Genomic DNA, 44805 nt, shown 5'->3' with positions numbered 1-44805 from the left:
GCAGGTGACTCTGCCATTTATCTCCACTGTTGACAAGGCGCAGGAAGCTGTTCGTCGCATCAACGCGACGGCCGAGGCGGAAGGGGTCCGACCCGTGATTTTCAGCACTTTGGTGCAGGAGGACCTGCGCGAGATNNNAGATCATCAAGCGCGCCAACGGCCTGTTCCTGGACTTCTTCGATGCGTTCCTTGGCCCGCTGGAGATGGAGCTGAAGCTCAAATCCTCGCGCGCGCAGGGCAAAGCACACGGCATGCAGGATATCGGTGCTTACACCACGAGGATCAACGCGACCAATTTCGCCCTGGCCAACGATGACGGCGCTGTCACGCGCGACTACGAGCGGGCCGATCTGATCCTGGTCGGCGTGTCGCGCACCGGCAAGACGCCCACCTGTCTGTACCTGGCCTTGCAATACGGCATCTTCGCCGCCAATTATCCATTCGCTGACGAGGAGCTCGAGACCGGTCGGTTGCCCGCGGCACTGATCAAGCATCAGCGCAAGCTGTATGGCCTGACCATCGCGCCGGAACGTCTGCAACAGATCCGCAACGAGCGCCGGCCGAACAGCAATTATTCGTCGCCTTCGCAAGTCGACTTCGAGGTGCGCACCGCCGAGGCGCTATTCCGTCGTTACGATATTCCGTGCATCAACACCACCGAATGTTCCATCGAAGAGATCGCCAGTCGCATCCTGGACCGGACCGGGGTCGAGCGCCGGCTGCGTCCATAAGCATCTGCCAGCACGACACGAGCGCGCCGATGGCACGCATGTCGCATGCGCGGCGGGCCCATGAAACGTCCCGTGACGCAAGTCACACACCACTGGCAGTAGTAAGAAACTGCTGTGCTATATTCGGCTCATGTCGATAGACCTTACAGCAAGCGATGTGAATTGCCCGGTCAGCTGGCGCTCCCGTCCGGGCAGCTTCGTCAGCCTGATGTCGCTGTACGAGAGCAATTACATCCGGCTCGCCTGGCTGGTGCCGGATCTGGAAAGAGCGGCAGCCACGCAGATTTCAGTGGTCGATGGCGATTGCCCGCTGCATCTGGCGGTCGAGGAGCGCAGCCGTTATACGACGACGCTGCGGCTCACCTACGTGTTCGACGATGAAGCCGGCTCGCTGGCCGATCCCGATCTGTTGATTCGCGTGTATCGCGATGCTCGTCTGGCCGAAGTGCAGGCGTGTGCGCGCTGGCATCGTCACGCGCTGCTCGAATCGTTGCGCTCGCAGCTGGCGCGCGATCTCGGCGATCGCTGGCTGCGTAATATCATGCTCAACAAATGGCTCGATTATTGCGTCGAGCGCGGACATCACTTCCCAGCGCTCGCTGCGACCTAAGTCCCCATCGCCCGTGACGGGCACGCTATGGAATTCTCCGATCGGCTGAGCAATCTGCGCCAGCTCCTTGCTCCGGGCGCGCGTCAACCTGCCGAAGACGAGCGGCTGCTGCAGCTGTATTGGAATCGGGCCGAGCTCAAGAAAGAGCTGTCGCGCTTGCAGGACGAGCGGCACAAGCTGATCGAGCACCTGAACAAACACGAAGCCACGTTTGCACGCCACAGCGAACAGCTGTTGCAGCTCGAAGAGTTTCTCGGCCATCCCGAGACCGGTCCGCACGCTCTGGTTTATTTCCAACTGCGCTCGTTGTGGCGCGCCTCGTCGGCGAAAGTCGCACGCTTCGCACAACAGCTGCAGCAGCAGCAGGCCGATCGCGAGCAGCGTCGTCAGTTGCTAGAGCTGGATCGTACGCGTCGCCAGCAACTCGCCGATTTCGATCGTCGTATCGCAAGCTCACGGGCGCGCGCCGATGAGCTCGAGGCGCAGCTGAAGCTTCAGGAGGCGAAGCTGGAGAGCATGCGCGGCTTCTGGAACTACGCGCGGCGTCGGCGTCTTGCCGAAGAGATCGCAACCGAGCGCCAGCTGTGGGATCAGGCGGCCACCGAAGTCACCGATCTGAGCGACGATCGCGCCGCGCTCGAAGAGCAGGCGCCGCCGCCGTTCGAGGGCATCTCCGTAGATGGCCGGCGCATCGTGAACACCGCCGTCATCGCATACGCGCAGCAGCTGGTTGTGACATTGTCCACCGGCGGACTCGCCGTGCTCGCGAAAGAAACGACCACGAAGCGGGTGTTCGATATGAAATACGGCACTCGTGAAGAATGCTCGCGCTTGATGATGTTGTTGCGCGAGGGGCTGAGCGTCGTCAAAAACGAAAAAGACGATCTCAGTGGCTTGAAGGAGCGCACCGATGCATTGCGCGCGGTGGTGGCCTATCGCAGCGATGCGGATACCGTGCCGCTGACGGATTCGATCGGTACGTTGCCGGTGCCCGTGGCGCCGGTGTCAGGCCTGGAGGCGGGCAATAAAGCCGGCGTGAATGTGCTGGTCGATGACTACTGGGATGTGTATCAGGCGCTGCTGCAATGAGCAGCGCCTGACATTGGTCACGTCAGCTTAGCGCTTTGTTTCTTTCTGGTCGCCCTGAGCCTTCAGGCGCGACAGATACAGATTGCTCATGCCGCTCAAGTCCGCGGCGATCTGCACCGTTTCATCCAACACCGCATCCGGCGGGTCCTGACCCGTGAGGTCAGCGAGCTTGGCAACCGGCGGCTGACCGCGCGACTTGCGGCGCTCGTTTTCACGAGCCAGGCGATCCTGCTCCAGCTGCTCGCGCTCGGCGACGCGTGTCTTCAGGTTCAACGACAGCTTCTTCTGCGTGCGCACTTTCTCGAACGCATCGAGATCGGCGAGCAATGAACGGTAATTCGGATCCGAGGCGATACGCTGCTCGTGCGTCTGCTCGAGGGCCGCGATGGCCTGCGTCAGCTGACCTTCCTTGTTGAATTCAGCCGGACGAATGCGATCCCAGGGCAGGGCGCTTTCGCGCGTGCTCTCACCGACTTCCTCGGGGCTGATGGCCGTCGGCATCGAGATGTCCGGCTGCACGCCGCGATGCTGCGTGCTCTCGCCGGTCACGCGATAGTACTTGCCGATGGTGACCGTCAGCTGGCCGAAGCCCGGATCGGGGCCGAGCGCATAACGATCCAGCGGGTACAGGTTCTGCACCGAGCCTTTGCCGTAGGTCTGCTGACCGACGACGATGCCGCGACCGTAGTCTTGAATTGCGGCGGCGAAGATCTCAGACGCCGAGGCGCTATAACGATCCACCAGCACGATCATCGGGCCGTCCCACGCGGTGTTGGGCTCCGGATCGTCGAGCACTTCGACGCGACCGCCGGTCTCGCGCAGCTGCACGATCGGGCCGGCCGGAATGAACAGACCGGACAGGGCGGTCGCTTCGGTCAGGTGACCGCCGCCGTTGCCACGCAGATCCATGATCAGCGCGTCCACGTGCTCGGTCTTCAACTGCTCGATCAGCTTGCGTACGTCACGCGTGGTGCTGCGATAGTCCTTGGCGCCGGAGGACTTGGCTTCGAAGTCCTGATAGAAGCTCGGCACGTTGATCACGCCGACCTTCATGTCGCGATCGCCACGCTTGATGGTCTCGACTTTCTTCTGGGCTGCCTGAGCATCCAGCGACACCTTGTTACGCTGCAGCTCCAGCACCTTTTCCGGCGAGCCCGGCGCGGCGCCGGCCGGCAGGATGTTCAAGCGCACGGTGGTGCCGACCTTGCCGCGAATGATCTGCACGACATCATCGAGGCGCCAGCCGATCACGTCGACCATCTTGCCGTTCTTGCCTTCGCCGACCGCGATGATGCGATCGTTCGCGCCGAGCGTGCCGTTGACCGCGGCCGGGCCGCCGGGCAACACGTTGAGCACGGTGACGTAGTCGTCGACGAGCTGCAGCGAGGCACCGATGCCTTCGTACGACAGGCTCATCTGAATGCGGTACTCCTCGGAATTGCGCGGCGAGAAGTAGCTCGAGTGCGGATCGAAGACATGCGCGAAGGCATTCATGAACACTTCGAAGATGTCGTCGCTGGTGACCTGCTCGGTGCGCTTGACCACGCGCTCGTAGCGCTTTTGCAGGATGTCCTTGGTTTCCGGCCAGGTCTTCTCGGTGAGCATCAGCGACACCGCATCGTTCTTCACGCGACGGCGCCAGATGTCATTGAGCTCTTCGGGGGTCTTGGCCCACGGCGCCTTGGTGCGGTCGAACTCGAACGACTCATCGACGGTGAAGTCCGGCTCGGACTTGAGCAGGTCCATCGCGTACTTGATGCGCTCCTGGTTGCGCACCTGGAAGCGATTGAAGATGGCGAACACCGGCTCGAGCTGGCCGTTCACGACTGCGTCGTCGAGCTGGTAGCGATAGCGCTCGAACTCGGCGATGTCCGAGGCGAGGAAGTAGCTGCGGCCGCCATCGAGCTGCTCGATGAAGCGATCCAGCACCAGCGAGGACACCGGGTCGTTGATCGGCGACTGGCGGTAATGCGAGCGCTCGATCACGTTGCTGACCAGCTTGCTGACGCGGCGCTGCCGCTCGGTGGGGGACAATTCCTGCGAGTTGGCGGTCGCGACCGCCTTGGCGACCGGCGCTTGCGCCGTGCCCGCCAGTAACGCACAGACCACCAGCAGCGCGGGCAAGCTGAAGATCAACGTATTGCGCCGCTGCTTGGCGGGTTGGTGCGAGGGCGACTGGTACACTGTTTCACATCCTCATCAGGGGGAGGGGGCCGCGGCCATCAAGGCGGCACCGGTCCCGATTTCGACCTAAACCTGAATCGCAAGCAAGGCAGGACAAATCCATTCTATGGTCAAGGCTAGAGAGACGCTGCACTCCGATCAAGTACGCGCTGCTCGTGGGGGGCAGGAATTGGAGGGGCTCAGTCATCAATTCGTTCAGCACCCAGCCGGCGGGTCTGCGGCGTGGCACCGGAGCCCGACATGAGACCGCTCGCCGTCTTGAACGCCATCGTTTTCGGCTCCGCAGCTGCCATCACGTTCGGCCTGCTAGGTGTGGTGGTCATTTTCCTGGTCCTCAAGGGGAGCAACCCGGCACTGGGCAGCGAGTTCCCCGCGCTGTTGCGCAGTAGTGCGGTATTCGCCGTGCTGGCGGCCGTTTCCGGCGCGAGCCTGCTGGCGCTGCTCAAGACCCTGAAGTGGCGCTGGCTGGCGCAGCTGGCAATGTGGGTGGTGATCGCAGGCATTGCCGCGCTGTACTGGCCGGAATGATTACAGTGCAGCCGCGGCGCGGGTTTTGCCCCCGAATCCATCAGGGGGAAAACCCTCAAGGCCGCCTCAGGCGAGTCGTTAGCGGCGAATGACGCGTTCCCAGGCGTCGCCGCGCTTGAACGTACCGCTGTTATAAGGATCGAAGCCACTTTTTGCCTTGCTGCTGACCTTATCTGCATGAATGCCGCGTTTGGCATTGCCTGCCGACATAGGGCGTTGCACGGGCGGGACGGCGCCATCGGCGATGCGGGGCGCGATCCGCGCTGGCCGCTCTGCCGCTTGCACCTTCCGGCCGCCGAATAACCGGGCGAGCCACTTGCGCATTCTTCCCAACCAAAAAGTGTAAAGAAAACCAACAGATTCTTTTTAATTTCAACCGCTTGCAGCCTACACGCCGAACTTCGGCGCAGCGCGTTTTTTCATTGAGAAGTGTGACCCGTGTCACGTATCCCTGTTAACGAGTTCGTTGCATCGCGCGGTGCAGATTCGTCTGCACTCAATCGTTGCCCATGCGCGGCTCGACGCGCGTCGGCCGACCGGGCGGGCGCTTGGGTTCCTTTTTGACAGGTGCGCGCCGTGGTGCAGGTGGCTCTTCGTCTTCGTCGAGGGTCTTGCGTTCGACCGGGGCGGCTTTCACGCCAATGAAGACCGCGCGCAGCAGATACATGAGCAGCAGCGGTCCCAGGGCGATGCTCCAGGCGCGGCCGGACATGTCGGTGAGATCGGCAAAGAAATCGATGTAGAACGTGCTCAGACCGGCGCCTTGTTGATCCGAGGCGCCGTACGGGCCGAGCAGGGCGCCGCCGACCCAGAAGATCAGCGCGGGCAGCAGGAACAGTCCAACGACCAGCCACAGGCTGGCGAAGATCAGCTCGAAGCGCAGCCGGTGAGCAGGGCGCTGCTCATCGGAGCCATCGTCATCGGTATGGGCGGCGGCGTTCATGCGGGCCTGTATAGATGAGGTGGCGCGCATCTTGTCACAAATATCTCGGGATCGGGCATTACGCTGCGCAGTCCCTGCTCCGCGTAAGCCCGGGGTATACATCCATGTACACCCGCTCGGCGGAGCGAAGCAGCGCTTCGCTGAAAGCACCGCCGAGCCCTGCCACGACCCTCGTGCGAGCAGTCAAAAAGGCGCGACTTTTTGTCGCTCGCCGCCGCTATGGCGGCGGGGTACATCCCTGTACCCGGGCAGTACTCGGTATGATCGCGGCTTTTCATTGGGTCGAGGCACTCACGAATGTCAGAAGCAACCCACGCCGCACCGCTGCGCACCGCCGTCATCGGCGTCGGTTATCTCGGCCGTTTCCATGCACAGAAGTACGCGCAGATTGCTGGTTCGACGCTGGTGGCCGTGGTGGATGCAAATGCCGATGCCTGCGCAAAGGTCGCCGCCGAGCTGGGCACGAAGGCGGTGCATGACTATCGCGAGCTGTTCGGTGCGGTCGATGCGGTGAGCCTGGCGGTGCCGACCCCGATGCATCATGCGATTGGCTGCGAGCTGCTGAAGCACGGCATCGATGTGCTGATCGAAAAACCCATCGCCACGACGGTCGAGGAGGCGCGCGAGCTGGTCGATCTGGCGCGCACTCACAAGCGCATCCTGCAGGTCGGACATCTGGAGCGCTTCAACCCCGCGGTGCTGGCCGCCGCCGAGCGACTGCAGACACCTCGCTTCGTCGAATCGCATCGACTCGCGCCGTTCAAACAGCGCGGCACGGATGTGAGCGTGGTGCTCGATCTGATGATCCACGACATCGATCTGATCCAGGAGCTGGTCGGCACGCCGATCGAGCACATCGATGCCGTCGGTGCGACCGTGTTCTCCGGCGAGATCGATATCGTGAACGCGCGGCTGCGCTTTCAGGGCGGCTGCGTGGTGAACACGACGGCGAGCCGCATCAGTCTCAAGCAGGAACGCAAGATCCGCATCTTCCAGGACGATGCGTATCTGTCGGTCGACATGCAGCAGAAGATTCTCACCGTCATCCGCAAGAAGGACGCGGCGGCGTCGGTGGAATCGCCGGCGCAAGTCTCCATCGAAGAGCAGAACTTCGATCAGGGCGATGCGTTGCTCGCCGAGATCGAAGCGTTCTTGAAAGCGGTGCGCGAGCGCAGCACCCCGGTCGTGACGGGTGAGGACGGACTGCGGGCGCTCGAGACCGCGATGAAGATCACGGCCCTGGTTCAGCCAAAGGTTTCATGAGTCGTTCTCGCTGCAGCGAGCGCAGCGGTTTGCCGGCGACCTGCTGCGCGATCTCCTGGAGCTGAATCAGGCTGACCTCGCCGCGGTCGGCCGCCAGTTTGCGTGCGACGTCATCGAGGCTCTTGGCGCCGCCCGTCAACGAGCGAATCTCCACATCGACTTGTTGAAACACGAGCACGGCGCGTGCGGTCGTCGGGCCCGTGGAGTTCTTGGCGAACAGCGTCGGCGCGCGGCGCGCCGATTTGTTCAGGTGCTCGATCGCCTGCTCGTAGCGCTTTTGACTGATGCCGCCGGAGCGACGCAAGGTCTGAATGGAATAAAACTCGGCAAGGCCTTCGACGATCCAGTCGCTTTCGTTGTCGCCGCGAATGCCGAGCGCGACGTGCACCAGCTCATGTAACAACGGGCTGGTGCGGTTCTCGCTGATCAGTGGCCGGTCCGCATGCACGTAGAGCGAGGCGGGACCGGACAGACCGCCGCGCCACATCGGATTGCCGGCCGATACGATCAGCACGCGCTTGGGGAAGTCCGGAAACACCTCCAGCAGTTTGGGCAGATTCCAGTTGATGAAGGCGAGGGCGTCCTGGCGACGCGCGCTTTCGCCTTCGGGCGCGGCGATCACGGCAGTCACATGATGAATGCGCTCGCTGCGCACGCCGATCTTGCCGATCAGCATCCAGCCTACGGGCTGCACGAAACGCCGCTTCGAATCTTCGATTCGGAAGCTGTGCTCGCCAGAGGCGGCATAGCGAGTCACCGCGGACCAGCCCTTTGGCAATTGGAATTGCAGCGTCGTGCGTGAATGAAGATCGCGAGGTGCCGTGACGCGCGTGCTGGGGATCAGCTTGTCGCCGCGAAACAAGGCCCAGTCCTGGGTGATGTAAGAGTCGTAGCCGCCTGAGGAGCGCTGGTGATTCACCGCAAATTCATAGCTCAGGGTCGAGCGCTTGCCTTGCGGGCGCCACACGACTTCGTGGTCACCGACCTCCAGCGGCTGGTTGGAGCGAAAGTTTCGATAGCGCTTGGAGTCGACCCGCAGCACCAGCTTGCTCGGCAGCCGTGCGCCGTTCAGCTCGAGCTCGACTTGTGCGTGCTCGACCCCTGGCTTGAATGTCGCGCGATAGGTGGCGTCGTAGTAGGCGATCTTCGCGGCCAACGCCGGCCCGCCCATTACTAACGATGCAATGGCGAGCAGGACGGTGCGCAATCCCGGCAGTTTTGCAATCAATTGTGGATCCTGGCGCGGTCGAGACGCGGAGTTTACGGATTTTTGACAGAACTCGGCGGGTTTGGCGTTAGTTGCACAATGTCGGTAGGATGCGTCACCAAGCGAATGTCTTTACGCACTTTCCGTCGGCCGGGCTGCCGGATGGTGCCGTGTGACATGCCCTGATCGTCTTGCCGAAACAGCTGAGCTACTCCTGGCCCTCCAAGACGAATGGGGACGAGCACAGAACACGAGGAATTACGGACGATGTCCGCGACCCTGTCCGCGACGTATAGAACATTGCTGGTCGGCAGCTCCGAGACTACCCGGGGCCTGCTCGACCGACTGCTGGATGCTTCCGACATCGTCATCGACGACATGGTCGAACCCGATCAGGTCATTGCCAGCGTCGCGCGACGCGCACCCGATCTCATCGTTCTCGATGTCGAAGCCGAGGCGGCCACGACACTTGCGCGAGTGTGCGGTGTGCTCAAAGCCAATCCGACCACATTGCTGGTGCCGCTGGTGGGGCTGGCGAAATCCGCCAAGCAGCGACTGCTCGCGTTCGAAGCCGGCGTCGATGACTTCCTGACCCATCAAGTGCGGCGTGAAGAGTTTCTGATGCGCGTGCGCTCCTTGCTCAAGGTGAGCGCGACACGACGGCAGCTTGCGGCCGAGCAGCTGGCCGAAGAGGTGAAGCGTCGCGAGCTGATTCGTGCGGCCTTCCGTCGTTACATTTCACCGAAGCTCGCCGATCAGATCCTCGCCAGCCCCGAGCTGCTGGACTCCATGTTCGCCGGCACGCACAAGCGCACGCAGGTCGCGGTGATGTTCGCCGACATGCGCGGCTTCACGGCGCTGTCTGAACGGCTCAATCCGGAGCAGGTGGTCGAGCTGCTGAACGAGTTCTTCAAGCTGCTGACCGACATCACGTTCGAATATGAAGGCACCGTGTTCAGCATGGCGGGCGACAGCTTGCTGGTGGGCTTCGGTGTGCCGGTTGCGCAGGAAGATGGGGCAGAGCGTTCCATCCTCGCGGCCAAACTGATGCTGGGGAAATTCGCGGAGCTCGCGCATCGCTGGACGGATCGTTACGGCGTGGAAACCGGGCTTGGCATCGGCATCAACGTCGGCGAGGTGATCGCGGGCAATGTCGGTTCGCCCTCGTATATGAACTACACCATCATTGGCGACACCGTGAACGTTGCTTCACGTCTGGGTCAACGCGCGCGTGCGGGCGAAATGTTGTTCTCGGATGCGGTGAAGAATCTGCTCGATGAGCGCGGCGTCGATGTAGGGGCGATGCCTTTGCCGTCGCTGGTATTGCGTGGCCGCTCCAGCCCGATCGGCATCTTCTGCGTGCCCACCAACACCACCGACCGCGTCGACTTCCGCCCCAATTAGAGAATCACGCCGGGGCGTACTGGCGCGCGAGTTTGAGATCTGTCACGAACTCCTCGAACGCGCTGTCCCGATCCGCATCCGGCACTCGCAACAGGTAGGAGGGGTGCACGGTCACGATCACGTCCGCGCTCAGCTCGCTCGCCAACGACTGACCTTTGATGACGTGACCGCGATTCTTGCCGATCGCCGTCGCACGACCGAACACGGCGCGCGCCGCGGTCGCACCCATCGCGATCACCAGCGTCGGCCCGATGAGGCGCAGCTCGTTGTCCAACCAGTGCTGCCGGCACACCGAGATCTCTTGCTCGTTCGGCTTCTTGTGAATGCGACGCTTGCCGCGCGGCTCGAACTTGAAATGTTTGACCGCGTTGGTGACGTATGTTTGTGTGCGCTCGACGCCCGCTCGCTCCAGCGCGCGATCGAGCAACTTGCCCGCAGGACCTACGAAGGGTTTACCCACCAGATCTTCACGGTCACCGGGTTGTTCACCGATCAGCACGATGCGCGCGGTGGCCCGGCCTTCACCGAACACAGTTTGCGTCGCGTTCTTCCACAATGGACAGGCACGGCAATGCTGCGCCTCTTCGCGCAGCGCTGTCAGTGAGCGCGCAGTTGGACGGGCTGGCGGTGTTGGGGCTCGCGCTTCGCGCACGCTTTTCTTCGCAGGCGCGCGCCTCGTCGTCGATGGATTCGGGTGGATCATGCCGTGTATCCGTGCGTGCAGCTGTTTGCAGCTGCAACGGTCGCATGATCCGGAGGGTTCCGAGGCCTTGTCGGAACGTCAGACGATTGCGGGCAGAGGGCGCGTTGCTATTCTTCTGCTTCGTCGAAGGCGCTCGAATCGTCGCCGGCGGGATCATCCAGGCCGATTTCGTAGTCGTCGAAATCGGACAGCTGCGCTGCCGTCTCGCGCTCTTCACGAATGCGCTCCAGACGCCGCCAGGCCGGCTCGCCGGCCTTGGTGACATTTTTCTTACGCTTGTCGATGTCGGCGATCAAATGATCGACATCGAGGTCCTCGGACTCGACGGCACCGCCGTCGTCCTCCTCTTCATCGAACTCTTCGGATTCCGGCTTCTCAGTCATCGACTGCGATCCCGCAACTTGCCGCAGCGCCCCAGGGTGTTTACGGCGCGAGTATATAAAGGGAACGCTGGGGTCTAGCAATAGCGTCTTTGCGGATTCGGTGAACCAGGTCCGCCCCGTGCACCTGCGGGGCGGCGCGCCGACCTCAGTGAATCAACTGATTGAGCTGGAAAATCGGCAGCAACATGGCAAGCACGATGAGCAGCACCATGCCGCCCATGAAGAGGATCATCAGGGGGCCTAGCAGGCCCACCGCCGCAGTCAGGATCGAGTCCATCTCGCGCTCCTGATTGGTCGCTGCGCGATCCAGCATGGTCTCCAGCTCGCCGCTCGACTCGCCGCTGGAGATGAGGTGAATCATCATCGGCGGAAATATTTTCGACGTGCCCAGCGATCTGCCGATCGGCGCGCCTTCGCGCACACGGGTGGCCGCATCCTGAACGGCATCGCGCATCGGCAGGTTGGTGACGACTTCGCCGGAAATGCGCAGCGCTTCCAGCACTGGCACCGCACTCGAGGTCAAAGTGGAGAAAGTGCGAGCGAAGCGCGCAGTGTTCGAGCCGCGCACCACTTTGCCGAACAGCGGTATGCGCAGCAGTATGGCGTGGAAACGACGTCTGGCGCCGGGATCGCGCAACCAGCGCTTAAAGAGCCAGCCGATGCCGACGAGGGCCAGGACCAGCAGCCAGCCCCAATCGCGTAGGAAATCCGAGATTGCGATCAGCACCTGCGTGAGCATGGGCAGCTCGGCCTTGGAATTCTCGAACTGCTTGACGATCTTCGGCACCACGAACGTCAACAACAGCGCGACGATCGAGATGCACACGAGGAACAGCAGCACCGGATAGAGCATCGCGTTGATGGTGCGGCTACGCATCTGCTCGCGGTTCTCGGTGTAATCGGCAAGACGCTCGAGCACGGTATCGAGATGACCCGACTGTTCACCCGCGGCGACAGTTGCGATGTACAGCTCAGGGAAGACGTTCGGGAAGTCCGACAGACCATCGGCGAGCGTGTGACCTTCCATGACCTTGGCGCGCACGGCCAGGACGATGCTGCGCACTCGCGGCTTTTCGGTCTGCTCGGACACCGCAGCGAGCGCCTCTTCCAGCGGCAGGCCGGATCGAACCAGCGTCGAGATCTGGCGCGTGAGCAGCGACAGATCGCTGGCAGACACGCCGCTGCCGATGGAGAAGCGGGCGGTGCGTTGCTTTTGCTCGCGCTGGGTGACTTCATTGACCGTCAGCGGCAACAACGCCTGATCGCGCAGCAGCTGACGAACCTGCCGTGCGGTATCGCCTTCCAGCACGCCTTTGCGTTCGCGGCCCGATGCGTCGACCGCGGTGTATTCGAAAGCGCTCAAAGCAGCTCCCAGTAATTAAGCGCGCTCAATCCTCGCGCGTGACGCGCAGGACCTCTTCGACGGTGGTGACGCCGGAGAGCACTTTGGAGCGACCGTCGTCGCGAATGCTCGGCGTCAACGTGCGCGCATAGCGTTCCAGCTCCTGCTCGCTTGCGCCGTCGTGAATCATGGTGCGCATGGTGTCATCGACCAGCACCAGCTCATGAATGCCGGTTCGACCTTTGAAGCCCAGTGCAGCGTCGGCGCCGGGTCGATACAGCGTGGGCGAGGGCGCACCGTCCGGCACGTTCAGCAACCGACGCTCGTATTCGCCCGCCGGATACGCCTCGCGCGTCTCTGGATTCAACACGCGCACCAGGCGTTGTGCGAGCACGCCGATCAAGCTCGATGACAGCAGGAACGGCTCGACACCCATATCGCGCAGACGCGTGACCGCACCGACCGCGGTATTGGTGTGCAACGTCGAAAGCACCAGGTGTCCGGTGAGCGAGGCTTGCACGGCGATGTGCGCTGTTTCCAAGTCACGAATTTCGCCGATCATCACTACGTCAGGATCCTGACGCAGGATGGCGCGCAGGCCGCGCGCGAAGGTCATCTCGACCTTGGTGTTCACCTGCGTCTGCCCGATGCCGTCGATGTAGTACTCGATCGGATCTTCGACGGTGAGAATGTTGCGCGTGTTGTCGTTGATGCGCTCGAGCGCCGAGTACAGCGTGGTGGTCTTACCGGAGCCGGTCGGGCCCGTGACCAGGATGATGCCGTGCGGCTTGTGGATCAGCTCATCGAGGAGCTTCTGCGAGCGAGGATCCATGCCGAGCGCGTTCAGCTCGAGCCGGCCCGCCTGCTTGTCGAGCAAACGAAGCACGACGCGCTCGCCGTGACCGGCGGGAATCGTCGACACACGAACATCGACGGCGCGACCTGCGACGCGCAGGGAGATACGACCGTCCTGAGGTAAACGTTTCTCGGCAATGTCGAGCTTCGACATGACCTTGATACGCGACACCACGAGCTGCGCGACGGCGCGCTTGGATTGCAGTACTTCGCGTAACACGCCGTCGACACGGAAGCGCACCACCAGGCGGTTCTCAAACGGCTCGATGTGAATATCGGAAGCGTTCTCTTTGACCGCCTGCGTCAGGATGGCGTTGATCAGTTTGATGATGGGCGCCTGATCGTCGCTTTCCAGCAGATCCGAAGGCTCCGGCAGATCCTGCGCGAGGTGGGCGAGGTCGGTGTCCTCTTCGACACCGGCGCCGGCCACTTGCATGGCCGAGTTGCCGGCTTCGTATTGCTGTCGCAGCAGCTGATCGAAAGCCTCGGCATCCACGCGTCGCAGTTGCAACGGCACACCGAGCACGCGTCGCACTTCGGCAATCGCCGCCGGTTGCGCGCCGGCGCGATACACGGCCTCGGCAGATGTTTCATGCACCTTCTGCACGAGCACGCCGTGGCGCTTGCAGAACGCGAACGTCAAGGAAGCCGCGGATGCAGCGGCTGCGGGTACGACCGCCGCGCCACGCACGGCGACCGGAGTTTCAACTTGTGCGCTCATGACAACACCTTGTCCTGAGAAAGAGGGCCAATCACGGCTGCGGCGGCGGTGACTGTTCCGGCAGCGGTTCGGCCTGCTCCGGCTCCACTGATTCGGGATTCGTACCCGGTGCCGGAGCATGTGCGCCCGCGGTCGGGTCGGCATACTTCGCCAGGTCTTCGATCGGCGGCAACAGCGGCTGGCGTTCGCCGGGCAGCAATGTCACACGACCGTTTCTCCGCTGCAGCTGTTGATCGCGCAGCACGTTGTACTTGGCGGTGGTGGTGATGGCCGCGGCCACGCCATCGCGCAAGATGGTCGGACGGATGAACACCATCAGGTTGCGCTTTTCCTTCGAGCCGTTGCGAGTCTTGAACAACTCACCAATGATCGGAATATTGCCGAGGATGGGTACGCGCGCCTCGCCCTCGTTGGCACTGTCGGTAATCAAGCCGCCCAGCACGATCATGCCGCCGTCCTCGACCAGCACCGTGGTGGAGATGGTGCGTTTGTTGGTGATCAGATCGACCGCGCCGGTCACGCCTTGCGTGAGGTTGGAGTTTTCCTGCTCGATCTTCAGCTGCACCGCCGTGCCTTCGTTGATCTGCGGGGTGATCTTCAGAATGTTGCCGACCTCTTCGCGCTGAATGGTCTGGAACGGATTGACCGCGCCCTGATTGGTCGTGCCGGTGTTGGTGTACTGACCGGTGATGAAGGGCACTTCCTGCGCCACTTTGATCTCGGCCTCTTCGTTGTCCAGCGTCGTGATCGAGGGCGTCTGCAGAATGTTGCTGCTGCCATCGTTACGCAGTGCGCGTAACAGCACCGCGAAATTCAGTCCGCCATCTTCGATCATGCCCGCACCGAGCGTGAGGCCGGTCGGCAGCGTCGGGATATTGGTCGTGCTCGGATTGAGGATGGCCGAGGCGAGGCTGCCGAGGCTGGTGCCACCGACGGTCTCATTGAACGTGCCGATGGGAATGGTGCTGCCTTGCTTTTCGCTGAACACGGCCCAGTTCACGCCCAGCTCGGCGGCGCGCGACTGAGTGATTTCGACCAGGATGGCCTCGAGGTGCACCTGGGCGCGACGGATGTCGAGCTTGTCCACCACCGACATGATCTGACGCATCATCTTGGGCGCTGCGGTCACGACCAGGGCATTGGTTTGTTTGTCTGCCCAGATGGTCGTATTGCGATCCTGAGCCGCGGCGGGACCGGTGGCGCCGGGGGCGGCACCGGGTGCGCCAGGGGCTGCTTGAGTAACGCCGGTGACTTGCTCCTTGAGCTTGCCGGCGATCTGCTCGGCGTCGGCGTAATTGAGATAACGAACCTGCGTGTCGCCGCCGGCTTCCAGCGGCGTGTCCAGATGCATCACCAGGCCTTTCATGCGCAGACGCTGGCCCTTCTCACCGGAGATCAGCACGCTGTTGGTGCGATCGTCGGCCACCAGCTTGGCTTGCATACCGGGCGCTTCGCCTTGCTGTTGCGCGCCCTGTGACAGCGCATTCACCACGCGCACGATTTCCGAAGCGCTGGCATTCTCCAGACGAACGATTTCGATCTCTTCATCGCCGCCCTGATCCAGGCGCTGCACGATGCGAATGATGCGCGAGATGTTGTTGGCGCGATCCGAGACGATCAGCATGTTGGAGGCGGGGTAGGCGACCAGGTGACCGTTCTGCGGAATCAACGGACGCAGCACCGGTACCAGCTGCGCGGCATTGATGTTGCGAACCGAAATGACCTGAGTGACCACCTCGTCCGAGTTCGGATTGACGCTCGAGGGCAGATCGTTGCCCGGCACCTGACGCGCATTCGCGTCCGGCAGAATCTTGATGTTGTCGCCGGCGGGCACCGCGATGAAGCCATGCACCTGCAGGATCGAAAGGAACGTCTGATAGAACGCATCGGGCGTCATCGGCGTCGAGGAGCGGATCGTCACCTGCGCGCGCACGCGAGGATCGACGATGAAGGTCTTGCCGGTAATGGTCGCGACCGCGTCGATGATTTCAGTCAGCTCGGCGTCACGAAACGCCGGCGTGATGGTCGCCTGCTGTGACGGCGGTTGTTGCTGTTGCTGTTGCGCCGTCGCCGAGACGCACGTGAGGAAGCACGTCACGGTGAGCGCGAGCAGACCGGAGCGCTTGCCGCTGAGCACGCTCGCCGGCTTCCCAGCAGCTGGGTTGGTTGAAGAAATCGTCATGGACGGTCCTTGACTGAGCAAAGGCAGACTGTCGTTCTTGGAAACGCGGCCGCTCATTCGGCGGGCGGCTGCGGACTGTTCGGGCTTTGGGTCGGGCGCGGCGGCTGACCGGCGTTGGCGTCAGGCACGTTGATCTGCGCCATGTTCAGCGTCAGCTCCTGCGTCTGACCGTTACGTTCGACGGTCACGTTGACCTGACCGGCGCTACCGATGGTGTTGAAGATCTCCATGCCGCGCTGGGGATCGTCCAGCGGGGTCCCATTGATCGACAGCACCAGATCGCCCGGCACCAGTCCCAGCTTGCTGAACTGGGCACGGTTGCGACCGGGGTAGACGCGGTAGCCTCGTTGCACGCCATTGGCGAACACCGGCTGTGGCCGAATGATTTCGGCAAAAGCGCTCGGATTGGTCTCGGCCATGCGTCGGAGATTTTCCGCGGCCTGATTCTGCTGGGGCGGCGGCGGGCGATTGATGACCAACGCAGCCATGGTGCGCTTCGGCAGGGCCAGTGCTTCCAGGTTGCCGCCACGGTCGAGGATGACCTTGTCGATGTACACGGCGTGCAGCTTCGTGCCGGGGCGAACCATGCCGCCGACCGCGAAGACTTTCGCCGACTGCGCCGACTCACCGATGATGGCGAGCCCCTTGGCCGGATCCTCGGCGGCGAAAACGGCTGACAGCACCAGGTTCATCTGCGTTGCGGGCGCATTGGCCGCATCGGGCGCCGCCGGAGGCGCAGCGACATCGAACAGATGCGCGTTCACGATGGCTTGGATGTCCACACCGCTGCGCACGGGCGCGACATTCATCGGCGGCGCGGCCGTGGCGGGTTGACGTTGCGGACCGCGATCCAATACCAGCCAGGTGAGCTGCACCAGTTGCCAGGCAATGGCGACGACCAGCACCACCATCACGACCTGGGGCGCGGTCCGCGACGCCCGGTCGAGCCACTGCTGGGGCGTGAGGTCCTGAAATTCGTGCAATTTTGCAGACAGCGGCATCGTTCGAATACGCGACCAAAGTTAGACGACCAGTGTTGTCTTCCACCTATTCGCAACCAGCGGCGGATCCGTGCTGGCCACGGGTCAGTCCGGCTGAGGCGGCCTGACACGACATGATACGGAGTGGCGTTAGTTTGTCACAAGAGATTGTTCCCATTGATGAAAACACTGTCGCAAATGTCCGAATCGGCAATTTTGTCGGTACCGTCCGTAAGCGACGGCGCAAGGCCATGGATCATAGGCCGCAGCGCCTGGCTGCGGCGTGAGGCGATACCTGCCCTGGCCGTGCTCGATGACCTGAACACCCGCGGCTGCGCACGTTTTGACTGCCTCATCGGGCCGAAGTGCGGTGCGACGGATGCTGCCTTGTATTGTCCGGGGTTCCCCCCTATAAAGAGTGCGAACTGGTAGCGCGCTAAGTTGATGACGGAAGAGAGCACACGGCATGAGCGGGAACTGGTCACCGAGGAAGCCGAGCCAAAGCTCAAGCGGCCTCCGTTGTATCAGGTGGTCCTGCTGAACGACGACTACACGCCGATGGAATTCGTCGTCGACGTGCTCGAACGTATTTTCGGCATGGATCGCACGACGGCCACGCGCGTTATGCTTGAGGTGCATACCAAGGGCAAAGGGGTGTGCGGCGTCTTCACCTTCGAAATCGCCGAGACCAAGGTCGCACAGGTGACCACGTACGCGCGCCAGCACCAGCATCCTCTGTTATGCACGATGGAAGAAACGTGAAGAGGTTCACCGCATCCACGCGTGGCCCTGCCACGCTGGAAACCGACTGCGGTGGAGGTTACGAACCTCCGACGCAGGCAGCGGTCCACTCTTTAAGTTGTTTAGGTATCTGAGAGTCAGTCCGTGTTAAGCAGCGAACTCGAAATCTGTCTCAACGAGGCTTTCCAGTCGGCGCGCGAAGCGCGGCACGAGTTCATGACCGTCGAGCATCTGCTGCTCGCGATCGTGGACACGCCGAAAGTCCGGGAAATCCTTCGCGCCTGCGGCGCCGATGTCGCTCGGCTGCGCAAGGACCTGAAGGATTTCATCGATCAAACCACACCGCGGTTAAAGGATGATGACGATCGCGAAGTGCAGCCGACGCTGGGCTTCCAGCGCGTCCTGCAGCGCGCCGTGTTCCACGTCCAGTCCAGCGGCAAGAAGGAAGTGACCGCGGCCAATGTGCTGGTGGCCATTTTCAGCGAGAAGCACTCGCATGCGGCCTACCTGCTGTCCATGCAGGACGTGGCGCGCCTGGACGTCGTCAATTATATCTCCCATGGCCTGTCGAAGATCGCCGAGGACCGCACCGACAAGGACGAGTCGGCGCCCGGCACCGAGGCCGAGCGCGGCGAGCCCGATGGCGGCACGGCGCTGGAGAAGTTCACGACCAATCTGAACAAGCAGGCCATGGAAGGGCGCATCGACCCCTTGATCGGCCGGCGCACCGAAATCGAGCGCACCGTCGAGATCCTGTGCCGTCGCCGCAAGAACAATCCGCTGTATGTCGGTGAAGCCGGCGTCGGCAAGACCGCGATCGCCGAAGGTCTCGCGCGCATGATTATCGAGGACAAGGTGCCCGAGGTGCTTTCCGACAGCACGGTGTACTCGCTCGACATGGGCGCGTTGATCGCCGGCACCAAGTACCGCGGCGATTTCGAGAAGCGCTTGAAGAGCGTGCTCAGCGAGCTGAAGAAGAATCCGGGCTCGATCCTGTTCATCGACGAGATCCACACGGTCATCGGCGCCGGTGCCGCATCGGGCGGTGTGATGGATGCGTCCAATCTGATCAAGCCGGCGCTCGCCAATGGCGAGCTGCGTTGCATTGGCTCGACGACCTACAGCGAATACCGCGGCATCTTCGAGAAGGATCACGCGCTCGCGCGCCGTTTCCAGAAGATCGACATCGTCGAGCCGACGGTGCCGGAGACGGTGGAGATCCTGAAGGGGCTGCGCTCGCGCTTCGAAGAGCATCACAACGTGAAGTACGCCGATGATGCGTTGGCGGCAGCGGCCGAGCTCGCCGCCCGGCACATCAACGATCGTCAGTTGCCCGACAAGGCGATCGATGTGATCGACGAGGCGGGTGCGCGCCTGCGCCTGAAGCCTGAAGGTGAGCGTGAGACGACGGTCACGACGCAGATGATCGAGGACGTGGTCGCGCGCATCGCACGCATCCCGCCGAAGAACGTGTCGACCTCGGACAAGGATGTGCTGAAGAACCTCGAGCGCAATCTGAAGCTGGTGATCTTCGGCCAGGATACGGCGATCGACTCGCTGGCCTCGGCGATCAAGATGTCCCGCTCGGGTCTGGGCGATCAGCGCAAGCCGGTTGGCTCGTTCCTGTTCGCCGGTCCGACCGGCGTCGGCAAGACCGAAGTCACCCGGCAGCTCGCGCTGGCCCTGGGGGTGGAGCTGATCCGCTTCGACATGTCCGAATACATGGAGCGTCACACGGTGTCGCGTCTGATCGGCGCGCCGCCGGGCTACGTGGGCTTCGATCAGGGCGGTCTGCTCACCGAAGCCATCAACAAGCATCCGCACTCGGTGCTGCTGCTCGATGAGATCGAAAAGGCGCATCCGGATGTGTTCAACCTGCTGTTGCAGGTCATGGACCACGGTACGCTCACCGACAATAACGGCCGCAAGGCGGACTTCCGCCACGTGGTCATAGTCATGACGACCAATGCCGGTGCGTTCGAAATGAATCGTCCGTCGATCGGCTTCACGCAGCAGGATCACTCGACCGATGGCATGGAGGCGATCAAGCGCATGTTCACGCCCGAGTTCCGCAACCGCCTGGACGGCATCATCCAGTTCAATGGCCTGGATCCGCGCACCATTCAGCGCGTGGTCGACAAGTTGCTGGTGGAAGTGGAGGCGCAGCTCGAGCAGAAAGGCGTGCAGCTGCACATCGACGATGCGGCGCGCGAGTGGATGGCGCGCAAGGGCTACGATCCGAAGATGGGCGCGCGTCCGATGGCTCGCGTGATCCAGGAAGCGATCAAGCGACCGCTGGCGGAGGAGCTGCTGTTCGGACGCCTGGTCGGCGGCGGTCACGCGTTCGTGACGGTCGGCGCCGACGACAAGCTCAAAGTCGAATCGCGCGCCGACACGGAGCAGGCGCTGCTCGAGGAAACCAAATAGGTAAATCGGCAGCAGGGTAGCTGCCGGTTATCTGCGGAGAGCGGCCTATCGACAGCGCTGTGGTGCGTCTGTCGAACAAGAATCCTTATTTCGCGTCAGCGGCCGCGGTACACGATACGGCCTTTGGTCAGGTCGTAGGGCGTGAGCTCCACGGTGACCGCATCGCCGGTCAGAATGCGGATATAGTTTTTGCGCATCTTTCCGGAGATGTGCGCAATCACGGTGTGGCCGTTATTCAGCTGCACCTTGAACGTAGTGTTGGGCAGCGTGTCGATCACGCGGCCTTCCATCTGAATCGCATCTTCTTTCGACATGCACTCTCGATGACTGTCCGGCAGGGCCCGCCGGCAGGGCGCGCGAATTGTGCATAAAGCCCCTAGCCAATGCAATTGACACCGGACCTTAGACGATCCCGTGCTGGGCATTCGTCGCATCAATTCGTCATACGTTCGCCGGGGGTGCTTCGTTCCCGGCCGGCACGGCTTCGTTCCACAGGCCGGGCTGGAACAGGCCGCCCAGGTGCTCATCCAGCGCGTGGGTGAATTCCGCGCGCGGGATCATCTTGGCGCCCAGGCTCATCAGGTGGGGGGTCGACATTTGACAGTCGATCATGTGGAAGCGACGCGAAATCAGCTCCTCGCAGAGCCGTTTGAGCGCAACTTTGGAGGCATCGCGCTCGGTACTGAACATCGATTCGCCGAAGAACATGCGCCCGAGCGCAACGCCGTACAGGCCGCCAACCAGCCGGTCGTCGAGCCAGGTTTCCACCGAATGGGCGAAGCCCAGCCGGTGCAGCTTGACGTAAGCGGCGCGCATTTCCGGGGACAGCCAGGTGCCGCCAGGGCGCAACTCGCTGCTGCCGCAGGCACGCACGACCTCGCGAAAGGCGGTATCGATGCGGGTGACAAAGCCGCGATTACGGCTCGATTTGGCCAGACTGCGCGAAACCTTCAGCTGCTGCGGCATCAGGACGGCGCGCGGATCCGGACACCACCACAAGATCGGCTGACCGCGCGAGTACCAGGGGAAGATGCCGCGTCGATAGGCGGCCAGTAGTCGCATTGGGGACAAGTCGCCGCCAGCGGCGAGCAGTCCATCCGGTTCGACCAATGCACGATCCACCGGCGGAAACGCATCCGGTGAATCGTGCTCCGAAAGCCAGACAATCGAGCCGCGCATGGGTCAAGGCCCTCGGTGATACGGCGTATGTTCTTCGACTTCCAGGATATATTGATCGATCGCCGCGCGCTCATCATTTAGGTAATGATCGATGGCGCGACGGAAGCGCGGATCGGCGATCCAGTGTGCCGACCAGGTAGGTGTCGGCTCGAAGCCGCGCGGAACTTTGTGCTCGCCCTGCGTGCCCGGCTCGAAGTGCTGCAGCCCGTGCTCGATGCAGTACTCGATGCCCTGGTAGTAGCAGGTCTCGAAATGCAGACTGTGAAAGTTCGCAGCTGCGCCCCAGTAGCGACCGTACAGCACCTCATCGCCGCGAAAGAAAATCGCGGTGGCGATCGGATGACCCTGGTACTCCGCCAGTTTGATCACGACCGAGTGCGGCATCACCTCGGACACGGCCTGGAAGAATTCCACGTTCAAGTAGTGCTCATGGCCGTGCGATTCGAACGTCGCCGCGGAAAACCCGAACACGATGTTCCACAGCTTGGCATCCATCTGCGCACCGCTGAGCGTGCGAAACGTGACGCCCCCTTCGCGCACGCGACGACGCTCGCGCAGTGCTTTCTTGCGCTTGTCGGAGCGAAACGTCGCGATGAAATCGTCGAAGGTTTTGTAGCCGCGGTTGTGCCAGTGGAACTGGCAGTCCTTGCGCCACAGATAACCTTCATCGCTCAGCGACGCACGATCTTCCTCCGTCAGGAACAACAGATGCGCCGATGACATCTGCTGCGACTTCGCGTACGTCAGCAGTTCCATGCTCAGACGCGTGCGCACCTCGGGCGAGGCATCGGGAGCGAGTAACAAACGAGGCCCCATCGCCGGTGTGAACGGCGGCATGCTCACGAGTTTGGGGTAGTAGCGCAGGCCGGCTTGATCGTAAGCACGCGCCCAGCTCCAATCGAAAACAAACTCCCCCCACGAATGACTCTTGCGGTACAGCGGCATGGCCGCGACCAGCTGGCCTTGCTCTTCGAGCAGTAGATGATGGGGCAACCAGCCGGCTGCCTTACCGACGCAGCCGGCGCGCTCCAGGGCGAGCAAGAACTCGTGCCGCACGAACGGATTGCCCCCGAGCGCCAGCGCATTCCATTGCGCAGCGGGGATGCGATCGATGCTCGTAATGATGCGTGCTTGCAGATTCGCTGCCATTGGCCCCGATCTTACCGATCGGCAGGGCGATGGCGCGCGTCAGCGCGCGCCGTCAGCTCAAGCCTTGAGATTGGCTGCATCGATCTGGTCGAGATACTTGTCGGCGTCGAGCGCCGCCATGCAGCCCGTGCCGGCCGATGTGATGGCCTGGCGATACACATGATCGGCGACGTCGCCGGCGGCGAACACGCCGGGCACGCTGGTCTGCGTCGCGTTGCCGGCGATGCCGGACTTCACGATCAGATAGCCGCCCTTCATCTCCAGCTGGCCTTCGAACAGCTGCGTATTGGGCGCATGGCCGACGGCGACGAACATGCCGGTGACTTCCAGATCGCGCTTCGGTCCGCCCGCTACGGGCGCGATGCGAACGCCGTTGACACCACTGTCATCGCCGAGCACTTCATCGACGTGGTGATTCCACACGATCGAAACTTTGCCGGCCTTCTCGCGTTCGAACAGATGATCCTGCAGGATTTTTTCCGAACGCAGCTTGTCGCGGCGATGGACCAGCGTGACGTGCGAAGCGATGTTCGACAGATACAGCGCTTCCTCGACCGCGGTGTTGCCGCCGCCGATGACCGCCACTTTCTGATTCTTGAAGAAGAAGCCGTCGCAGGTGGCGCAGGCCGACACGCCGCGGCCGCGGAAATTCTGCTCGGACTCCAGGCCCAGGTACTTGGCGGTCGCGCCGGTGGCGATGATCAGCGCATCGCAGGTGTAAGCGCCGCGATCGCCTTCGAGTCTGAACGGACGCTGCGACAGGTCGACGCTGTTGATGTGGTCGTTCACCACTTCGGTATTGAAGCGCTCGGCGTGCTCGCGCATGCGCTCCATCAGCTTCGGGCCGGTGAGGCCGTGCGGGTCGCCGGGCCAGTTGTCGACCTCGGTGGTGGTCATGAGCTGGCCGCCTTCCTCGAGGCCGGTCAGCAGCAGCGGCTTGCGATTGGCGCGCGCGGCATAGACGGCGGCGGCGTAGCCTGCGGGGCCCGACCCCAGAATGATCAACCGGGAGTGGCGGGGAGTGCTCATGTATGATTCACCTTCACGATCCTTAAAGCGTCGATGCGAGAGTTCTGACAGTCTGTGAGGGCGCCCGTCGCCAATAGCAACGCCGCGCGGTTCATCCGCTCGCCCGCCTCACAGGCCGGTCAGGGGCGCATGGTATGTAATGCGCACCGGGCCGCCAAATAGAGGGGCTCGATGCCGGTCATCGACGGACCGCTCCCGCTGGTCAGCTCGAAGCTTGCTTTCGGGGGGTGGCTCAACCCGCCCGGCCCGGGATAATGTATATTCGATATCAGTGAGTTACACAGCTTTTCTTATGCAATTGGTTGGGGTGAATCGAGTTGGCCAGCAGGGCTGAGGCGCGCGAAGGAATGCGGTTGGGGTCCACCGTCGTGCGGTCATTGCGCGAGGGGGCCCTGTGGGTGTTCGGCGCGCTCGCACTGATCGTGCTGGCGGCGCTCATCACGTACGACCGCCACGATCCGTCTTTCGCAACCACGGGCGAGCCCGGGCCGATCGCCAACGTCATCGGTCCCTTGGGCGCGCATATGGCGGGGCTGCTGGTGCTGTTGTTCGGCGCGCCAGCGTTCTTGTTTCCGGTGATGATCGGATTTGCCGGCTGGCTGCTGTATCGGGATCGCAGCAAGGATGACGCGCAGTCGAACGCCACGCTGGCCTTTCGCGGCCTGGGCTTTCTGCTGACGCTCGCCACCAGCTGTGGGTTGGCCAGCCTGCACTTCACCATCCACAGCTATCCGGACTCAGCCGGCGGGGTGCTCGGCTCGCTGGTGGGGCAGGGACTGGACTCGGGCTTGAGCTTCCTCGGTGCGACCTTGATGCTGCTGGCGCTGTGGCTTGCGGGCGTGTCGCTGTTCATCGGCCATTCGTGGATTCAGGTCATGGACGTGACGGGCCGCGCGACCTTGCGTGCGTTCGAATGGATGTCCGGCCGGATGAGCACCGCACGCGAGATCAAACAAGGTCGCGAGGTGAAGGAAGCGCGCAGCGAAGTCATCCGCGAAGAGAAAAAGCGCGTCGCCTCGCGTCCGCCGCCGAAGATCGAGCGGGTCGAGCAGAAGGTGGAGAAGAGCGAGCGCGTCGAGAAGGAACGTCAGGTCGCGCTGTTCGAAGCGCCGCAGTCGAAGGAACTGCCGCCGCTGTCACTGCTCGATGATCCGCCGCCGAAACAGCAGGGGTATTCATCCGAAGCGCTCGAGGCCATGTCGCGCCTGGTGGAGATCAAGCTCAAGGACTTCGGCGTCGAGGCCGAGGTGGTCGCGGTGAATCCGGGCCCCGTCATCACGCGCTTCGAGCTGAGTCTCGGCACCGGCGTGAAGGTCAGCCAGATCTCGAATCTTGCCAAGGACCTGGCGCGTGCGCTGTCCGCGATCAGCGTGCGCGTCGTGGAAGTCATTCCCGGCAAATCGACCGTCGGCCTGGAAATTCCCAACGAGAAGCGCGAGATCGTCACGTTGGGCGAGATCATCAAGTCCAGAGCTTACGATGATATGGCGTCGCCGCTGGCGCTGGTGCTCGGCAAGGACATCAGTGGCGGTCCGGTCTGCGCGGATCTCGCCCGCATGCCGCACTTGCTGGTCGGTGGTACGACCGGTTCGGGTAAATCGACCGCGGTCAACGCGATGGTGCTGTCGCTGCTCTACAAGGCATCGGCGGAGCACGTGCGCTTGATCATGATCGATCCGAAGATGCTGGAATTGTCGGTGTATGAGGGCATTCCGCATCTGTTGGCGCCAGTCGTGACCGACATGAAGGAAGCCGCCAACGCGTTGCGCTGGTGCGTGGCCGAGATGGAGCGTCGCTATCAATTGATGGCCGCGCTCGGCGTGCGAAACCTTGCCGGCTTCAATCGGAAGATCAAGGAATCGCAGGAGGCCAAGGAGCCGATCCGCGATCCGTTGCTGATGAAGATGCTCGGCCCGGAAGGCAATCCGAACGAAGTGCCGTTCCTGGAGCCGCTGCCGTTCGTCGTCGTCATCGTCGATGAGTTGGCCGACATGATGATGATCGTTGGCAAAAAGGTGGAAGAGCTGATCGCGCGCCTGGCCCAGAAGGCGCGTGCGTCGGGCATTCACCTGATTCTCGCCACGCAACGTCCGTCGGTGGACGTGATCACGGGCTTGATCAAAGCAAACATTCCGACGCGTATGGCGTTCCAGGTGTCGGCGAAAGTGGACTCGCGCACCATTCTCGATCAGATGGGCGCCGAGGCTTTGCTCGGTCACGGCGACATGTTGTTCCTGCAGCCGGGCACCTCGGTGCCGGTACGCGTGCACGGTGCGTTCGTGTCGGACGCCGAGGTTCATCGCGTTGTCGGCAGCTTGAAGGGCTCGTCGCCGCCGTCCTACGTGGATGAGATCCTGAAGGGACCTTCCACGCCGATTCCTGGTCTAAAGGGCGAGGATGACGAAGGCGGCGAGGGCGGTGAGGGTTCCGATGGCGAGCAGGATCCTTTGTACGATCAGGCGGTGAAAATCGTGGTCGAGTCCCGCAAGGCGTCGATCTCCGGTGTGCAGCGTCGCTTGAAGATCGGTTACAACCGCGCCGCGCGCATGATCGAAACCATGGAGGCGGCCGGCCTGGTCGGTCCGCTGCAGTCCAACGGCTCGCGCGAAGTGCTGGCGCCCCCGCCGGCCGAAGAGTAGCTCGATGACGCGTTTTTTCAGTGTCGGTCGTATGGCGGCCGCGTTGCTCCTCACGCTGTTTGCTCACGTGACGCTCGCCGCCTCGGACACGGCCGCGGGTCAGCGGAAGGTCGAGAGCTTTCTGCAGGGCCTGCAATCGCTGCAGGCGCAGTTCAAACAAACGCTGATGGATCGCAATGGGTTGACCGTCGAGCAGGCGAGCGGCACGTTGGCGATCCGCCGCCCCGATCGGTTCCGTTGGGATTATCACGAGCCCAATGAACAGGTCATCGTCGCCGACGGCTCGCGCATCTGGCTGTACGACGCCGATCTGCAACAGGTAACGGTGCGCAAGCTGGATGACACATTATCGGCGACGCCGGCCATGCTGCTGAGCGGTCAAGGCAATCTGCAGGACAACTTTACTGTCACGCAAACGTCGCAAGAGGGCGGCGTGTTGTGGGTGCGCATGCAACCCAAACGCGATGACACGGATTTCAAATGGGTGCGTCTGGGCTTCGATGGCAACACATTGAAGTTCATGCAGCTGGCCGACAAGCTCGGCCAGACCACGAACCTCGAGTTTTCACAATTGGAGCGGAATCTCGCCCTCGATCCGTCACGATTCACCTTTACCGTACCGCCTGGTGCCGACGTGATCGGCGATACGTCCAGGAATTGAGGTTATGTTGCCGTTGAGATTTCCGAGGCTCTGGCTCACCTTGGGCTGGCTCGCCATCGGGTTGGCGATTGTTGTCTGCCTGATGCCCACTGACCGGCTGCCGCTGCCGTCGAACTTGAGTGACAAGTCCGAGCACTTCATCGGCTATCTGCTGCTGTCGTGCTGGTTCGGCGGTATCTATCCGCGCTCGCGATACTGGCTCATCGCGCTCGGCCTGGTCGTGATGGGCGTGCTGATCGAGTTCGCTCAAGGCGCCATGGGCTGGGGGCGCCAGGCAGATGTGCGTGATGTCGTCGCAAACAGCGCTGGCGTGTTCGCTGGGCTGTTGCTGTGCTGGTGCTTCGGCAGCTGGGCACAGCGCGTAGAGTCGGTGGTAGCGCTCGTGACCGGGACGCAGGAGTCGTGAATTTGCCGTTCGACGACGCCGTCGATGCGCGACCGCTCGCGGATCGCATGCGACCGGCTTCGCTCGATGAATATATCGGACAGACGCATCTGTTCGGCCCCGGCAAGCCGCTGCGACGCATGCTCGAAGGCGGTCATCTGCACTCGATGATTTTGTGGGGACCGCCCGGCACGGGTAAAACCACGCTGGCTCGCTTGGTGGCTCAGCAGTGCGATGCGCAGTTCATCGCGTTGTCTGCGGTGATGGCCGGCGTCAAGGACATTCGCGCCGCCGCCGAACAAGCCCAGGAAGCGCGTCGTGCCGGCCGTCGCACGGTGTTGTTTCTGGACGAGGTGCATCGTTTCAACAAAGCACAGCAGGATGCATTTCTGCCGTGGGTCGAGGATGGCACCTTGGTCTTCATCGGCGCGACCACCGAAAATCCGTCGTTTGAATTGAATAACGCGTTGCTGTCACGAGCGCGCGTTTACGTGTTGCGCTCGCTCACCGAGGCGGATATCCGGCAGGTGCTGGATCGTGCGCTCGCCAGGCAAGAAGGTGCGGTCGCGGCCGAGGAACGCGCGCTGGAATTGATGGCGAAAGCGGCCGATGGCGACGCGCGCCGTTCGCTCAACATGCTGGAGCTCGCGATCGATCTGGCAAGTGCTGGCGAGCCGCCAGCGATCACTGAAGCCATCGCGAATGAAGTGGCCTCGGGCGGCTTGCGACGTTTCGACAAGCAGGGCGAGGCGTTCTACGACCAGATCTCGGCGCTGCATAAATCAGTGCGCGGCAGCGATCCGGATGCGGCGCTGTACTGGCTGTGTCGAATGCTGGATGGCGGCTGCGATCCTCGATACATCGCTCGGCGCGTGCTGCGGATGGCCTCGGAAGATATCGGTCTCGCCGATCCGCGCGGCCACACGTTGGCGTTGGAAGCGTGCGAGGTGTACGAGCGGCTCGGCTCGCCGGAAGGGGAGCTGGCCATCGCGCAGGCGGTCGTATTTCTGGCGTGCGCGGCGAAGAGCAACGCCCTGTACAAGGCGTTCGGCGAGGCCATGCAGGATGCGAAAACCTTGGGCTCGCTCGATGTCCCACTGCATCTGCGCAATGCACCGACCAAGCTGATGAAGTCGCTCGGCTACGGCAAGGACTATCGCTACGCGCACGATGAGCCGGATGCTTACGCGGCCGGTGAGAATTACTTCCCCGAAGGCATGGAGCCGCGCCAGTACTATCAGCCCGTGTCCCGGGGCATGGAAATCAAGATTGCCGAGGCGCTGGCACGCAGAAAGAAGTGACTGCTGACTGGTGACTAATGACTGGTCAGAGGGTCATGGCTGCACTTGAGATGCCGCTGGAATACACTGTGCCGCTTTCTGACCAGTCATCAGTCATTAGTCAGTAGTCACTTCTACTATGCTCGACCCCAAACTGCTCCGTTCCGACCCCGACGCCGTTGCCGCGAACCTCGCGAAACGCGGTTTCAAGCTCGACGTGGCTCAGCTGAACTCGCTGGAGGAAGCGCGCAAGAAATGGCAGGTGCGGGCCGATGAGCTGCGCAACGAGAAGAACGTTCACGCCAAGAGCGTCGGCAAGGCCAAGGCGCAGGGGCAGGACATCGCGCCGCTGTTGAAGCAGGTCGAAACGCTCGGCACCGAGCTCGCGGCCGCCGAAGCCGAGTTCGCCAAGGTGCAAGCGGAGCTCGAGAAGATCACGCTCGGGCTGCCGAACATGCTGCACGAGAGCGTGCCCGTCGGTCGCGATGAAACTGCCAACGTCGAGGTTCGTCGTTGGGGTGAGCCGCGCAAGTTTGCGTACAAGCCGCTCGACCACGTTGAGCTCGGCGAAAAGCTCGGCCAGATGGACTTCGCTGCCGCCGGCAAGATCTCCGGCGCGCGCTTCACGGTGCTGACCGGGCCGCTGGCTCGCCTGCATCGCGCGTTGATCCAGTTCATGCTGGATCTGCATACCGGCGAGCACGGCTATCGCGAGACCTATGTTCCCTATCTGGTGAACGCTCAATCCCTGACGGGCACCGGCAACTTGCCTAAGTTCGAAGCGGACTTGTTCGCCCTCAAGGGCGAGTCGGGGCTGTATTTGATTCCGACCGCGGAAGTGCCGGTCACGAATCTCGCCCGCGAAACCATCATCGAAGCCGACGAATTGCCGATCCGTTACGTCGCGCACACGCCGTGCTTCCGCTCCGAAGCGGGTTCGTACGGCAAGGACACGCGCGGCATGATTCGTCAGCATCAGTTCGAGAAGGTGGAGCTGGTGCACCTGTCGAAGCCGCAAGATTCGTACGCCGAGCACGACTTGCTGACGCGTAACGCCGAAGAAGTGCTCAAGCGACTGAATCTTCCCTATCGAGTGATGGCGCTGGCTTCCGGCGATATCGGCTTCGGCTCGGCGAAGACGTATGACCTGGAAGTATGGCTGCCAGGGCAGGAGGCATATCGCGAGATTTCTTCGTGCTCGAACTTCGAGGCGTTCCAGGCGCGTCGCATGCAGGCGCGTTGGCGCAATCCCGAGACGGGCAAGCCGGAGCCGCTGCACACGTTGAACGGATCGGGTGTGGCCGCCGGTCGCGCGCTCGTGGCCGTGCTCGAGAACTATCAGGAGCCGGATGGCAGCATCAAGGTGCCCGAGGCGCTGAAGCCGTACATGGGTGGTCTCGACGTCATCCGCCGTCCGTAAGAGGCTCTCGACGATCGGTGGTCCCGGAGACCATTTGACGCCTTCCGGGACCACGCGCGCGGCTTTTGTGTAGTCGCTCGATCGCGGCTATCTGCCGATGAAGTTCACGACACTCGTTGTTGTGGTCATCTTGTCGGTGACAAAGATCGTAATACTGCTTCCCGAGAACGCTGCGGCGAGAAGTGCCGCATAGGCCGCCTTTCCTCCTTCAGTTCCTGCGTTTCCTCCAGGGGCCTGCAGGTCGATGTAGTACTTGTAGGTGGTCCCGAAAGTTATGTCGAAATCCTTCAGGTTTTGCAGCCACACCTTGTTGGCATACATGTCCACCTGCCATTTCAGCTGGCTCGCGTCGGGAATCGACACGGCATCATTCGCTGACGCCGAGTGCGCGACCGTCAACAAGGCAGCAGCGGCTAACAGAGCTCTCATTCCTTTACTCCTCCTGTCCCAGAAGCGGCGACACTAGCCGAAGCGGCATAGACAATCGAGATTCCCGGAACATAAAGCCGGGCGTAAAAAAAGGGCGCTGCTTTTGGCAGCGCCCTTTGTCTTTCAGCCCTGGATGACTCGATCAGTCATCACCGGAGGCCGCGCCCAACAGGTGCAGCAGGCTGGTGAACAGGTTGTAGATGCTCACGTATAGCGTGACCGTCGCCATGATGTAGTTCGTCTCGCCGCCGTGAATGATGGCGCTGGTCTGATACAGGATCAGGCCGGCCATCGCGATCACGAACACGCCCGAGACCACCAGCGACAAGGTCGGCATGTTGAAGAACACGGCCACCAGGCCGAGCAGGAAGGCGCCGATGATGCCCACCGTCAGGAAGCCGCCCATGAAGCTGAAGTCCTTCTGGCTCTTGACCGCATAGGCGGACAAGCCGACGAAGGTCGCGGCGGTGACGCCGAGCGCCGTGGTCACGACTTGCGCGCCGTTCGGCAGGAACTTCAGATACATGCTGATGATGGGGCCGAGCGTCAGGCCCATGAAGCCGGTCAGCAGGAAGATGAACAACAGACCCCACGAGCTGTTCTGCGTCTTGGTGACTGCGAACAGCAGGCCGAAGTAGCCGACCAGTGTGATCAACAGACCCGGATGGGGCAGGTTGAGCAGCATGGAGACGCCGGCCGTCAACGCACTGAAGGCGAGCGTGGCACCGAGCAACAGATACGTGTTGCGTAGAACTTTATTGGTCGTCAGCGCTGAGCTGCGCGTGGTACTTGCAATGGTGCTTGGATAAGACGCCATGACTTTCGACTCCTCCGGAATATCGTCCAGTTGGACCGCGTTCCGTCCCGCGAGTTGCAGGCCGACGCGCCTTGTCCAGCATTCTACAGCGGCCTGGGCGGACCCCGTCTATGTGATTGCAAGATTTTGAATTGCAAGGGGTTGAACCTTACCGGGCTGTCAGGAAGGCGGTCATGAGCGATTGTGCAGGCGCATTGACACTGCTGTCAGCAGCCCCTTAGATTTTGCGACCTGATCGATTGCCGCCGCATCGGTTGTTGTGGTGGCCCGTCCATCGCAACGATTGCATGGAGGCTTATGCGCACGGCACGGAACCGCGACATGGCGCAGATCGTCGGCTTGGCGAGCAACTCGGCGAAATTCGGTCCGCCTCGCAGCACCTCGGCACTGATTCCACGTAGTCCCCTGGCAGCCCGCATCGACCGAGGCGGCAAGGTCGTGCTGCTGCTCGCACCGCCGGGTTCGGGAAAGACGTCGTTACTGACCCAATGGCACGGCCAGCTCGGGCCAGAGCGGCGCGTGGCCTGGCTGTTGGGCGAACGTCGTGATCGCGAGCCGGTGCATTTCTTCAGCTGGCTGGCGGCCAGCATCGACAAAGCGCTGCATACCTCCGCCGCCCCCTTCGTCGGGGCTGGCGCGTGCACGCATTGCTCGGCAGAACACATCACAGATGCCCTGGGCGATCAGCTTGCGAGTCTCGATCAACCCTTGGCCGTCGTCATCGATGACCTGCAATGGTTGGATTGCGCCGAGGGTGAGCGGGCACTGCTGCAACTGATGCTGCAGTCCTCGCCGAAGGTACGATGGATCCTCGCGACGCGTCGCGTACCGAGATTCGATTTACAGCGACTCAAGCTCGAGGATGCATTGACGCTGTTGGACGCGGCCGATCTCGCGTTCCAGCCCGAGCAAATCTGCGAGTTGTCCTTACTCCTGCGCGGCGTACCGCTGTCGCTGCAGGATGCAACCGAGTGCGCTCGGCGCACGGAAGGATGGATCGCGGGCGTGAAGCTCACATTGCTTGCGAGCACGAGGGGCGAGCGCGTCGAAGGACTCGATCACGACATTGGCGCTTATCTGATGGCCGAAGCGTGGCAGGACTTGCCGGATCGGCTGCGCGAGTTCCTGCTTGTCACCTGTGTTCCCGAGCGGTTCTGCAGTGAGCTTGCGGTGGCGTTGCTTGGCGAGGATGACGCATCGCAGTGCCTCGATGAGCTGGAGCACTCGCAGCGCTTCGTCCGAGCGTTGGACGGCACGCATCGATGGTTCCGCTATCACACGATGTATCGGGAGTTCCTGCTCGGGCAGCTGAAGAAACTCGGGTCTGCGCGTATCGCACAGCTGCATCGAATCAGCAGCCAATGGTTCGCCGATCATGAGCAACCGCGCGAAGCCCTACATCATGCGTTCGCGGCGGCCGATCGCCAGTGGGCGCTGCAGGTGCTGGCGCGCTGTGTGCCCGTGTGGTTGCGAACGGGGGAGTTTCCCGAAGTGTTGCAGTGGTCGGGACGACTGACGCTCGGCGAGATCATGAGCTGCGAAGCGGTGCGTGATGCGCATCTGATGAGCCTGATTTTCCTGCGACAGTTCGAGCGGGCCCGTCAGGAGCTTCGGCTCGCGGATCAACTGGCGCGCGATGAGTCGGAGCGACGCGCGCTACCGCCGCTGCAATTGATGCTCGAGATCATGACCGACGCCCGGGTGCAGTTCGTCGTGCCGGACGTGGAGGCGCTGAGCATTCCGGAGAATCCCTATCTCACCGCCAACCTGTTCAACGTCGCGGCGTATCAGTTGCTCGTGGACAAAGCGTTCGATGCCGCGCGCCGGCTCGCATTGCGAGGCAAGCAGTTGCTGCAAGGAACGCAACATATCTATGCGTTGGCACAAGCCTCCGTGGTGCTGATGCTGATCGATCGCGCCGAGGGCCATGCGAAAGAGGCAGCAGAAAGCTGCATGCAGCTTTACGCATGCACGCGAGGAGGGCGGCGCAATCCGATCTGGGTTACGGCCACCACCGCCGCGGCGTCCGTGCACTATCACCACAATCGATTGCAGCAGGCCGAAGCGCTGTGCGCTGAAGTTCTGCCCCTGCTGTCGATGGCGCCCTCGCTGGAGAATCTGACCGTCGCGCATGTGGTCGCCGCACGGCTCAAATGCGCATCCGCGAAGTACGGCGACGCACTGAGATTGCTCGACTATGCGCACAGCGTGCTCGACAGCAGCAACTGCCAGCGATTGTTGGCACGGGTATGTTTCGAGAAGGTTCGGCTGTGGCTGCTACAGGAGCAACCGATGCGGGCGTTACGCGCGCTTGCCGATTGCGGACAGTCCTTCCACGTCGATGCAAACAACCGAGCCGAGCCGCCGTGGGAGGAGTTTGCCTTGTCGCGCGTGGCGATCCTGATTCATCGGGGCTTGTTCGATGCGGCGGCGAACGAGTTGCAGCGGTTGTGCGAACGCGCAGAGGCGGCGGGCGACGTGTATGGCCGGGTACGGCTGGAAGCGACGCTTGCGACGTGCAGCTGGCAGGCGCATGAAGAGGAGGCCGCGTTTGGCTGGATGAATCGTGCGCTCAAGCTCACTGGCCATCGAGGCTTCAGCCGAGCCGTGTTCGATGACGTCTTCGGCTTACCGAAGATGTTTGCGACGGCGATCAAGATGTCGCGAGTTGCGACACTGCCCTCGGCAGAGTACTTCAAGCGCTTCCGCGACGTGCTGGCGTTCGATCCCTATGAGCACCATCCGCCGGCTGAGCCGATGCCACTACTTACCCAGCGCGAGCTCGACCTCCTGAAGCTGGTGTCGCAGGGCTTGAGCAACAAGGACATCAGCGAGCGCAGCAACATCACGCTGCTGACGACGAAATGGCACCTGAAGAATGTGTTCGCAAAGCTCGGCGTGAGTACACGGATGGAAGCCGTATTCCGTGCGCAAGAACTGCGCCTCGTCGACGGGCGACCGCCGTCGCTATCGGCGCGCTGAACCCCGAAGGAAAAAAAGGTCGCCGCCAGAGTGGGGTGACGGCGACCTCGAGAAATGTCTGCAACGGATGTTGTTGTCGCAAGCGGCTAGGGAACGGCAGCAATGCGCGCGCCCGAGCCAGGAGGTACGCAGGTGAATGTGATCTCTTGTCCAGGGATCAGCGCCAGTGCGCGGAACAATGCGTCGGGCACACCGATTCCGCTGCCCGAGGGCACGAAGGCATCGGATGCGGCGTTATAAAGGAATCCGCGCGGCGTACCCGCCAGTGTGAGCTTCGCGACCAAGTCGCATTCAGTCACCGTGCCACCGAGCGTCTTCGAGGTGAACGGCGCCGCGGCCCGGGCTTGCAGCAGATCGATGCGCGGACCCACGGCCGCGGCATTGGTCTTCGTCAAGGTGATCTGCTGACCCACGATGGGCGCGATGTCGGAGTCGAAGGCCAGCATGAACTGCTCCATGTCGCGTCGGGTTTGTTCGTAGGTTGCCGCCGGGAAGCCCACCTCCGGCGTCGGTGCGAACAGCACCGCCGACAGGAAATGGAATACCGTGTCGATCGAGCCATCGTGCAGGTAACCAAAGCCCCGGATCTGATTGCCCGTGTTGCCAGTGTCGGGCGTGGTGAAGAACGGCATGCCGGGGAAGCCGAACATGCCGACCTTCGTATATGCATTGCGCAGATGCGGGATCTTCACGATCTGCGGCAACCCTTCGAAGCTCGCTTGACCGTCGGTGCCGAAGAAGCCTTGCGATGCATCCAGGCGATGGCAGCCTTCGCAGGTAAATCCAGTGCCGGGTCCTGCAGCCGGTGGTGCACCGTCAGCACGACGGGGGCCAAGATAGAAATCATGCCCGCGCTGTTGAGCCGGGGTGAGCGAGTTGTCCAAATTGCGCACCGGATTCGGCGGCAGCTGCACCTCCAACTGGAAGTTGGTGAAGCGCTGCATGGTTGTCAAATCCGGCAGCGTAGAGCGGCCAATCAAACCATCGAACGCCACGACGAAGTTGTTGAACGACAGTTCCGGATCGAACGCATCGGTGCCGAAGAACCCGTGAGCGCGATCGCCGCGCCAGTGCATGGCGCCGTGATGGCGCATGCCACGCAACGTCTGCGTCGTCATCGGTCCCTTCATCGGATGGAAGTCCGTCACGACGCCGGTGCCGTTGATGCGCGGCTGCGTGTTGAGCGCCGCGAAGCCCAAGCGAATCGGAATGGGATTGCTGGTCACGAGGTCATCGGGATTGCCCAGATCCCAGGCCAGCTCGTCGTTGTCGCCGAAGATGTGACAGCTTGCGCAGGCAGCTTCGCCATTGGCTGACATATCCACGGCATCGTAGAGCAGCGGCCGGCCTGCGACGACTTGCGCAGGCTCGGGATTGAACAACGGTAACGCGGCCACTTCCGCCTTCGTCGCAAGGTTGATGACCTTCACTGCGTTGTCGAAGCGTGTCATCACGTATAGCCGATTCCGATTTTCATCCAGTGCAAGGCCGCTTGGGCCACCGCCACTGACGCTGATGTAGTTGGGGCTCGTCGTCACCGGATTGAACGTGTTCGCTTCCAGCGCCGTCGTGTCGAACACGCCGACCTTGCTGGAACCGAACGCGGCAACGTAGAGCTTGCGACCATCGCGGCTGACCACCATGTCCAGCGGCGTCGACAAGCTGTGGTTTTTCACGCTCGGATCGAAGCCGGGATCGTTGGCAAGCAGGTCGTAGTTGATGTGCTTGTTCAGATGGCGAGAGGCGACAGTGGTGCCGGAGATCACCGAGATGCGCGTCTCGGCAAGCCGGCCTTGCACGGTGGAGCCGCCGACCACGCCCGGTCCTTCGAAGCGCACGTTGTTGATGGCCTCGGTATTGGAGACATACAGCTTCCCCGTGCGCGGATTGGTCGCCATGTTGAACAAGGTGGTGCCGACGTGCGAGAACGACGCCTTCTGGGTGAGAGCGTTGGCATCGATCGAGAACACATCTTGATCCGGCAATTGGAATCGAACCGCCGCATCCCAGTTGCGGCCCAGTTCGTCTTCCCAATGGCCGCTTGCGCGGTTGAACTTCACGATCAAGCCGACTTCCGGTGCGCGCTTGCCCTCGAAGTTCGTCATTGGGCCCGGGTTGCCGCCGGGCAGGGTGTTGCCTGCGAAGGTGCAGGGGGTGTTGGGGTCGAAGCCGTCGCACACCATCAGCTCGAACACCGTCGTCGTTTGATTGCCGGACTTGAAGGCCGCGGCATAAACGGTCTTGCGATCGGGGCTGACGGCGAGCGCGCGCGGCGTATCGCTGAAGAACGTCATGATCTTGAGCGGCGTGCCACCGAAGGCCGTGCCGAGATTGGCAGGATCGAACACCCACACGTCGGCGCGGCCGACACCGGGCGTCGTAAGCTGCGGATCGCCGGCGCCGGACACGGATGCGATGGAGGGGTCGGTGCGGTGCTGGCCGCGATGTGCGGTGGTGATGAATGCGCGATTGGAGGTGCCGGCGAACACGATGTCACGGGGCTCATCACCCACGAGCAACGTTCGTGTGACTCGCGGCGTACCTGTCAGCGTGACGACGCTGACGCTGTCGGATAGATGATTCACCACCCACACTTCAGTGCTGCTGCGGATCGCGACGGCGACTGGCTCCAGACCGACGGAGACTTCGGCGTCCTTGAAGATGCCAACGGGCGTGACGTTATAAATGACGAGCGTGTTGTTCGGGGTGTTGACGGCGAACAGCTTGCTGCCATCCGATGACAAGGCGAGCGGTCGGACGTGACCGCTTTCGAAGGCGACGAACGATGGTGCTGCCTGCACCGCAGGCGCGAGCATCCAAGCTAGAAACAATGCGCTGCTTGCTGCCAAGCGTCTGAGCTGGGCAGTGCCCCCTGAGCGTTTGAACATGGTTCTCTCCGTGGCCAGTCCAATGCGTTGTTGTGAACGCCGCGCACTGTACGCGCTCGTAGGGTGGCCTCGCGCCCCTCTCCGGAGGGGGCATTCAATCCATAGGCCCGCAGTGCAAGGGCGAGCACGTCATCGAAGCCGATCCGACATTGAACGCGGCCACAGCCGGGATGCCTGGGAGGGGAAGGGCGATCCGCACTTCGGCGGCGCGATCGGAGTGAGCTGAAGGCGTTCCGCGGGCGCAGGCGTCCACCCCCGATCCATGCTAGGATGCGCGCCCCCGGGCCGACCCTCCCGGGGCTCATGCGTGGAAGGGTGGCAGAGTGGTCGATTGCACCGGTCTTGAAAACCGGCAGGGGCGCAAGCCTCTCGTGGGTTCGAATCCCACCCCTTCCGCCACAAGAACAAAAGAGCCCCTTGCGGGGCTTTTTTGTTGTTGTCGTTTGGGTGGGATAGAGAACCTGCGAGCCTCGTGGGTTCGACAAAACGGCAGGACAGCCGTTTTGCACAGCCTTTAGGCTGCCCGAAGGGCGAAGTACATGGATGTACTTCGTGTCATCCCACCCCGCCAGAGGCCCTCATCCTTGAGGGCGTTTCGTTTTGACGGGTCAGTCTCACCGCCGACTTTCGTGTTCATCACGGATCCATGTTCGCTTCGTACGTCACCGCGAACTCGACGAACTTGGACGCGGCAGGCATGTCCTTGGCAACGTAGCGGACCGTGTGCGAGTCGAGTCGCTCGACGATGGGTAGATAGCTCAGCATGTCGGCCTGGCGATAGCTTTTGAAGCGCAGGTCGAAGCGCACCGGTGTTGCGACTGTGTAAGGCTTGAAACTCTTGATGCGGGCAAGTGCGCGCTTCGTCGCTGCGCGAAGCACATCGTTTGCTTCGGCGGGTGTCAGCGTGCGGGCGGAGTGGAAGCCATGCGCCCATTTCACCACCGCGCCTTCGACGTTGCCGAGCGAGCCCTGCAGCTCTTTCACGAGTTGGTCATCGCCGCTGACCATGATGACGGGCACACCGAAGTGGCCAGCGATGGCAGCGCTGATCTCACCTTCACCGACTTGTTTGTCGTTGATGCGCACGTCGGCAAGACGGGCGCTCGAGAGCGTGTGCGCTCGCACGCCGGCTTCGTTGTGGGTGCTGGTGTGATAGCCGAGCAGAATGGCGCCGGCGAACGATTCATCGATGCCTTCCATCATCATCAGCGGCCGCGGCCAGGAGCGCACGACCGATACCTTCTTCGGGAATTTCTCGATCAGCAGGTTCTGACCATTGCCGTGCGAATCGCTCACCACGATCTCGGTGACGCCGGCGGCGAAGGCGGTCTCGATGACCGTGTTCACTTCGGCCGTCATGAACTCGCGGAAGCGTGAGTATTCGAAGCCGCTTGGGCTGAGCTGCTGCTCGCTCACGACGCCGGCGACGCCTTCCATGTCGGCCGAGATGTAGAGCTTGAGGGGCGTCTGTGCCGCCGCCAGGCCAGGGGCGAGCCCGAGCGCCAGCCCGGTGAGCACGGTGTACAGACGAGAGCGATCTTTCATTGCCGAACCTCGATGCAGTTGTTGGTTATTGGCGGCCACATTCCGAGTTTGGGTCAGCATTTATCATGGTGCGGCGCTTGACGGGGTGATTGGTGCAATCGACGACATTTCCGACGAGGGGCAACGCCGCGGGGCTAACGGAAAAATCGGCGCCTGGGGCCCGTATGAGCTTTAATCGCGGCCGGTGACCTCAAGGCTCAGCAAGGTAGGGACCTCGGAGTATCGATGACGCAACCGGCGGACGACGGCATTGCGGGCTCAGCGCTGCGCAAGGTGGCGTGGCGGCTGATTCCATTTCTGGGGATGCTGTACTTCTTTGCGTTCCTGGATCGAGTGAACGTCGGCTTCGCGGCGCTCACCATGAACGCGGATCTGGGCATCTCGGCGGCGGCCTTTGGGATCGGCTCGGGCATCTTCTTCATCGGCTACATCCTGTGCGAGGTGCCGAGCAACGTGATGCTCGAGCGCTTTGGCGCACGCATTTGGATCGCTCGCATCATGATCAGCTGGGGCGTGCTGTCGGGGGCGATGGCGTTCGTGCAGGGGCCGCAGAGCTTCTACCTCGTGCGCTTCCTGCTTGGTATTGCCGAAGCCGGCTTCTTTCCTGGCATCATTTTCTATCTGACCTGCTGGTTCCCCTCGCAGCATCGGGCCCGCATCATCGCTTTGTTCATGATCGCACTGCCGATGTCGAGCGTCATCGGCGCACCGATCTCGACCTCGCTGCTCGGCATCGAGGCGGCCGGACTCAAGGGATGGCAGTGGATGTTTCTATTGGAGGCGGCGCCCACGATCATCCTCGGCATCGCCGTACTCGCGGTGCTCCCGGACCGACCCTCGGATGCCGAATGGTTGAACGAAGATGAGAAACGCTGGCTGCAGAGGGAGCTTGCGCGTGAGCACTCAGGTGCCACTGAGGGTCATGCAAGCAGCTTGCGCGAGGCGCTCACATTGCCGCGCGTATGGCGGCATGGACTCGTGTACTTCTGCATTCTCGTTGGTTTGTATGGGTTCAGTTTCTGGTTGCCCCAGATCATCGCATCGCTGGGACGTCTCACAAATGTGCAGGTCGGTCTCGTCACCATGATTCCATACTCGCTCGCGTGCATCGGGCTGGTGTTGTGGGGCAGGCATTCGGATGCGACAGCGGAGCGCTCGTGGCACGTGGCGCTGCCCATGTTGCTCGGAGCGGCGGCGCTTACGGTCAGTGGCTGGACGAGCGCTCCAATGCTTGCATTTGGGGCGTTGTGTCTCGCCGCGGTGGGTATCTATTCGGGGTTGCCATCGTTCTGGGCATTGGCGAGCCGAGGGTTGCAAGGCGCCGCCGCGGCGGGCGCGATCGCATTGATCAATTCGCTTGGAAACTTCGGCGGCTTCCTCGGGCCGGCCGCGATCGGCCTGGCCAAGACCTACACCGACAGCTACGCCGCAAGCCTGTTGCTCATCGCCGTATTCCTCGCGATCGGTGCGGTGCTCGTTATTTGGGAACGTTCCCGCGAGCAGCGGGCACTGGCGATGGTGAGGCAGACGTAACGAGCATCGGCAGGCGAGAAGTGCCTTGCGGCACGCGGCAGTCGAGTGTTATTTGTTGTCGATCAAGACGACAAGGAGCCTCCTTTGACCGACCGTCGTTCGTTTTTGAGATCCGCTGTATACACTGCTGTCGCTGCCAATCTTCCCGCCGTCGCGTTCTCGCAGAACAAGAAAGCCGAGGAAGACTTGAACGCGCTGATGGATTACGCCTATGAAGAACAGGTGATGGCCAATCCCGAGTCGCGTACCACCTACGGTCTCGACAAAGGAAAGTATGCAACCGCCAAGCGCGAGTTGCTCGATCGCTCGCCTGCGGGTATCGAAAAGGATCACAAGATCGTTCGCGCTGGGTACGCCCGCCTGAAGGCCATCGATCGCAACGCCTTATCTGCGCAATCCAAGGCGGACTACGACTCGTTCGATTACCTGCTCGGCGTGATGGTCCGCTCGTACGACGATTTCAACTACGGCACCTTCAGCTGGCCGGAGCCGTACAGCGTGCACCAGCTCGGCGGCACGTATCGTGGCATTCCGGACTTCCTTCACAACCAGCACACGATCGAGACGCGCGAGGACGCCGAGGCGTACGTGTCTCGCGTCGTCGCGTTCGCCAAGCAGCTGGATAACGAGACAGGGCGGTTGAAATCCGAGTATGCAATGGGCGTGATTCCGCCGAACTTCGCCATCGATCGCACGATCGCATTGATGGACGGCATGCTCGCGCAGAAGCCTTCACAAACGAAGCTCGTGACCTCCATCGACACACGCGCCCGTGCGAAGAACATCGCCGGTGACTGGGGCGCGCAGGTCACGCGAATCGTCGAGCAGCAGGTTCATCCAGCGCTGCGGCGTCAGCGCGAATGCTTCGCCGACATTCGGCCGAAATCAACGAGTGATGCTGGCGTTTGGAAACTGCCGAAAGGCGAGGAGTACTACAACTACGCCCTGCGTTATGCGACCACCACGTCGCTGAGCGCCGAAGAGATCCATCGTGTGGGTCTGGAGCAGATGGCCGAACTCAGTGCCCGTGCGGATCGGATCATGAAGAGTCAGGGCATGACTCGAGGCACGGTGGGCGAGCGCTTCCATGCAATCGCGACCGATCAGCGCTTCATTTATCCGAACACGGACGCGGGCAAGCAGGAGTTGCTCGACTATCTGAATACCGGCATGGTGAAGATCCAGGCCCAGCTGCCGAAGTACTTCGGGCGTATTCCGAAGGCAAAGGTGGAGATTCGCCGTGTGCCGACGGATATCGAGGCGAGCGCGACCGGTGGCTACTATCAGCCGCCTGCGCTCGATGGTTCGCGACCCGGTGCGTATTACATCAATCTGCGAGATACCGCAGAGACGCCGCGGTGGGGCTTGATGACGCTGACGGCGCACGAAGCATCGCCCGGTCATCACCATCAAATCGCACTGGCCCAAGAATCCACCGGGGTCCATCCCATACGGCGCTTGCCCTGGTTCTCGGTATATACCGAAGGTTGGGGCTTGTACGCGGAACAGCTGGCGGACGAGATGGGCGTGTACGAAGGCGATCCGTTCGGTCTGTTGGGTTACATCCAGTCTTATATGTTCCGCGCGGCCCGCCTGGTCGTCGACACGGGGCTGCATCACAAGCGCTGGACGCGAGAGCAGGGCGTCGAGTACATGGTCACCTCGCTCGGCGAGCGACCTTCGTCGATGATCACGGAAGTGGAGCGATATTGTGTGTGGCCCGGTCAGGCGACGAGTTACAAGATGGGTCAGACGCAGTGGCTGAAAGTGCGTGAAGACGCGCGAAAGAAACTCGGCTCACGCTTCGACATTCGCGAGTTCCATGATGTCGCGCTGGCCGCGGGCACGGTGCCGCTGACGGTGCTGGAGCGGCTCGTCAACGATTGGGCGGCGAGCAAGGCTTGAGTTTTGAGTCGGCTGGCTCCTGTTCTGGAGCCAGCCATCTTCCTAGCCCTTGATGCACATCACCTGCTTCAACGTGTGCACGATCTCGACCAGATCGGTCTGGTTGGCCATCACCACGTCGATGTCCTTGTAGGCCGCCGGGATCTCATCGATCACGCCGCCGTCCTTGCGACACTCCACCCCTTCGGTCTGCTTGGCCAGATCGAAACGGTTGAAGCGACGCTTCGCCTCCGTGCGACTCATGCGACGCCCCGCGCCATGCGAGCAGGAGCAGAACGACTCGGGATTGCCCTTGCCGCGCACGATGTACGACTTCGCGCCCATGCTGCCCGGGATGATGCCGAGCTGGCCTTCCTGCGCGCTGATCGCGCCCTTACGAGTGATGAACAGCTTCTCGCCGAAGTGATGTTCCACCGCCACGTAGTTGTGGTGGCAGTTGATCGCCTCGCCATCGGTCTTGAACGGCGGCAGATGCGGCGCCAGTGCATCCAGCACCAGCTTCATCATCATGCTGCGATTCAATAGCGCGTAGTCCTGCGCCCAGTCGACGGCCTCGACGTAGTCGTCGAACAGATCGGAGCCTTCGCTGAAGTAGGCGAGGTCGCGGTCCGGCAGGTTCACCTGATGACGACGCATGTCCTTGCGCGCAGCTTCGATGAAGTAGCGCCCGAACACGTTGCCGATACCGCGCGAGCCGGAATGCAACATCACCCACACGCGCTGTTCCTCATCCAGGCACAGCTCGATGAAGTGATTGCCACCGCCGAGCGAGCCCAGCTGGCACACCCAGGTTTGAGCGAAGCGGCGTTGCATCTTCATCACGCCAGGATGCTTGCCGACGATCTTATCGAGTCGATCATCGAGCACGCGGCCTTGTCGTGCATGCGAGCTGCCACGAACCTTGTCCGAGTCGTGCTGGTTGAAGCCGACGGGCACGCGTGCTTCCACGGCGCTGCGCAGCTTCGCGAGGCTCTCCGGCAGATCCTTTGCGTGCAGCGTCAGACGAACGGCATTCATACCGCAGCCGATATCGACACCCACGGCGGCAGGAATGATGGCCTGCTTGGTCGGGATCACGCTGCCCACGGTGGCGCCGATGCCATGATGCACATCAGGCATGGCGGCGACATGGCCGTGAACGATGGGCAGCTGCGCCACATTGAGCAGCTGCTGGATGGCGTCGTGCTCGATGTCCTGGGTGAAGACCTTCACCGGGACTCGGCCCTTATTCAATGTAATTTGTACTGGCATAACTAATTTCCCTATGAGACCAGCGGCCCAAACAAAAACCCCTGGTCGGTTTCCCGGCCAGGGGTTTGAGCGGAGTCGTAAGCTTCGCACCTGACTTGGGGAGCAGGCGTGCTCCGCAAGTCATCTTGCGGATCAACGCGCGTTGTTCATATTCGTTTCAAGATTTGAGGATGCAAGCATGTCCGACTCCAAGGGATCCAGTGTTTTGCTGGGGGCGCGGATCATACTCGTCATCGGCGTCGTGTCAATATCTATGGAAGATTGCTGACACGAGCAAGCGGCGTTACCTGACGGCCCGAATGATGACCGTTACATAACCGCTATCCGACTGACATCAGATCCCGCTGGGCGCATCCTGAACGCCACTGCAGAAGCGGATGAGCTGGAGGAGCGATGCTGCAAATGTCAGTCAACCGTGACTATGGAGTCGATGCCATCAATCTGATCGCGTTGTCTGCAACGGAACGTTTGCACCGGTGGTTGGGCGGGCGCTGGTCGATGCTGTTCTCGCATCCGGAGGACTTTGCTTCCCACGGCTTCGAGGCGGATCGCTGGATCTCCTGTCTGTGCGAGGATCTCGAGCGGCTGGACCTGCGCGTGATCGGTGCGGGCGGGAGCAATCGTCGCAGCTGGGTGTCGCAAGTCGGCGGGCGATTCATTTCATCGCAAGAGGTGGACGACTTGCTGCCCGGCGATTGGCACGTGAACCCGCACGAGCACTTCGTGACGATATTGGACGGCGCCCTGCGGGCGCGTCGTACGATCGTGTATTCGGCAGGAACGGACCTGCCTTCGCCCATCGATCTGGCGCAGACCGCTGCTGGTCTGCGCTCGCGAAACCTGCCGCGTCAGTTGGCGGGATTTTGTAGACCGTCCAACTCGCCGCGGGCGCGCGCCTCGCGGCCGTAGACGTATTCGAACAGCGGTGATGCCATCAAGGTCGTGACGATGGCCATGAGCACCAGGATGGAAAACAGTGCCGGGCCAATGACGCCGGCCTGCAAGCCGATGTTGATGATGATGAGCTCCATCAGGCCGCGCGCATTCATGAGCGCGCCGATGCCAAGCGCCGTGCTGTTGTCTTGACCGGAGAGGCGCGCCGCCGCCCAGCACGCACCAAACTTCGCAAGGATGGATGCGGCGAGGATCGCAACCCCGATCAGCAGCAGCTCGACGTTGTTGACCATGGCCAGCTGCGTGTTGAGGCCGGAGTAGGTGAAGAACATCGGCAGCAACAGCACGACCGTGAACGGCTCGAGCAGCCGTCGCAGATTGTCGGCCAGGGCACCGCGAGGCATGACAGTGCCAAGCAGGAAGCCGCCGAACACCGCGTGCAAGCCGATGAAGTCGGCGGTATAGGCCGACAGCATGAAGAGCATCAGCACGATCGACAGCAAGGTCGGGCTCAGCGTTTGAGTGA

The 44805-nt window shown here is 62.2% G+C and carries 37 protein-coding genes and 1 tRNA gene (1 of these 38 running past the window's edge); 18 read left to right on the top strand and 20 right to left on the bottom strand.

Translation table 11 applies throughout. The features are described from left to right. Nucleotides 1-140 precede the first annotated feature (140 nt). The 3 genes from D0550_RS20150 to D0550_RS20140 all read left to right on the top strand — a co-directional run bounded on the left by D0550_RS20150 (nt 141) and on the right by D0550_RS20140 (nt 2430). Nucleotides 141-731 carry a pyruvate, water dikinase regulatory protein gene (locus D0550_RS20150; RefSeq protein WP_116810980.1) on the top strand — a complete coding sequence of 197 codons (591 nt, stop codon included), beginning with the start codon at nt 141-143 and terminating at the stop codon, nt 729-731. A gap of 130 nt (nt 732-861) precedes the next feature. Continuing rightward, entirely contained in the window at nt 862-1341 is a 480-nt protein-coding gene (locus D0550_RS20145) for a DUF1249 domain-containing protein (RefSeq protein ID WP_116810979.1), read from the top strand. Nucleotides 1342-1368: 27 nt separating this feature from the next. Beyond that, nucleotides 1369-2430: a hypothetical protein gene (locus D0550_RS20140; protein ID WP_116810978.1), complete on the top strand. Its 1062-nt coding sequence runs from the start codon at nt 1369-1371 to the stop codon at nt 2428-2430. 27 nt (nt 2431-2457) lie between these two features. On the opposite strand, the gene D0550_RS20135 is transcribed toward D0550_RS20140, so the two are convergent. Beyond that, nucleotides 2458-4614, bottom strand: coding sequence for a carboxy terminal-processing peptidase (locus D0550_RS20135; RefSeq protein WP_116810977.1), 2157 nt, complete (start codon nt 4612-4614; stop codon nt 2458-2460). A gap of 240 nt (nt 4615-4854) precedes the next feature. On the opposite strand from D0550_RS20135, the gene D0550_RS20130 reads away from it, so the two are divergent. Next, nucleotides 4855-5142, top strand: coding sequence for a hypothetical protein (locus D0550_RS20130; protein ID WP_153067242.1), 288 nt, complete (start codon nt 4855-4857; stop codon nt 5140-5142). A 78-nt stretch (nt 5143-5220) separates the two neighbouring features. On the opposite strand, the gene D0550_RS20125 is transcribed toward D0550_RS20130, so the two are convergent. Further along, nucleotides 5221-5466 (bottom strand): hypothetical protein, encoded by a 246-nt coding sequence (locus D0550_RS20125; protein WP_116810975.1) that lies wholly within the window; start codon nt 5464-5466, stop codon nt 5221-5223. Nucleotides 5467-5638: 172 nt separating this feature from the next. Beyond that, nucleotides 5639-6085, bottom strand: a complete 447-nt coding sequence (locus D0550_RS20120; RefSeq protein WP_116810974.1) for a hypothetical protein — start codon at nt 6083-6085, stop codon at nt 5639-5641. 297 nt (nt 6086-6382) lie between these two features. Between D0550_RS20120 and D0550_RS20115 the strand changes: the two genes are divergently transcribed. Beyond that, nucleotides 6383-7348: a Gfo/Idh/MocA family protein gene (locus D0550_RS20115; RefSeq protein WP_116810973.1), complete on the top strand. Its 966-nt coding sequence runs from the start codon at nt 6383-6385 to the stop codon at nt 7346-7348. Here the strand turns inward: D0550_RS20115 and D0550_RS20110 are convergent. Next, nucleotides 7317-8576 carry a hypothetical protein gene (locus tag D0550_RS20110; RefSeq protein WP_153067241.1) on the bottom strand — a complete coding sequence of 420 codons (1260 nt, stop codon included), beginning with the start codon at nt 8574-8576 and terminating at the stop codon, nt 7317-7319. The two genes, D0550_RS20115 and D0550_RS20110, sit on opposite strands and share 32 nt — an antisense overlap. Before the next feature lie 246 nt (nt 8577-8822). Between D0550_RS20110 and D0550_RS20105 the strand changes: the two genes are divergently transcribed. Next, a complete protein-coding gene (locus D0550_RS20105; RefSeq protein ID WP_161965946.1) occupies nt 8823-9959 on the top strand; it encodes an adenylate/guanylate cyclase domain-containing protein in 1137 nt (378 codons plus the stop codon). Between the two features lie 4 nt (nt 9960-9963). Here D0550_RS20105 and D0550_RS20100 read toward each other — a convergent pair whose 3' ends face one another. The 6 genes from D0550_RS20100 to gspC form a co-directional block, all read right to left on the bottom strand. Next, nucleotides 9964-10662: a UdgX family uracil-DNA binding protein gene (locus D0550_RS20100; RefSeq protein WP_116810970.1), complete on the bottom strand. Its 699-nt coding sequence runs from the start codon at nt 10660-10662 to the stop codon at nt 9964-9966. Between the two features lie 107 nt (nt 10663-10769). Beyond that, nucleotides 10770-11045, bottom strand: a complete 276-nt coding sequence (locus D0550_RS20095; protein WP_116810969.1) for a hypothetical protein — start codon at nt 11043-11045, stop codon at nt 10770-10772. Between the two features lie 145 nt (nt 11046-11190). Then, nucleotides 11191-12408 (bottom strand): type II secretion system inner membrane protein GspF, encoded by a 1218-nt coding sequence (gene gspF / locus D0550_RS20090; protein WP_116810968.1) that lies wholly within the window; start codon nt 12406-12408, stop codon nt 11191-11193. A 25-nt stretch (nt 12409-12433) separates the two neighbouring features. After that, entirely contained in the window at nt 12434-13963 is a 1530-nt protein-coding gene (gene gspE, locus D0550_RS20085; RefSeq protein WP_116810967.1) for a type II secretion system ATPase GspE, read from the bottom strand. A gap of 31 nt (nt 13964-13994) precedes the next feature. Further along, nucleotides 13995-16145, bottom strand: a complete 2151-nt coding sequence (gene gspD, locus D0550_RS20080) for a type II secretion system secretin GspD (RefSeq protein ID WP_161965945.1) — start codon at nt 16143-16145, stop codon at nt 13995-13997. Between the two features lie 53 nt (nt 16146-16198). After that, on the bottom strand, nt 16199-17146 hold the full coding sequence (gspC, locus tag D0550_RS20075) for a type II secretion system protein GspC (RefSeq protein WP_116810965.1): 948 nt from the start codon (nt 17144-17146) through the stop codon (nt 16199-16201). 423 nt (nt 17147-17569) lie between these two features. Here gspC and clpS point away from each other — a divergent pair, with 423 nt between their 5' ends. Beyond that, nucleotides 17570-17887 carry an ATP-dependent Clp protease adapter ClpS gene (gene clpS / locus D0550_RS20070; protein WP_116810964.1) on the top strand — a complete coding sequence of 106 codons (318 nt, stop codon included), beginning with the start codon at nt 17570-17572 and terminating at the stop codon, nt 17885-17887. Nucleotides 17888-18010: 123 nt separating this feature from the next. Then, a complete protein-coding gene (gene clpA, locus D0550_RS20065) occupies nt 18011-20293 on the top strand; it encodes an ATP-dependent Clp protease ATP-binding subunit ClpA (RefSeq protein ID WP_116810963.1) in 2283 nt (760 codons plus the stop codon). Between the two features lie 95 nt (nt 20294-20388). On the opposite strand, the gene infA is transcribed toward clpA, so the two are convergent. The 4 genes from infA to trxB form a co-directional block, all read right to left on the bottom strand. Beyond that, nucleotides 20389-20607, bottom strand: a complete 219-nt coding sequence (gene infA / locus D0550_RS20060) for a translation initiation factor IF-1 (protein WP_116810962.1) — start codon at nt 20605-20607, stop codon at nt 20389-20391. Nucleotides 20608-20734: 127 nt separating this feature from the next. Beyond that, nucleotides 20735-21472 (bottom strand): leucyl/phenylalanyl-tRNA--protein transferase, encoded by a 738-nt coding sequence (aat, locus tag D0550_RS20055; RefSeq protein WP_116810961.1) that lies wholly within the window; start codon nt 21470-21472, stop codon nt 20735-20737. A gap of 3 nt (nt 21473-21475) precedes the next feature. Beyond that, nucleotides 21476-22621 (bottom strand): GNAT family N-acetyltransferase, encoded by a 1146-nt coding sequence (locus D0550_RS20050; RefSeq protein WP_116810960.1) that lies wholly within the window; start codon nt 22619-22621, stop codon nt 21476-21478. Between the two features lie 57 nt (nt 22622-22678). After that, nucleotides 22679-23650, bottom strand: coding sequence for a thioredoxin-disulfide reductase (trxB, locus tag D0550_RS20045; RefSeq protein ID WP_116810959.1), 972 nt, complete (start codon nt 23648-23650; stop codon nt 22679-22681). A gap of 347 nt (nt 23651-23997) precedes the next feature. On the opposite strand from trxB, the gene D0550_RS20040 reads away from it, so the two are divergent. The 5 genes from D0550_RS20040 to serS all read left to right on the top strand — a co-directional run bounded on the left by D0550_RS20040 (nt 23998) and on the right by serS (nt 30035). Further along, nucleotides 23998-26289 (top strand): DNA translocase FtsK, encoded by a 2292-nt coding sequence (locus tag D0550_RS20040; protein WP_116810958.1) that lies wholly within the window; start codon nt 23998-24000, stop codon nt 26287-26289. A 4-nt stretch (nt 26290-26293) separates the two neighbouring features. Then, nucleotides 26294-26950, top strand: a complete 657-nt coding sequence (gene lolA / locus D0550_RS20035; RefSeq protein ID WP_116810957.1) for an outer membrane lipoprotein periplasmic chaperone LolA — start codon at nt 26294-26296, stop codon at nt 26948-26950. A 4-nt stretch (nt 26951-26954) separates the two neighbouring features. Next, entirely contained in the window at nt 26955-27356 is a 402-nt protein-coding gene (locus D0550_RS20030) for a VanZ family protein (RefSeq protein ID WP_116810956.1), read from the top strand. Between the two features lie 47 nt (nt 27357-27403). Further along, entirely contained in the window at nt 27404-28636 is a 1233-nt protein-coding gene (locus D0550_RS20025; protein ID WP_116810989.1) for a replication-associated recombination protein A, read from the top strand. 118 nt (nt 28637-28754) lie between these two features. Then, entirely contained in the window at nt 28755-30035 is a 1281-nt protein-coding gene (gene serS, locus D0550_RS20020) for a serine--tRNA ligase (RefSeq protein WP_116810955.1), read from the top strand. An 87-nt stretch (nt 30036-30122) separates the two neighbouring features. On the opposite strand, the gene D0550_RS20015 is transcribed toward serS, so the two are convergent. After that, a complete protein-coding gene (locus D0550_RS20015; RefSeq protein ID WP_116810954.1) occupies nt 30123-30464 on the bottom strand; it encodes a hypothetical protein in 342 nt (113 codons plus the stop codon). A 142-nt stretch (nt 30465-30606) separates the two neighbouring features. Further along, entirely contained in the window at nt 30607-31281 is a 675-nt protein-coding gene (locus tag D0550_RS20010; RefSeq protein ID WP_116810953.1) for a Bax inhibitor-1/YccA family protein, read from the bottom strand. Nucleotides 31282-31578: 297 nt separating this feature from the next. On the opposite strand from D0550_RS20010, the gene D0550_RS20005 reads away from it, so the two are divergent. Beyond that, on the top strand, nt 31579-34263 hold the full coding sequence (locus tag D0550_RS20005; protein WP_116810952.1) for a winged helix-turn-helix domain-containing protein: 2685 nt from the start codon (nt 31579-31581) through the stop codon (nt 34261-34263). A gap of 86 nt (nt 34264-34349) precedes the next feature. Here the strand turns inward: D0550_RS20005 and D0550_RS20000 are convergent, their stop codons facing one another. Then, complete coding sequence (locus tag D0550_RS20000; protein WP_116810951.1) at nt 34350-37151, bottom strand: YncE family protein; 2802 nt, start codon at nt 37149-37151, stop codon at nt 34350-34352. A 309-nt stretch (nt 37152-37460) separates the two neighbouring features. On the opposite strand from D0550_RS20000, the gene D0550_RS19995 reads away from it, so the two are divergent. Then, a tRNA-Ser gene (locus D0550_RS19995) sits at nt 37461-37550 on the top strand. 237 nt (nt 37551-37787) lie between these two features. Here D0550_RS19995 and D0550_RS19990 read toward each other — a convergent pair. Further along, a complete protein-coding gene (locus D0550_RS19990) occupies nt 37788-38696 on the bottom strand; it encodes a M55 family metallopeptidase (protein WP_161965943.1) in 909 nt (302 codons plus the stop codon). 225 nt (nt 38697-38921) lie between these two features. Between D0550_RS19990 and D0550_RS19985 the strand changes: the two genes are divergently transcribed. After that, complete coding sequence (locus tag D0550_RS19985) at nt 38922-40229, top strand: MFS transporter (RefSeq protein ID WP_116810949.1); 1308 nt, start codon at nt 38922-38924, stop codon at nt 40227-40229. A gap of 84 nt (nt 40230-40313) precedes the next feature. Continuing rightward, a complete protein-coding gene (locus tag D0550_RS19980) occupies nt 40314-42134 on the top strand; it encodes a DUF885 domain-containing protein (protein ID WP_116810988.1) in 1821 nt (606 codons plus the stop codon). 42 nt (nt 42135-42176) lie between these two features. Here D0550_RS19980 and D0550_RS19975 read toward each other — a convergent pair whose 3' ends face one another. Beyond that, nucleotides 42177-43385, bottom strand: a complete 1209-nt coding sequence (locus D0550_RS19975) for an RtcB family protein (RefSeq protein WP_116810948.1) — start codon at nt 43383-43385, stop codon at nt 42177-42179. 402 nt (nt 43386-43787) lie between these two features. Between D0550_RS19975 and D0550_RS19970 the strand changes: the two genes are divergently transcribed. Continuing rightward, nucleotides 43788-44294, top strand: coding sequence for a hypothetical protein (locus D0550_RS19970; RefSeq protein ID WP_153067240.1), 507 nt, complete (start codon nt 43788-43790; stop codon nt 44292-44294). Here D0550_RS19970 and D0550_RS19965 read toward each other — a convergent pair. Beyond that, nucleotides 44234-44805, bottom strand: partial view of a cation:proton antiporter gene (locus D0550_RS19965; RefSeq protein ID WP_116810946.1) — the final stretch only. It continues 715 nt past the right edge of the window; only the last 572 of its 1287 coding nucleotides appear in the window; its start codon lies beyond the right edge, outside the window; it ends in the stop codon at nt 44234-44236. The two genes, D0550_RS19970 and D0550_RS19965, sit on opposite strands and share 61 nt — an antisense overlap.

It is taken from the genome of Steroidobacter cummioxidans, from assembly GCF_003104955.1.
Note: the sequence above shows the minus strand (reverse complement) of the source record. Positions and strands in the feature narration are given on the sequence as shown.

Bases quoted from the DNA above. Each gene is read 5' to 3' on its own strand.
- D0550_RS20145 (WP_116810979.1), top strand. From the start codon at position 862: ATGTCGATAGACCTTACAGCAAGCGATGTGAATTGCCCGGTCAGCTGG.
- D0550_RS20140 (WP_116810978.1), top strand. From the start codon at position 1,369: ATGGAATTCTCCGATCGGCTGAGCAATCTGCGCCAGCTCCTTGCTCCG.
- D0550_RS20130 (WP_153067242.1), top strand. From the start codon at position 4,855: ATGAGACCGCTCGCCGTCTTGAACGCCATCGTTTTCGGCTCCGCAGCT.
- D0550_RS20125 (WP_116810975.1), bottom strand. From the start codon at position 5,466: ATGCGCAAGTGGCTCGCCCGGTTATTCGGCGGCCGGAAGGTGCAAGCG.
- D0550_RS20120 (WP_116810974.1), bottom strand. From the start codon at position 6,085: ATGAACGCCGCCGCCCATACCGATGACGATGGCTCCGATGAGCAGCGC.
- D0550_RS20115 (WP_116810973.1), top strand. From the start codon at position 6,383: ATGTCAGAAGCAACCCACGCCGCACCGCTGCGCACCGCCGTCATCGGC.
- D0550_RS20105 (WP_161965946.1), top strand. From the start codon at position 8,823: ATGTCCGCGACCCTGTCCGCGACGTATAGAACATTGCTGGTCGGCAGC.
- D0550_RS20100 (WP_116810970.1), bottom strand. From the start codon at position 10,662: ATGATCCACCCGAATCCATCGACGACGAGGCGCGCGCCTGCGAAGAAA.
- D0550_RS20095 (WP_116810969.1), bottom strand. From the start codon at position 11,045: ATGACTGAGAAGCCGGAATCCGAAGAGTTCGATGAAGAGGAGGACGAC.
- gspE (WP_116810967.1), bottom strand. From the start codon at position 13,963: ATGAGCGCACAAGTTGAAACTCCGGTCGCCGTGCGTGGCGCGGCGGTC.
- gspD (WP_161965945.1), bottom strand. From the start codon at position 16,145: ATGACGATTTCTTCAACCAACCCAGCTGCTGGGAAGCCGGCGAGCGTG.
- gspC (WP_116810965.1), bottom strand. From the start codon at position 17,146: ATGCCGCTGTCTGCAAAATTGCACGAATTTCAGGACCTCACGCCCCAG.
- clpS (WP_116810964.1), top strand. From the start codon at position 17,570: ATGACGGAAGAGAGCACACGGCATGAGCGGGAACTGGTCACCGAGGAA.
- infA (WP_116810962.1), bottom strand. From the start codon at position 20,607: ATGTCGAAAGAAGATGCGATTCAGATGGAAGGCCGCGTGATCGACACG.
- aat (WP_116810961.1), bottom strand. From the start codon at position 21,472: ATGCGCGGCTCGATTGTCTGGCTTTCGGAGCACGATTCACCGGATGCG.
- D0550_RS20050 (WP_116810960.1), bottom strand. From the start codon at position 22,621: ATGGCAGCGAATCTGCAAGCACGCATCATTACGAGCATCGATCGCATC.
- trxB (WP_116810959.1), bottom strand. From the start codon at position 23,650: ATGAGCACTCCCCGCCACTCCCGGTTGATCATTCTGGGGTCGGGCCCC.
- D0550_RS20040 (WP_116810958.1), top strand. From the start codon at position 23,998: ATGCGGTTGGGGTCCACCGTCGTGCGGTCATTGCGCGAGGGGGCCCTG.
- lolA (WP_116810957.1), top strand. From the start codon at position 26,294: ATGACGCGTTTTTTCAGTGTCGGTCGTATGGCGGCCGCGTTGCTCCTC.
- D0550_RS20030 (WP_116810956.1), top strand. From the start codon at position 26,955: ATGTTGCCGTTGAGATTTCCGAGGCTCTGGCTCACCTTGGGCTGGCTC.
- D0550_RS20025 (WP_116810989.1), top strand. From the start codon at position 27,404: ATGCGACCGGCTTCGCTCGATGAATATATCGGACAGACGCATCTGTTC.
- serS (WP_116810955.1), top strand. From the start codon at position 28,755: ATGCTCGACCCCAAACTGCTCCGTTCCGACCCCGACGCCGTTGCCGCG.
- D0550_RS20015 (WP_116810954.1), bottom strand. From the start codon at position 30,464: ATGAGAGCTCTGTTAGCCGCTGCTGCCTTGTTGACGGTCGCGCACTCG.
- D0550_RS20010 (WP_116810953.1), bottom strand. From the start codon at position 31,281: ATGGCGTCTTATCCAAGCACCATTGCAAGTACCACGCGCAGCTCAGCG.
- D0550_RS20005 (WP_116810952.1), top strand. From the start codon at position 31,579: ATGCGCACGGCACGGAACCGCGACATGGCGCAGATCGTCGGCTTGGCG.
- D0550_RS20000 (WP_116810951.1), bottom strand. From the start codon at position 37,151: ATGTTCAAACGCTCAGGGGGCACTGCCCAGCTCAGACGCTTGGCAGCA.
- D0550_RS19990 (WP_161965943.1), bottom strand. From the start codon at position 38,696: ATGAAAGATCGCTCTCGTCTGTACACCGTGCTCACCGGGCTGGCGCTC.
- D0550_RS19985 (WP_116810949.1), top strand. From the start codon at position 38,922: ATGACGCAACCGGCGGACGACGGCATTGCGGGCTCAGCGCTGCGCAAG.
- D0550_RS19975 (WP_116810948.1), bottom strand. From the start codon at position 43,385: ATGCCAGTACAAATTACATTGAATAAGGGCCGAGTCCCGGTGAAGGTC.
- D0550_RS19970 (WP_153067240.1), top strand. From the start codon at position 43,788: ATGTCAGTCAACCGTGACTATGGAGTCGATGCCATCAATCTGATCGCG.